This window comes from Phyllobacterium endophyticum (assembly GCF_003010935.1).
GTDB lineage: Bacteria > Pseudomonadota > Alphaproteobacteria > Rhizobiales > Rhizobiaceae > Phyllobacterium > Phyllobacterium endophyticum.
This window is the reverse complement of sequence record NZ_PGGN01000003.1, coordinates 1-56862: the sequence shown is the minus strand read 5'-3', so window position 1 is coordinate 56862 and position 56862 is coordinate 1. Positions and strand designations below refer to the sequence as shown.

The 56862-nt window shown below is 57.0% G+C and carries 54 protein-coding genes and 1 pseudogene (1 of these 55 only partly in view); 30 read left to right on the top strand and 25 right to left on the bottom strand.

What is annotated here, in order from left to right; all coding sequences use genetic code 11:
* The 4 genes from CU100_RS14460 to CU100_RS14440 all read left to right on the top strand — a co-directional run.
* Positions 1-566, top strand: the final stretch of a protein-coding gene (locus tag CU100_RS14460; RefSeq protein ID WP_245419036.1) for an efflux RND transporter permease subunit. Its footprint begins 2554 nt before the window's first position; only the last 566 of its 3120 coding nucleotides appear in the window; its start codon lies off the left edge, out of view; its stop codon occupies positions 564-566.
* A gap of 516 nt (positions 567-1082) precedes the next feature.
* Positions 1083-1580, top strand: coding sequence for a DUF3455 domain-containing protein (locus CU100_RS14455; RefSeq protein ID WP_106717333.1), 498 nt, complete (start codon positions 1083-1085; stop codon positions 1578-1580).
* A 616-nt stretch (positions 1581-2196) separates the two neighbouring features.
* Positions 2197-2424 carry a hypothetical protein gene (locus CU100_RS14445; protein WP_106717331.1) on the top strand — a complete coding sequence of 76 codons (228 nt, stop codon included), beginning with the start codon at positions 2197-2199 and terminating at the stop codon, positions 2422-2424.
* Positions 2425-2600: 176 nt separating this feature from the next.
* Positions 2601-2870, top strand: coding sequence for a hypothetical protein (locus CU100_RS14440; RefSeq protein ID WP_106717330.1), 270 nt, complete (start codon positions 2601-2603; stop codon positions 2868-2870).
* A 79-nt stretch (positions 2871-2949) separates the two neighbouring features.
* Here the strand turns inward: CU100_RS14440 and CU100_RS14435 are convergent, their stop codons facing one another.
* The 3 genes from CU100_RS14435 to CU100_RS14425 all read right to left on the bottom strand — a co-directional run bounded on the left by CU100_RS14435 (position 2950) and on the right by CU100_RS14425 (position 6443).
* Positions 2950-4560 (bottom strand): S10 family peptidase, encoded by a 1611-nt coding sequence (locus CU100_RS14435; protein ID WP_245419035.1) that lies wholly within the window; start codon positions 4558-4560, stop codon positions 2950-2952.
* A 426-nt stretch (positions 4561-4986) separates the two neighbouring features.
* A complete protein-coding gene (locus CU100_RS14430) occupies positions 4987-5880 on the bottom strand; it encodes an AraC family transcriptional regulator (protein ID WP_106717329.1) in 894 nt (297 codons plus the stop codon).
* Positions 5877-6443 carry a helix-turn-helix domain-containing protein gene (locus tag CU100_RS14425; protein WP_106717328.1) on the bottom strand — a complete coding sequence of 189 codons (567 nt, stop codon included), beginning with the start codon at positions 6441-6443 and terminating at the stop codon, positions 5877-5879. Before CU100_RS14425 ends, CU100_RS14430 begins: the two co-directional genes overlap by 4 nt.
* Before the next feature lie 366 nt (positions 6444-6809).
* Here CU100_RS14425 and CU100_RS14420 point away from each other — a divergent pair, with 366 nt between their 5' ends.
* A complete protein-coding gene (locus CU100_RS14420) occupies positions 6810-7034 on the top strand; it encodes a helix-turn-helix domain-containing protein (protein WP_106717327.1) in 225 nt (74 codons plus the stop codon).
* Between the two features lie 391 nt (positions 7035-7425).
* Here CU100_RS14420 and CU100_RS14415 read toward each other — a convergent pair whose 3' ends face one another.
* Complete coding sequence (locus CU100_RS14415; RefSeq protein WP_170113841.1) at positions 7426-8613, bottom strand: MFS transporter; 1188 nt, start codon at positions 8611-8613, stop codon at positions 7426-7428.
* Between the two features lie 110 nt (positions 8614-8723).
* Positions 8724-9599 (bottom strand): AraC family transcriptional regulator, encoded by an 876-nt coding sequence (locus CU100_RS14410; protein WP_245419034.1) that lies wholly within the window; start codon positions 9597-9599, stop codon positions 8724-8726.
* A gap of 257 nt (positions 9600-9856) precedes the next feature.
* Here CU100_RS14410 and CU100_RS14405 point away from each other — a divergent pair, with 257 nt between their 5' ends.
* A complete protein-coding gene (locus CU100_RS14405) occupies positions 9857-10843 on the top strand; it encodes a class I SAM-dependent methyltransferase (protein WP_106717324.1) in 987 nt (328 codons plus the stop codon).
* A gap of 430 nt (positions 10844-11273) precedes the next feature.
* Here CU100_RS14405 and CU100_RS14395 read toward each other — a convergent pair whose 3' ends face one another.
* Both CU100_RS14395 and CU100_RS14375 read right to left on the bottom strand, forming a co-directional pair.
* Complete coding sequence (locus tag CU100_RS14395; protein ID WP_106717322.1) at positions 11274-11747, bottom strand: helix-turn-helix domain-containing protein; 474 nt, start codon at positions 11745-11747, stop codon at positions 11274-11276.
* A gap of 1616 nt (positions 11748-13363) precedes the next feature.
* Complete coding sequence (locus CU100_RS14375; protein ID WP_407070332.1) at positions 13364-13993, bottom strand: hypothetical protein; 630 nt, start codon at positions 13991-13993, stop codon at positions 13364-13366.
* 381 nt (positions 13994-14374) lie between these two features.
* On the opposite strand from CU100_RS14375, the gene CU100_RS27545 reads away from it, so the two are divergent.
* The 13 genes from CU100_RS27545 (at position 14375) to CU100_RS14305 (ending at position 27330) form a co-directional block, all read left to right on the top strand.
* A complete protein-coding gene (locus tag CU100_RS27545) occupies positions 14375-15040 on the top strand; it encodes a lytic transglycosylase domain-containing protein (RefSeq protein ID WP_342588310.1) in 666 nt (221 codons plus the stop codon).
* 16 nt (positions 15041-15056) lie between these two features.
* Positions 15057-15395: a TrbC/VirB2 family protein gene (locus CU100_RS14365; protein ID WP_106717317.1), complete on the top strand. Its 339-nt coding sequence runs from the start codon at positions 15057-15059 to the stop codon at positions 15393-15395.
* 3 nt (positions 15396-15398) lie between these two features.
* Positions 15399-15698 carry a type IV secretion system protein VirB3 gene (locus CU100_RS14360; RefSeq protein WP_106717316.1) on the top strand — a complete coding sequence of 100 codons (300 nt, stop codon included), beginning with the start codon at positions 15399-15401 and terminating at the stop codon, positions 15696-15698.
* A gap of 5 nt (positions 15699-15703) precedes the next feature.
* Entirely contained in the window at positions 15704-18118 is a 2415-nt protein-coding gene (locus CU100_RS14355) for a VirB4 family type IV secretion/conjugal transfer ATPase (protein WP_106717965.1), read from the top strand.
* Positions 18109-19197 (top strand): lytic transglycosylase domain-containing protein, encoded by a 1089-nt coding sequence (locus CU100_RS14350; protein WP_106717315.1) that lies wholly within the window; start codon positions 18109-18111, stop codon positions 19195-19197. Before CU100_RS14355 ends, CU100_RS14350 begins: the two co-directional genes overlap by 10 nt.
* 9 nt (positions 19198-19206) lie before the next feature.
* Positions 19207-19908 (top strand): type IV secretion system protein, encoded by a 702-nt coding sequence (locus CU100_RS14345; RefSeq protein WP_106717314.1) that lies wholly within the window; start codon positions 19207-19209, stop codon positions 19906-19908.
* Between the two features lie 211 nt (positions 19909-20119).
* Positions 20120-21133: a type IV secretion system protein gene (locus CU100_RS14335; RefSeq protein ID WP_106717312.1), complete on the top strand. Its 1014-nt coding sequence runs from the start codon at positions 20120-20122 to the stop codon at positions 21131-21133.
* Between the two features lie 34 nt (positions 21134-21167).
* The gene (locus tag CU100_RS14330) at positions 21168-21860 is read left to right on the top strand and encodes a virB8 family protein (protein WP_106717311.1); all 693 of its coding nucleotides are present in this window, start codon (positions 21168-21170) and stop codon (positions 21858-21860) included.
* Positions 21860-22672, top strand: coding sequence for a P-type conjugative transfer protein VirB9 (gene virB9, locus CU100_RS14325; RefSeq protein WP_106717310.1), 813 nt, complete (start codon positions 21860-21862; stop codon positions 22670-22672). The genes CU100_RS14330 and virB9 overlap by 1 nt, the downstream gene beginning before the upstream one ends.
* Positions 22672-23922, top strand: coding sequence for a type IV secretion system protein VirB10 (virB10, locus tag CU100_RS14320; protein WP_106717309.1), 1251 nt, complete (start codon positions 22672-22674; stop codon positions 23920-23922). The genes virB9 and virB10 overlap by 1 nt, the downstream gene beginning before the upstream one ends.
* Entirely contained in the window at positions 23888-24916 is a 1029-nt protein-coding gene (gene virB11, locus CU100_RS14315) for a P-type DNA transfer ATPase VirB11 (protein ID WP_106717308.1), read from the top strand. The genes virB10 and virB11 overlap by 35 nt, the downstream gene beginning before the upstream one ends.
* Positions 24913-26934 (top strand): type IV secretory system conjugative DNA transfer family protein, encoded by a 2022-nt coding sequence (locus CU100_RS14310; RefSeq protein WP_106717307.1) that lies wholly within the window; start codon positions 24913-24915, stop codon positions 26932-26934. The genes virB11 and CU100_RS14310 overlap by 4 nt, the downstream gene beginning before the upstream one ends.
* A gap of 177 nt (positions 26935-27111) precedes the next feature.
* Positions 27112-27330, top strand: a complete 219-nt coding sequence (locus tag CU100_RS14305) for a hypothetical protein (protein WP_106717306.1) — start codon at positions 27112-27114, stop codon at positions 27328-27330.
* A 293-nt stretch (positions 27331-27623) separates the two neighbouring features.
* Here the strand turns inward: CU100_RS14305 and CU100_RS26895 are convergent, their stop codons facing one another.
* Genes CU100_RS26895 through CU100_RS14295 form a run of 3 tightly spaced genes read right to left on the bottom strand, consistent with a single transcriptional unit; the run spans position 27624 to position 30516 of the window.
* On the bottom strand, positions 27624-27785 hold the full coding sequence (locus CU100_RS26895; protein ID WP_170113840.1) for a hypothetical protein: 162 nt from the start codon (positions 27783-27785) through the stop codon (positions 27624-27626).
* 11 nt (positions 27786-27796) lie between these two features.
* Entirely contained in the window at positions 27797-30121 is a 2325-nt protein-coding gene (locus CU100_RS14300; RefSeq protein WP_106717305.1) for a conjugal transfer protein TraA, read from the bottom strand.
* Positions 30121-30516 carry a plasmid mobilization protein gene (locus CU100_RS14295; RefSeq protein ID WP_106717304.1) on the bottom strand — a complete coding sequence of 132 codons (396 nt, stop codon included), beginning with the start codon at positions 30514-30516 and terminating at the stop codon, positions 30121-30123. The genes CU100_RS14300 and CU100_RS14295 overlap by 1 nt, the downstream gene beginning before the upstream one ends.
* Before the next feature lie 464 nt (positions 30517-30980).
* Between CU100_RS14295 and CU100_RS14290 the strand changes: the two genes are divergently transcribed.
* The 3 genes from CU100_RS14290 to CU100_RS14280 all read left to right on the top strand — a co-directional run bounded on the left by CU100_RS14290 (position 30981) and on the right by CU100_RS14280 (position 33568).
* Entirely contained in the window at positions 30981-31691 is a 711-nt protein-coding gene (locus CU100_RS14290) for a ParA family protein (RefSeq protein WP_106717964.1), read from the top strand.
* A complete protein-coding gene (locus tag CU100_RS14285; protein ID WP_245419032.1) occupies positions 31688-32062 on the top strand; it encodes a hypothetical protein in 375 nt (124 codons plus the stop codon). The genes CU100_RS14290 and CU100_RS14285 overlap by 4 nt, the downstream gene beginning before the upstream one ends.
* 300 nt (positions 32063-32362) lie before the next feature.
* Positions 32363-33568 (top strand): DUF1173 domain-containing protein, encoded by a 1206-nt coding sequence (locus CU100_RS14280; RefSeq protein WP_106717962.1) that lies wholly within the window; start codon positions 32363-32365, stop codon positions 33566-33568.
* 93 nt (positions 33569-33661) lie between these two features.
* On the opposite strand, the gene CU100_RS14275 is transcribed toward CU100_RS14280, so the two are convergent.
* Both CU100_RS14275 and CU100_RS14270 read right to left on the bottom strand, forming a co-directional pair.
* Entirely contained in the window at positions 33662-33973 is a 312-nt protein-coding gene (locus tag CU100_RS14275; RefSeq protein WP_106717303.1) for a DUF736 domain-containing protein, read from the bottom strand.
* A 724-nt stretch (positions 33974-34697) separates the two neighbouring features.
* Complete coding sequence (locus tag CU100_RS14270) at positions 34698-35720, bottom strand: ArdC family protein (RefSeq protein WP_106717302.1); 1023 nt, start codon at positions 35718-35720, stop codon at positions 34698-34700.
* 55 nt (positions 35721-35775) lie between these two features.
* Here CU100_RS14270 and CU100_RS14265 point away from each other — a divergent pair, with 55 nt between their 5' ends.
* Complete coding sequence (locus CU100_RS14265; RefSeq protein ID WP_146141850.1) at positions 35776-36045, top strand: hypothetical protein; 270 nt, start codon at positions 35776-35778, stop codon at positions 36043-36045.
* 547 nt (positions 36046-36592) lie between these two features.
* Here the strand turns inward: CU100_RS14265 and CU100_RS14260 are convergent.
* Positions 36593-37177 (bottom strand): hypothetical protein, encoded by a 585-nt coding sequence (locus CU100_RS14260; protein ID WP_106717961.1) that lies wholly within the window; start codon positions 37175-37177, stop codon positions 36593-36595.
* A 917-nt stretch (positions 37178-38094) separates the two neighbouring features.
* The gene (locus CU100_RS14255; protein WP_106717300.1) at positions 38095-38991 is read right to left on the bottom strand and encodes a DUF3991 and TOPRIM domain-containing protein; all 897 of its coding nucleotides are present in this window, start codon (positions 38989-38991) and stop codon (positions 38095-38097) included.
* Between the two features lie 68 nt (positions 38992-39059).
* Between CU100_RS14255 and CU100_RS14250 the strand changes: the two genes are divergently transcribed.
* A complete protein-coding gene (locus CU100_RS14250) occupies positions 39060-39347 on the top strand; it encodes a hypothetical protein (RefSeq protein ID WP_106717299.1) in 288 nt (95 codons plus the stop codon).
* 203 nt (positions 39348-39550) lie between these two features.
* The gene (locus CU100_RS27665; protein WP_245419031.1) at positions 39551-39847 is read left to right on the top strand and encodes a HipA N-terminal domain-containing protein; all 297 of its coding nucleotides are present in this window, start codon (positions 39551-39553) and stop codon (positions 39845-39847) included.
* A gap of 153 nt (positions 39848-40000) precedes the next feature.
* On the opposite strand, the gene CU100_RS14240 is transcribed toward CU100_RS27665, so the two are convergent.
* From CU100_RS14240 to CU100_RS14200, 9 genes are all read right to left on the bottom strand, one after another.
* A complete protein-coding gene (locus CU100_RS14240) occupies positions 40001-41293 on the bottom strand; it encodes a hypothetical protein (RefSeq protein WP_106717298.1) in 1293 nt (430 codons plus the stop codon).
* An 82-nt stretch (positions 41294-41375) separates the two neighbouring features.
* Entirely contained in the window at positions 41376-42107 is a 732-nt protein-coding gene (gene hutC, locus CU100_RS14235; RefSeq protein WP_106717297.1) for a histidine utilization repressor, read from the bottom strand.
* Between the two features lie 31 nt (positions 42108-42138).
* On the bottom strand, positions 42139-43161 hold the full coding sequence (locus tag CU100_RS14230; RefSeq protein WP_106717296.1) for a zinc-dependent alcohol dehydrogenase: 1023 nt from the start codon (positions 43159-43161) through the stop codon (positions 42139-42141).
* 13 nt (positions 43162-43174) lie between these two features.
* Positions 43175-44497, bottom strand: coding sequence for a histidinol dehydrogenase (gene hisD / locus CU100_RS14225; RefSeq protein WP_106717295.1), 1323 nt, complete (start codon positions 44495-44497; stop codon positions 43175-43177).
* Positions 44498-44542: 45 nt separating this feature from the next.
* Positions 44543-45343, bottom strand: a complete 801-nt coding sequence (locus CU100_RS14220) for an ABC transporter permease (RefSeq protein ID WP_106717294.1) — start codon at positions 45341-45343, stop codon at positions 44543-44545.
* The gene (locus CU100_RS14215) at positions 45340-46272 is read right to left on the bottom strand and encodes an ABC transporter permease (protein WP_106717293.1); all 933 of its coding nucleotides are present in this window, start codon (positions 46270-46272) and stop codon (positions 45340-45342) included. The genes CU100_RS14220 and CU100_RS14215 overlap by 4 nt, the downstream gene beginning before the upstream one ends.
* Before the next feature lie 73 nt (positions 46273-46345).
* Complete coding sequence (locus CU100_RS14210; RefSeq protein ID WP_106717292.1) at positions 46346-47476, bottom strand: ABC transporter substrate-binding protein; 1131 nt, start codon at positions 47474-47476, stop codon at positions 46346-46348.
* A gap of 33 nt (positions 47477-47509) precedes the next feature.
* On the bottom strand, positions 47510-48658 hold the full coding sequence (locus tag CU100_RS14205) for an ABC transporter ATP-binding protein (RefSeq protein WP_245419030.1): 1149 nt from the start codon (positions 48656-48658) through the stop codon (positions 47510-47512).
* A gap of 124 nt (positions 48659-48782) precedes the next feature.
* Positions 48783-49556 (bottom strand): SDR family NAD(P)-dependent oxidoreductase, encoded by a 774-nt coding sequence (locus CU100_RS14200; RefSeq protein ID WP_106717291.1) that lies wholly within the window; start codon positions 49554-49556, stop codon positions 48783-48785.
* A gap of 142 nt (positions 49557-49698) precedes the next feature.
* Here CU100_RS14200 and hisC point away from each other — a divergent pair, with 142 nt between their 5' ends.
* Complete coding sequence (hisC, locus tag CU100_RS14195) at positions 49699-50841, top strand: histidinol-phosphate transaminase (protein ID WP_106717290.1); 1143 nt, start codon at positions 49699-49701, stop codon at positions 50839-50841.
* A gap of 285 nt (positions 50842-51126) precedes the next feature.
* On the opposite strand, the gene CU100_RS14190 is transcribed toward hisC, so the two are convergent.
* Together CU100_RS14190 and CU100_RS14185 are read right to left on the bottom strand one after the other, a co-directional pair.
* Complete coding sequence (locus CU100_RS14190) at positions 51127-51723, bottom strand: dimethylsulfoniopropionate lyase (RefSeq protein ID WP_106717289.1); 597 nt, start codon at positions 51721-51723, stop codon at positions 51127-51129.
* A gap of 48 nt (positions 51724-51771) precedes the next feature.
* Positions 51772-53808 carry an oxidoreductase gene (locus CU100_RS14185; protein ID WP_106717288.1) on the bottom strand — a complete coding sequence of 679 codons (2037 nt, stop codon included), beginning with the start codon at positions 53806-53808 and terminating at the stop codon, positions 51772-51774.
* A 148-nt stretch (positions 53809-53956) separates the two neighbouring features.
* On the opposite strand from CU100_RS14185, the gene CU100_RS14180 reads away from it, so the two are divergent.
* The 4 genes and pseudogenes from CU100_RS14180 to CU100_RS14165 all read left to right on the top strand — a co-directional run.
* Complete coding sequence (locus tag CU100_RS14180; RefSeq protein ID WP_106717287.1) at positions 53957-54601, top strand: TetR/AcrR family transcriptional regulator; 645 nt, start codon at positions 53957-53959, stop codon at positions 54599-54601.
* A complete protein-coding gene (locus CU100_RS14175; protein ID WP_106717286.1) occupies positions 54598-55401 on the top strand; it encodes a pyrroline-5-carboxylate reductase family protein in 804 nt (267 codons plus the stop codon). Before CU100_RS14180 ends, CU100_RS14175 begins: the two co-directional genes overlap by 4 nt.
* A 62-nt stretch (positions 55402-55463) precedes the next feature.
* Positions 55464-56465: an ABC transporter substrate-binding protein gene (locus CU100_RS14170; RefSeq protein WP_106717285.1), complete on the top strand. Its 1002-nt coding sequence runs from the start codon at positions 55464-55466 to the stop codon at positions 56463-56465.
* A gap of 96 nt (positions 56466-56561) precedes the next feature.
* Positions 56562-56862: pseudogene (locus tag CU100_RS14165) on the top strand (proline/glycine betaine ABC transporter permease); the annotation flags it as partial.

Sequence of the window (56862 nt, the reverse complement as noted above, 5' to 3'; positions counted from 1 at the left end):
AAGGCACCGCCCGGGCGTTCGAAGACTCTCTTGCGACACAACCTTACCTCATACTGGCCGCCATTTTCGCCGTCTATGTCATCCTTGGGGTTCTCTATGAGAGCTTCTCCACTCCCCTCACCATTCTCTCCACTTTGCCGTCAGCCGGACTCGGGGCGATCGGCCTCCTTTGGCTTTGGGGCCTCGATTTTTCGATCATGGCGCTGATAGGCGTGGTCCTGTTGATCGGCATCGTCAAGAAAAACGGTATCCTGATGGTGGACTTTGCCCTCAATGCACAGCGCACCCGACACCTCGACAGCGAGGAAGCTATCTATGCGGCGGCGGTGACGCGTTTCAGACCAATCATCATGACCACGATTGCCGCCCTGCTTGCGGCGGTGCCTTTGATGCTGGCTTTCGGCACCGGCGCAGAATTAAGGCAGCCGCTTGGAGTAGCGGTGGTGGGCGGTCTGGTTGTGAGCCAGGCTCTCACCCTGTTCTCGACGCCGGTGATTTATATCATCCTCGACCGCCTGTTCAGCCGGCCTGGCAAAACAACGGCAATCTCGACTCAGACCGCCTGACGTCAATGAAGCATGGCAGCGAACATGCGCTGCTTCCGAAGCCCGAAACCGCGAATGGCTGTGGCGAGACCCCGGGCTGCCAGATCTGGAGAATAGCACGTGTTTGGGCAAACCATACCTACGTATACTTTCGCATCAGCCTGATTGTTTGTACCTCTACTACCGCGCCTGTCGAACACCGCCGGGCGAGGTAGTTCGCCCGGTTACCACGCTTCAGTTTCCCCCGACTGAAGCCCGGACATCCTCCCGTGTCCGCAAAAGACCGCCCGAAGCCCACCGGGCGGTCTTTCGTTCTTACACAGCGGAAGACGTCAGGAATAGAAATGAAGCTGCCACTTGCAATTACCTTTCATTCGATCCTGTTGTTCGGTGCCTTGATCTGCCGATCATGGGTTTCTTCCCAGGGACCTAAAATTCGCCGTGGCCAAGTGAGAGGTCTCACATCAAAGGCGCCGGCATGACACGCCAGCTTTGACGCAGGTATCGTATCAACGTTCACCGGATTGGAATTCCTTGATGATGTTCACTCGCTCGCTATTCACTTTTGCTGCTCTTGCGGTTTTTTCGGTTTCCGCTGCCGCTCAGGACTTTCCTGCAGACCTTGCGCCTCCGCAAGGTGCTACGCTGTTAGGCAAGTACGCCGCAAGCGGCGTCCAGATCTATGTATGCCGTGTCAAAGGGACCGCACGCGAATGGGATTTCAAGGCACCTGAGGCCGAGCTTACCGATGCACAGGGCAGGCCATTCGCCAAGCACTATGGCGGACCGACATGGGAAGCGGGCGACGGCTCCAAGGCCGTCGGCAAGGCCTTGGTAACCGAACCCGCACCGAAGCCAGGCGCAATTCCCTGGCTGCTATTGTCGGCGAATTCTTCGGCGTCGGGGGTACTGGGCGGCGTACGTTTTGTCCAACGCATCAACACTTCCGGCGGAGCCGGGCCGATCGGCACGTGTACGACGGTCGGGTCAGAGCAGCGTGCCGGTTACACGGCTGACTACATCTTCTATAAGTGAACATCCTCCCTGACACCGGCTAGCGGATGACGTCCAGTGCGGCGATGCGGCTGCGTATCGGTGTTTCGAAGCCGGAAGATCGCCAAGGGTGCCAATGGGCTTTCCACAAAGTTAACAAGGCCGGGAATATTCGGTGCGATCGGTCACATCTTGACAATCACAATGTTCTTAAAATAGCCCCAGCTGCCATGACAGGCGTGGTGCCACCGATCCTGCGCGGCGTATCGAACAGGTATACGCCGCCCATCTCCTTACAAGCCCTTACCTGACGTCGAGGATGCGCTGGAGCCAGCGGACATCAGAGACTTGACAAATGTGCGTCTCCGCACCTGGCAGGGCCGGGCGTCGCGGCGCAAACGACCTCGTTCGAGCAAGTTGGCTGAGCGGTTAGCGGGGCAGATCGAGTATACAGTCAAAGCCATTACCGAGGGAAGCGAGCACCATCAGGCGGCCGGAATTGAGGGCAGGGATATAACTGCCGTTGGACCAATGTTTGACGTGACGATACGTGAGTATAATACCAAAACAAACGAGTTCCCTCCATCTTTGTCCAAGATAAACGGCGATCCGTCGACATTTGCTGAAGTAAGCAGTCTGAATGATGAAGGGAACTGACATGTCAAACAAAACACTAGCAGGAGAGCTGTTGCCTGCGGCCGGGCAGACACAAAATCGCCTGGTGACTGTTGAAGACCTCAGGGTCAAGCTGAATAGTGCTGTAGAGATCGCATTTCTATATGGAGCGACGGATTGGGTTCGTCTCAACCATCCTTTCCAATACAAGCGGCTTCTGATGAGATTTGACGACAGCACATCTTTGGAAAACCGCCGTTATTACCACTGATCCACCTCGCGAGGCTTGGGGCGCTATCCCCAATCACTTTGACCTTTGTCACGACACAGAATCCAGGTTCCGACGCTCTAGTGAGCCTTCACGTTGGGTCCAGGTCTGGATGAAATGGGCTGCCACGACCGAAATACCCATCAAGCGCTGACAAGACTACTTCCAGGAGAGATGAAATGTCTATCAAACCATTGGTTTTCATCGCTGTGATAGGGCTGACAAGTCTGCCATTGACAGCAAACGCGGAGGGATACTTTTACCAGTATGATCCCTCTGGCGGCATTCCGTTTACGGACCGCACGCCAGACCCCCTCGATATTCACGATAACGGCGGTTATGGTGATCACAATTTCCTTGACTTCGGTCAACACAGGGAAAAAACCAGCGCAACCATAGTTGGGAAAACGTCAGCGCGACATCGCGCCAGCACATCCCGGAAAAACTAGAAACGGCGCCCACTATATTGTTCCCACGCTTCGCCGGCCAGGACCGGCGTCCCTACGCCCGCTAAGCCGCTGGCGCGGACTACTCACCTCGAAGCATGCCGGATTGACCGGTGACAAAGACCTCAGCATCAATCGTGAGCTCTTGTCGGGAGGTTGGCCTCGTATAAAACATATGGCCGCCGCGATAAAGCTTCAGATCGACACGTCCCGCTGAGAGAGACGAGGGAAGATGGTTGATGACATATTGGCTGATGCCATAGGGGGTCAGGGCATCGCTGTAGCCCTGCGCCACCAGCAAGCGGAATGATGGAATCACCGAGAGCAGATCGCGGATGTCGCCAGTGGCGCTGGCCTGTGATCGCGTACCGTTGCTCTGTCCTCGACGGTTCCAGTTCCAGCGACGGTTAACGTCGTCCGCCAGCAGTGTGTAAGTCAACTCGGTCCTGAAACCCAATTCATTGCGGGCATAGCTGGCAAACGCTGCGCCATATGCCCGCGTGAACCCTTCAAGGATGGGGTCATTGCTTTGATCGCTATCGATCTCGGGATAGGGGTCGGCAACTGCAAACGAGGCATCATAGGGACTGACAACCTTCAACTCAGCGGCCTGCGACTGTTTGATGTAGCTGTCGTCAAGAAAACCACGCGTGCGACTGACCACGTCCATTGGGATGCCAGTCATTCGTGCAACGCGCGCATAGAAACTGGTCGCGTCTGCGCCTGTCGGTTCTGCCCCGGCAAGCGTCACGAGATAGTCGGTCATCGCAAACTTTTCCGCTTCTTGCATCTCTTTCAAACTGAAGTTGTCTTTGCGCTCCAGTTCCGCCGCAGCAAGGGAAGGCAGCTGCAAGGCGGCACCGAGCGGATAACGCCGTTCCCCAAACAGAAGCTGCCCCTCGATCAATGGAGACAGCATGATAATTCCTGACACGAGAATTCCCTGGTCGGCCTTGAGCGCTGAGGCGACCTTCGCCGCCCGAAAACCGCCATAGCTCTCGCCCAGCAAAAACTTGGGCGAGGCCATTCGGTCCGTGTGATTGATGTAGAGCGCAATCGTCTTGGCGATGCTTTCTGCGTCGGGGCCGACTGCGTAGAAGTTCGTTGCCACGTTGTCGTTTACCGCGCGGCTCCAGCCGGTACCGACTGGATCAATCAACACGAGGTCCGTGAACCGTAGCCAGCTCTTCGGATTATCCACGAGGGCCGGAACGGTGCCGCCTTGTCCGTTTGGGCCAAAATCGAGAATGCGAGGTCCAACCAGTCCCAAATGCAGATAGGCCGAGGCTGCGCCGGGACCGCCGTTGAACACAAAGGTGAGCGGACGGTTGGCCGGCGCTCCGTTGACGACATAGGCGGTATAGAAAATCCTGGCGCTGACCTCGCCATTTTGCCCAAAGATACTGAGCGTGCCCGCAGTCGCCGTATAGGCAAGATCCTGGGGTTTGGTCTTCAAGATGTGGTCTGTAACAGAGTCCGCGGGTAACAGGCGAAGGATACCCGACGGTGGCGGATCTTGAGGCTGGAACGAACTCGCCTTGTCGCGATTGATGAAAGGCGAGCCTAAAGGTGGCTTTGCCGCTGGGACGCCACTGTCACTGCCAAGCTGGTGGGGGATCTCCTGTGCGGGGGCCGGCAGAGCCAGGAGTGTCATGCCGGCGGCAAGGCACAAAGCCATACGATGGAAAACCAAAGGCTTCTTTCCTTTGAGCGGACGGATATCAAAGCAAGTGTATTGAGTTTCAATCGCGGTAGAAACTCAATACATATTGATCGAGTTGGGGGCGGCATGCTGCTTCCCCGGATCGTGCAAAACATTTGCCGTGCAAGCGTCCGCTGGGTTGGACTTGCCGCAAACAGAGTCAGCACGACTCCGTCAGCGATGTTGCGAATGGGAGAGGCAATCTTACGTTCTTCAACACCCTGAGGGGTGCTCTACCGAGTCAGACTACCGCCTGCTCCAACCGGCAATCGAACCCCATATTACCGCCCGTACATTAAACGATGACAAAGGCAAGCCACCACCGAATGGTCAATAATTTACCCCCAAGATCTTGGTCAAAGCATAGCGCGCAAACCTGAGTTGCATGCCGGCGCCTACCAGTACCAGCATAGGAAATCATTGTGCTTTACAGGGCCAGGTGGCGCGATAGGCCAAGGGGGTCGTTCCCACTTCCCGCCGAAAGGCATTGGAAAAATGGCTTGAACTGGAAAAACCGCAGGACAAGGCGATATCGGTAACAGGCATGGAGGAATGGCGCAGATAGTCCTTGGCCCGCTCGATCCTGCGCCGGATGATGTAAGCATAGGGCGGACAGCCAAGCGTTTGCCTGAATGCCCGGCAAAAGTGGGGAACGCTCAGATCGGCAAGGATGGCCAGCTGTAGAAGCGACAAGTCCCCGGCAAGGTCATCGTCAATTTTCTCAATCACACGGTTAAGGTTCGCCGGGGCGAGCCCGCCCTTGCGGACGGAGGCTGGAGATTTTTGCCGGCGCATCAGCTGGGCGAAAATTGTGGCCGTATAGCTCTCGACAAGCAGGGCGCTGAGAGGATTGCGCTCACGCATCTCTGCTCCTATGCCGCGAGCCGCGTTGAGAATGATGGGATCCTCAAAGCCGAGATCCGGCGCCAGTGACGCCAGCGCGCCGGACTGCACTCCGGCAAGAAGCTCCACCACGTGCGCCGGTTGCACAAGAATTGACAGATAGGCAGCTGTCGAGGCGCCAGCTTCCCACCCCTGCCAGTTGCATCCGGCAGGAACAAACAGGATTGCGCCGGGCTTGCGGCGTACAAACGCGGCATTCCTGCCATCTATGAAATATTGGCCGCGCTCCGAATTGCCCTGCACATTGAGAAGGACAAGGTGCCGGCTGGATGTGATCGCCGTCTCTTCTTTGGCAAGCCCGGTACGCCGGACGAGATCGGCCTCCACGCGGTGCCATGATCTCTGCTGATGGGAAGTTGTGCGGCAGTCGCCGACCTTGAAGGAATGTTGCGGCGCGCAGATCGTCATGCCCGCTCCCGATCCTCATCATCGGATGTAGAACCTGTCCGCCCTGGTGCTCCGCCGCAGCCGTTTTCTGTCTCCCGTAGCTGACATGCCATGGTGCCGTTCAGAGCCGCCAACTCCTCGCCCAAAGCGGCGATGAATGAGGATATGCGGCGGCGTGTGCGGGGAGGCAGCCGCATCACCCCTTCGATCAGCCGGCGCCCCTCGCTGCTTGCTATGAACGTGATCCGCTCGTCGAGGGGGAGCGGGGCCACCTCGCCCTGCGCCCTTGCATTGCCCGGCAGCCCTTCGAAGAAACGCCCGACGGGCACGCTGAGGAATGTCGCGATTTCAAACAGCATGGACGCACTGATGCGGTTCTTGCCGTTCTCGTATTTTTGCAGTTGCTGCGGGCTGACCCCGACAGCGCGGGCAAGCTCGGCCTGCGTGACGTCGCAATGGATGCGCACGCCGGCAACCTGACGCCCGACATAAAGATCAGCAGCATGCGGTACCTCGCTCGCGGCCGCTTGCGGGTAACCCGGGTGCGGCCGCCTTTGCGCCAACTGGATCTTCCGGTTCTGCATCTGTCACTCCCCGTAAAGTAAGTTTCTCGCGGTACGCTCCTGCGAGAGGACTCACTCGACTTTCGAAGGATCAGCGGGTCCCAAGAACAACGGCGATTGGCGCCGGGGACGCTGGATCCGGCCGATCGGTTCCTATCAACTGCAGTCACGCCCCTTCTTCGCAACGTTGGGCGTAAGATTGGCGCCGCTTCATGTTCTCTAGTGGCCAAGTAGTGTTGGAGCCGAAGCATCATGAAGAAGGCCGCCATAGACAATTTCTGAAGGGGGAAAATTTGGATGTCGTGCGTCATACGAATCTGTCGCGAAGGATCATAATACATATTATAGTTGATAACACTATAGTGTGTAATTTGCCACCCTTTTTGCATGGATATGCGCAAATTGGTTGGCCAAAACTTTTCACGTCTGCGGAGAGAAAAGGGGCTCACCCAAGAAGAAATCGAAGAGCGTTCAGGCTTCAGCCAACAATATCTCAGCGGCCTTGAAAGAGGGCGGCGGAATCCTACGGTCATTACAATATATGAACTTGCGCAGGCGCTTGGAGTTGATTATTTGGAATTGTTGTTGCCGACCACCACGCGAAACAAATAACTGAAGCTCAATACTACAATTCACATGAGTAGGGGTGGCTGGCCAAGGTTATTAGGTTCTTGGCCATTGAAGGTAATTATTTCTTGGAATCGAGTTAATATGGGACTTGGTGTTGACTATATGGCTCATGCGATCGCCGCATGCCACTCTTGACAGGTGACGTAGATCGTTGCCGCTCTCTGCTGCACGCTAGGAACTAGAGAAACTGACCATCCCTTCGAATCGACTAGCATTGTAGCTACGACGGTCGAACCTCGTGGTCCCCTCGCAACCCGAGATTCTAACAAGCATCGGCGCTCTTGGCGGCGTGCGAACCACTGAGGAGGCGCCGGTTGGCAAACCGAACTACCTGCTTAATTGTTCCAACGCCTCGTAAGCCATCAGTAGCCGTTCAACCCTTCTGGTAGCAATTGATGCGAAGAACGGTCAGGGCGATTGCACTTACAGCGAGAATTCCGGCGAACACCAGAAATATTGTAGAGGGGCTCATCTCATCCGAAAATACTGCTCCAATGCCCAAAAGGATCAAACCTAGAAACATTCCGGTGCAGTGCAACGCACCCTTTGCCCTGCCCAATGTCAGTCTCGGAACGCTCGATTGAAGCGTGACCTCAGCGCTAACCCTGCCTAAATTGTAAAGTATGCCCAGTGCAGCGAACGCGAGGAGCGCCCAGGGCAGATCCAATATTTTCAGAGCTGCAAACGACAAGGCGGAAAGAGCGAGGACAATTAATTGCAAATTCGGAATGTCAATGGCCCGCACCAGCGAGATAAGAAGTATGGCACCTAGGATGGAACCAGCGGACCAAGCGCTCTCAAGCTGCCCAAAATCTAGTGCGCTGCCTCCAAGTTCTTCAAATACGAAGCTCGGACCAATGGCACTTATCAACAATCCGCCGAGGTACAGAAGTGCATAGATGGCACCGAGTCGGAGCAAATGCTTGTCGATAAGCAATTGCGATCGGGTTGTTTCTGGTTCATCTTGAGAGGAGATCGGTTCTCGCCGTACGAGACACATGCAGCATACAGAAATCGCAAAAGCTGTTGCTATTGCGGAGAACGTAAACGTCGGGGTGCAAACGTGGAGTAGGACACCAGTGAGAGTTGCTGCCACCAAACTTCCTGATTGCGTCAAAAAGCACGCAATGCAATTTGCTGTCGCGAGCGGAAAACCAGCGCCAACGGATGGTATCATTGACTGAGACGCTGTGAGCGCGATCCGATCGCAAGCTGCGAACGGAATTGTCGACAACCAGATGGCCCAATGCAAATCCACGGTAATTATGACTGCCCCCATAACCAGCGCGGTTAAAATGCGGACGAAGTCGGCTATCAAATAGAGAGAGCGTCGATCGTAGCGATCAGACATCCATCCTGCGAGTGGACTCGCGAGCAGTTCTGCCATGCTTAAGGATCCGAAAAACACGGCCACGGCTGATACGCCGTGTCCCGAAACAACGAGAATCCAGGCACAGGCAAAGTTGTAGGAGTTCCGCCCGATGGCCGACGCAAACGTGCTCGCGAGGAACCAGTTGAACGACCGCGCTTCATAATCTGCGACGGAACAGAAACGTGGCATTGGTAGCTTTCGAGTTGGTTGTGCAATCATCGTTGGGAATTTATGATGGGCGCGCTTTCAGATTCATGCCGTGCTTTAGAAACTGTGCCAAAATATCCCTGGCACATGTATCAGCAGCGCCACCCTTTTCGGAACTGCGACGGAGCGGCGCCAAAGGCTTGTTTAAAGGCAATGGTAAAATGACTTGAACTAGAAAACCCGCATTCCAGTGCAATCTCGGTCGCCGAAAGATCGGTGGCACGAAGAAGATTGACCGCAAATTTCAACTGATGCCTTAACACATATGAATGAGGTGTTTTGCCTGTAGATTGTTTGAACGCGCGAAAGAAATGACGTCGACTTACGCCACTTTCGCGAATGAGTTCATCAACGCTAGGAGGGTTCGCCGGTCGGCTCTCGATCATGGCGTTGATACGCTTAAGATTATGCGGTGACAGTCCGCCTTTAACTGGCTCCAGGCCGACGCCATTAAGTCTGAGCAACTGCACGAACAGCTGAACGGCCTGGCTCTTAGCCATACTAACACTGATTGGATCGGGGTTGTTGAGCTCGGTCGCGATCCGTTGAAGCGAGTATTCGATCATAACGTCTCTAAATCCGATGGCGGGCTTTAAACCCACCAGGTGTCGAGAATCGATGCATTGGTTAATGAATGTGGTGTCGATTGATACGAAGAGATACGATCCGATGGCGTCTCCCTCATCCCATCCTGTCCATTCACGGTGAGCAGGTACGAAAACAATGGAGCCCGGTCGGCGCGGCGTAAACCCAATCGAACGCCCTTCGACGAAATCCTCCCCAAAGCGTGCGCCACCCTTCAGGTTAATCAGAAACGAATGCTGGTCACGGGCAATATGCGTCTCCTGGCGTGCTAACCCGGTTCTCTTAACGATCTGGGCGCGCACCATGCCCCAATCGATAAAGTGGTGGACCAGAGTTTGATGAACCGAGCGGCGGACCTCGTCCGGTCGAGATTGAGATGTCAAAGAGGCGATCCCTCCAAAGAACTAATCACAACGAATTATAGATTCATCTCAGGTTGTCAAACAATCTGGCAGTAACCCCAAGTTGGCGAAGTTGGCACTTTCATGAAAAAACGGCATGGCGGTGAAAGCGCGTTATCGAGCAGACGCCTACAAATTATTGGCGAAGCGCTAGCGGCAGATCGGCACCAGATTGCGGAATACCATCTTGCAGTCCGGCGGCGTCTCACCTTGGCGTGCAATGATGGAGGTGTACCCCGATGCAAGCTTGTACGGACTTTATCGCAGAATGCGACGGCGGCCCGCGTTTGAACCAACTCGCCGGCTTCTTTGCGGAGACCGCGGCCGGCAAGGGTGGGATGCCACTTCGCAAACCCGCCGTCGATACGCGGCTTTTGCCATATGACGCCCTCCTTCATAGGTTTGTCGAATTGCATTCACGCCGCCAAGGTTTCTTCGACCAACACTATCACAGTAGCATTCCGTACCGCCTGGAGGAGGAATGCCGCATGGCGCATGCACTCCTGCGATACAGCCAATTGAACACGAATGACGTGTTGCTTTACAGTCTTGGCACCGCCGAAGGCACAATGGCTCGCACTCTATCCGAAATGAGCCGGGGGGGCATCCGATCCTTGTCTTGCAGCCCCAACGAAGAGAACTACAAGTGTTTCATGGCTTTTGGAGAGCCCACTCACGCCAGCTTTTTCCTGGGTCCCTTTCATCGGTTAACCAAGGAACACCTCCGTTCCGACAAAAAGCTTGAACCGTTTTCTGAAGGATTCGACTTCATCTTGGAAGACACGACATTTCAGATGTACTCACCCAACCGGAAGAAGCAGATCGAGTTTATCGCTCAACATCTCAAAGTTGACGGCATTCTTTTATTGCTGGAGAAGTTCCGGGCCGTTGATCCCGGAGACTACCAAAGCCGTGAATCTCAAAAGAACTTTGGCTTCAAGACGCATTACTTCGACTCCAAAGAGATAGCTAGGAAGACGAAACTCGTGCTCACAACAATGCACGACTGCCAAGTTACCTTGGCAGAAATGGCGAGCGCCATATACGCGCAATTTGACCACTGCATCGTCACATGGAACAGCGGAAACTTCTATGGACTGGCGGCCAGTAACAGCAGGGAGAATCTTCGGCGTTATCTGTCATCAATGGTCTATCCTGCGATACCTGTTGAATACGTCTATGAGCCGGAGCCTTACACCGACCTTGCGCGGTGGGTGAGTACCTGATGATCAATCCCTTAATTTGCCCTATCCACGATTCTGATCATTAGCGGTCACACGCTTGAGGGAAACAAGCATGCACACGATATCCCGAAACGCACCAGCAGGAATATCAGCAAACTGCATGGATCAGGAGCTTTGGGCGATTTTGGATCGGCATGCTCGTCTATCAACATCTATCCAGGCGCTTCAAACGAAAGTGCCCTCAACACACGAGAGCAGGCATATCCTCGCCATAAAAATCCTTGAAGAACAAATCCTCCGCAAGCAACTGATTGACATCCGCCCGTCTACAAACCACGGAGCCCAATCCAAATTGATATATCTCAGTCTAATGCTGGCGAAAACCCGGACCTCCTTGAGTGAAAGTTCCTTTGCGCGAGTCATGAGATCGGTAGAACGTTTTCTTTAACTGCAACGCTGCGAACCGCCTAGCTTAAGTCTCACCCGCCTTTGCCTGGAGAATTGCAACAGTCTCAAGCAGCGTTGTGACGGACGCCATTGTTTCTGCAGGAAGATCCTCCAGCAATTTCATTATCCGGAATCTGCTTTCAGCTTCCATTTCCGACTTCCCCCACAAGTGAGGTGCCGTGGTGAACAGCATGGAAAGTGGTGATGCGCCGAGGACTTCGCTGAGATGGATCAGTCGGCTGACGGTCATTTTAGATGAGTTTCGTTCATAGCGTCCGTATACCTGCTCGCTAAGTCCGACGAGTATCGCTATATCCGCCCTGCTAAGACCTTGTTTTTGACGACAGCTCCGCAGTGCTTCGCCGAGCCTATCATCCAATTCTCCGAATGTCGCTATACCGTCGAAACCTGGTCTTCTGTAGACCGGTTTTTCATTGTCGGGATCAGTGGTTTGCACCAGTCCCAATTCCGCGATGTGCTCTTTCAAAACCTTACTCATTTCCCCCAATCACCAAAACGTTGCGCTGATGTCATACATCACGAAGGTGCCCAAACGCTATGCGTTTCATTCAAATAGGCGCTTATCGATCGTGGTAGCGGATACGTTTGGCGTTGGGCTCATCCTTCATTTTCGTAAGTTGAACCAGAACCGGGTGAGTTGACCTGAGACGTCCTCCTTTAGATCGAAATAATAGGGATCACGTCGCAATGGCCTCTGCATGAATTCAGTGATTGCACAGGAACGACCCGCTGAGAAGACCCGCATCACACCGTCGTCGGAGGCCACCGTTCGATTGCCTGAGTTCCGCAACGAATGATCGCGGGGGCGGCACGTCGTCTGGCGGCGCATGCACTGGGGCAGTTTCGCGGAGGCTTCGTGGCGGACACTGTCACCGGCAACCGGCGTCCAGCCTTCCGGGCACTCTGCGTATCGTTCATATCCTGGCTTTCCGGTGCCGGCTCCCTGGCAGATCGGCCACGAAAACCCCGGCCTCTTCATAGCCGTGATCAGTTTCTCCATCGGTGGGCGGCAGCTCGCGACATCCTGCCAAGACGGGTTAGAAGACGCAGCGCACAAAAGAATCTCACAACCCCAATCGCTGGCTTGCAAGACCGAGGTCAAGCACAGGGCAAATGGAACTGTGAGTATTGATGCACGGATGATTTTCACGGAAAGGTTCCCCCAGTCTGTTGTTCAAAAGCCTACCGGTCTCGGCGGCTCGGCTGACGGCGTGCATCGGCGAACGGAGGCGTGATCTCGCTTTGGCGCTCGGAAGCAGATTGATGTCGGCGAATGGTTTGCGTCCGAGCGTCCTGTCCACTGCCTTTTGACGCCACTCCGTCATATCGAGGGCATACGTTGCCCACATCCCATAACGCGCGCGGACTGCACGCTGCTGCGTTGCGAAATAGCGAGGGTTGCTTGGAAAAGCTGAGGTCAATCGCCCCAAACCAACCCGCAGCATTTCATGGGCGAGATCGATGTCACCGGCATGACAAATTCCGCTAAGGTCATTGGGGCCGGAAACGCTCACGATTCTACAGGTAACCGCACGGCTACCAATGCTCCGCTTTAACCAAGCTTTGGCAAAAGCTCCGCAAGGCACCGGGGATAGAAACCTTTCATCGTCGTTTGGCTCCGGATCAAAGGCCCATTGCGGCAGTTCGCAACTGTCGATTTGGTTCAGTCTTACGAGAATCCGCCGGTTGGCGAACCACAATGTTCGTCCGTCTACGACTGCGACGCGGCCAGTAACTTTGTTAAGGCCGACGGTTTGAATCTGGGCTAAGCCAATCGGCAAGTCAGCTGCTCTGCCGTAGCCCGATCCAAAGATCAAAGCCAGTACAAGTGCGAGGGGCAAGATCATTGGACGCTCCATGAATCGGTTGTCACCCTGCTGAGGTGCATCGCTCTGTGCTGGACGCCTTTGAATTTGCCGGACTCCTGCTCCGTAATAGCATCAGGCGTATGCACCGCGAGAAAATTGGGGCGCAAGCTGGAGAAACCGGGCTGTGCGCCTGCCAAACGCAGCCAAGGCCGCGGCGGTCCACAGGAGGATTCCGGCAACGATCCCGAAGGAATTGGCAGGTGCTGAACAATGATGAATGGACTCATCATTGGCCTCGCATCCTTGGGTCCCCCCACATGCCAAAGCCACCGCGCCCAATTTTTTCCGCTTCCGCAAGATCGGGCCGCATCAGAGCGCCATCCGGTTTTTTTGCGAGGCGGAGCGCACCCACCGAAACGAGTTGTTCTTCGAGATTGTCGACGGTGTCGAGTGACCCTGGATAGTAGTAGTACCCGAAACAGGTCACATCTTGCCGTGAGGCGTCCCGCTCCGTCAGGAAGGCACGACAAAACAGGACTTTTGCTTCCCTAACCAGGACTTCAAGCTGTTGCCGGGCAAAATCGGCGCATGTGCCGGTAAAACCCTCTTTGAGGTTGGCCATCTCGCCGCTACAGATTTCGAGCCCGTAAAGATGAAGCCTCGTATTCTGGTTTATTTCGATGTCAACAGGCGACACGGCCACGAAACCCACAGGTGAGGCAAACCCCATGCGGTCGACCACCTTCCCGGCTGGATCGTAATACTCCACCACGGCAACTTTCTTTCCTGGGGCCGCCAGTGATTTTACGTAGGCGCGGTCGATCTCACCACCTGCCCATGTCTGACCTGCAAGCACGCAAACCGCCAAAGCCGCCGTCAGCTTCAAATAGATGATCTTTACCGTTCTTGTTCCCATGTTTTTATCTCTTGGCACAATTTTCTGCTTTTCAATCTGATTTTTCACGTGTAGGAATGAACATGTTCGGTAATCACATTAGAGCATGAAAATAGGTTCTTGTCGATAGCTCGACTGCAAAATTTGGCGTGGCCCAGGACCGGAAGCAAAGGCGAGGTGTATATGAGTTCGAAGGAGATCACCACTTTCGCAGGCATCAGCTTTTTCATAGCATGCTGCGCAACCAAAGCTTACCCTATTGATATTTCAGCTTCTTTGTCTGATAAACCTGTCTCTTCGAAGCCTACCGAAGCCGCGATTTCAGCAACGAGCGCGCCTTCTCACCAAGAGTTTGTATTGCGATCTTCAGGCGAGTTCGCAAATTCGGGTAGCGGCAACATCATGAATATATATGGTAACGCTTCAGTCGGCATGCCGTCCTTTTCGGCGGTGACCGGAGTGGAATCCATCGCGCAGCAGCCGGCTGAACTTAATAACATATTATATTCACGTCGAACGTCAGGTTCGGTGGTGCCGGAATGCGGCCCCTCTCCGCTAGGCCCAGCAGAAATCGAAGCTTTGGTCGGCGCGGCCGCAGCCTCCTACGCGATCGACCCTCATTTTGCCAAAGCCATTGCCTGGGCGGAAAGCCGGTACGATCAGGTTCGCAACAGTCCGAAAGGTGCGCGCGGCCCGATGCAGCTTATGCCTTCCACCGCATCTGCTCTCGGTGTGCAGGACCCGTGTGAGCCGAAATCCAATGTCGACGGCGGCGTTCGTTATCTCAAAGCGCTGATCGACGAGTTTCAAAACCCGTTGCTTGCGGCTGCAGCGTACAACGCCGGAAGCCGGGCTGTGCACGACAGTGGCGGGATTCCGCCTTATGGCGAAACCATTCGCTACGTCGCGACGGTCATCAATTACCAGCTGGGGCTTAAACTTGATCAGGGTAGTACTTCGCCCCGTAGTCCGATTGCGATGCGGGATGGAGACGGTTCCAGCTCACAGGCAAACGATGACACGAGCGGCCGAGCCAGCCGGTTCGTCAAGGGCGTCTTGCATTTCTAAAGTCAAGGAGGCGTGAATGAGAAGCATCCTTTCCGGTCGGCAAAAAAAGACGAGGCAGATAACGGTGACGTTGTTGATGCTCGCCGTGTCACAACTTCTTGCCAGCGACATGGCCATGGCACAGGCAACCAACCAGGCCTTTGCGCCGCTCCAGACGGTGGTTCAGGCGGTCGTGGATTTCATCACCGGCCCGTTCGGGCGTCTAGTCGCCATCATCGCGGTTATCGGCTTGGGCTTTCTGGCTTTTGCAGGCCGGTTGAGCTGGTTCACCGCCGGCGCAGTCGTGCTCGGCATTGGTCTGGTATTTGGAGCACCAGCGATCGTTGACCAGTTGATGTCGACGGTCGGGAACTGACCGATGGCTGAATTCGAGGACGACAAGCCGGTCTTGACCCCCCTCATCATCGGCCTGACCCGGTCGCCGACGCTGTGGGGGGTTCCCTACATAGCTGTCGTCATGGTCATAGGCCTGACGATCATCGCCTGGCTCGCCACAAATACCGTCTGGGCGCTGCTGGCGGCACCTGTCGCCTACTTGGTTCTTTTCACGCTGTGCACCTGGGACAGCCGCATCCTCGACGTGCTGCAGGTGGCAACACGTCAGACACCCAAGACCCCGAACAAATCATTTTGGGGTGCCAACTCTTACGGACCGTGACCGTCATGCTGAAACTCATTCGAGACGAACTAGGGTTTGGCAACAGGCTCAGCTGCGAAAAACCCATGGCGAAGCATATACCATACCTGCGACATGTCGCCGACACCGTCGTAAAGCTGGAGAGTGGCGCGCTGCTCTCCGTCATTCGCCTTGATGGGCTGTTTTCTCAAACCGAGGACCAGGCCGAACTCAACATGCGATCCGTAGTACAAAACACGATGATCCGAGCGCTCGGATCCAGCCGCTTTTCCCTATGGTCGACCGTCATCAGACGTCAGGTCGAGAGCGATCTGGAGGGCGATTTCGCTGACCCATTCTGCGATCTGCTCAATCGTCGTTACATGGCGCAGTTGAGCGAAAAGCGCATGTTCACCAACGAACTCTATCTGAGTGTCATACGGTCTGGAATGCGCGGTGCGCTCGCACTTGGGGATAAAACGCGGCGCCTCATCGACAAAACAGGGTTGCGAGATGCCATCGTCGACCAGACGCGTGAATCGGTCAGTGAGCTCGAAGAACTTGTCGGCAATATCTGCAAGGATCTGCAGAAATATGCCGCACGTCCCCTCGGAATTGTCCATCGCAGGCAAGAACCATATTCAGAGCCGTGCGAGTTCTTCCAGACGATCCTCAGCTGCGGCGTGCCCCGCCGCATGCGCCTGCCCCGCATGAGCATTTCCAACTACATCGGAAGCTCGCGCCTGCATTTTTCCAGACGCATGATGCAAGCTCAAGCGCCGACCAAGGAAGAGGATCGCTTTGGCGCGATGCTGTCGATCAAGGAGTATCCTCCCTTCACCGGTCCGGGCATGCTGGATGGATTGTTGCAGGTCAATCACGAATTCATTCTGACCCAGTCATTCACCATCACCGACAAGCCGATCGCCCAGGAGCGCATTTCCCGGCTGAAACGCCAGATCGCCGCGTCGGATGAGGCCGGCAGCGATGTCGAAAACGATATCGACTTTGCCCTGAACAGCCTCATGAACCAGGAGGCAGTGTTCGGCCTCCATCACCTGACCCTGCTATGCCTGTCGCGCGATCTGGATGGGCTCAACAAGTCCGTTTCTGACCTAGGCGCGTGCCTCACCGACATGAACGTCAACTGGCTGCGGGAGGATCTCAATCTGGAGGCCGGCTTCTGGGCCCAACTTCCTGGCAATCATAGTTACATCGCCCGAAAGGCACTTCTCTCCAGCGCCAATTACGCGGGTCTGTCGTCCATGCACAACTTTGCAAGCGGCCAGCCGGAAGGCACGCATTGGCACACCCCCATCACCATCCTTGAGACGACTAGCCAGACCCCCTACCGGTTCAATTTTCACCGCAGGGACATCGGCCATTTCCTGGTCACAGGACCGACGGGTTCCGGCAAGACCGTCGTCTTGACCTTCCTACTCGCCCAGGCATTTCGCGTTCGACCAGCCCCTAAAGCCGTTTTCTTCGATAAGGATCGGGGCGGCGAGATCTTCGTGCGGGCTATGAGCGGTGCCTACGAGGTGCTGACGCCCGGCACATCATCTGGGTTCAATCCCCTGCAGCTTGAAAACAGCGGACCAAACCGCGAATTCCTCCTTCGCCTGCTCAAGGCCATGCTTAGACACAGTGATGGCAGGCATTTCGACCAGGAAGAGGAAGACATTCTCGAAAAGGCGCTGCTCCGGCTGATGCAGGAACCGGCAGCCCAGAGGAACCTTGCAAACCTCTCCGGTCTTCTGATTGGTCGCGCCCGCGCCGGCCCCAACGACCTGAATGCCCGGCTAAGGCCGTGGATCGATGGCGAGAAGGCCTGGCTTTTTAACGCCCAGCACGACGTTCTCACCTTCTCCGAGCGACAGATATTCGGGTTCGACATGACCAGCATCCTCGACAACGAGGAGCTCAGGACGCCCGCGCTTATGTATATTTTCCATCGTCTTGACGAGCTTCTCGACGGCAGACCGGTGATGATCTTCATGGACGAAGGCTGGCGCCTTTTGCGTGATACGACGTTCAGCGACTTTATCGTCGACAAGATGAAAACGATTCGCAAGTTGAACGGCATCGTCGGCTTTGGCACGCAGTCGGCCGCCGATATTGCCCGAGCGCCAGCATCGCACACATTGATCGAGCAATCCTCTACGAACATTCACTTTCCCAATCCGCGCGCGGACGAGGAAAGTTACATCAGGCGCTTCGGTCTGACGGTGAAGGAATTCAACTTCATCCGATCCACCCCCCCGGAAAAGCGGACATTCCTGATCAAACACGGCAATGACAGCGTCATCGCGAGGCTTGATCTCAGCGCCATGCCCGACATGGTCAAGGTCTTATCCGGCCGCAAGGAAACCATTGAGGAATGCGCGCGCCTGAGAGATGCGTTGAGCGATGACCCTCTCCTTTGGCTTCCTCGATTTTGCAGTTGGGAGGAATGGCCATGAAGCGTTTCGCCCTCCCCTTATTGACTGTCGCTGTGATCGAAATTCCTGTTCATGTCTGCGCCGACGTCCCCGTGATCGACAAGTCCGTCTTGAAAGAAGACACTGCGCGCGACGCGATGGCGCGCAAAATCGAAACGACCGACAAGGATCGCCACGCGATCAACACCTTGGTCACCTGCTCCATGTACCGCTCAGCCCGCCGCAACGATCCGGTTGGCGCCGCGGAGCAAAACGCCGAAATCTCCGGGCTCGTACGCCGTGTGGCCCGAGAAATAGGCGTCAATGAAAACGAGTTCCTGGCGCTGGTTTATCAAGAAAGCAGGTTCAATCCTTGCGCCAAATCCCGCGTGGGCGCCACAGGCCTGGCGCAATTGATGCCGGGAACTGCGGCTGAACTTGGCGTGGACGAGCACAACATCGAGGAGAACCTGCGCGGCGGTGCACGTTATTACAAGCAGCAGCTGTGGCGTTACAACGGCAATGTGGCTCTAGCCCTTGCCGCCTACAATTCTGGCGCTGGCAATGTCGATAGATCTGGCGGCATCCCGCCCTTCAAGGAAACGCAGGGCTACGTGCGCAGTATCACACAGGATTGGCTGCCGGCCTTCGGCGGATCCGACAAATCCGGCATTCCACTGAACTTTGGTGGTGGCGAGACTGCCTATACAGGTATGCGACAGTCCACGCTGAACGCCATGGGCACGACCAGAGCCGCCACGGAAAGTCTCTCGACCGTTGGAAGCTGGTATCAGCAGTTGGCGCGGCTCCAGACCGGAACCATCCAGGACAGTTGGGACAACAATTCCACAGCGCGCAACGCCAATCTGGAAATGATGAATAACGTCTTCAAGCTCGGCACAGTCATGGCCGACCTCATCAACTCGCGCAACGCCGTCACGATGTCAAACCTGTCGGGTTTGTCGCAAACGACATCGAAAGACAAGGGTGAGGACAGGCCTGGGGACGCCACAGGTTTGTGCGATCGGAAACTGAACCTCATTTGGGATCCCGACAAACGAGCCTGCATCGAGAAACGGGAAACTGCTTCGAACATACAGTTGATGCTGCAACCACAATAGGAGCCAATCATGAAATTGTTGAAAGTGACTGCTGCGCTCGCCTTTTTGTCGCTTGGCGTTGCCCATGCCGATGTCCCGGTGATCGACAAGAAGAACTACGAGATCGCGCAAGAGACGGCGGCCACAACCGCGAAGATCCTCGACACCAACGCTAACATTCTGGAGACTGTTGAGGATACCCTAAAGGCCGTGACCGGTGACAGAGGCAGCATGTCTCAACCCCTGCAGAACCTCGCCATCGGACAGGGTTTCAGCGTCGCTTCGATGCCTTCCCTCGACGGCCTCATCAAAGGCGGCGTTCCCGACTTCGGTAATATGAGTGGGGACATCTCCAAGCTCGCAACGACTTTCATCAACGGCCTGCAGCTGGTGAAGTCGCTGTCCGGCAAAGAAAACAGCGGTTTCTCCGGCGATAGATCCTACGAGCAACTGGTCAATAGTGTGTTTGGTGTTTCCGCCCTCATCAACGGATCGCACAAGGCCACGCAAACGCGGCGCAGTGCGTTCGAGGCGGCCGGGCAGAAGATCGGCACGGCCGAAGACATCAAAGGTTCTATCGACCAGAATACGCAGTTGCAGGTGCAATCCGGCCTCACCCTCAACGAAATGATCGGAGTGATGAACGGGGCGGTGTCATCGCTGCAGGCGGATAATCAACGTCGACTGACCGACATTTCCAATAGCAAAAAAGCGCTCAAGTATGGTGACTAAGGGCCGCTCGCGATTTCTTCCAATGGGCTTGCTGGTTACAGCGGCACTTTTAACAGGCTGCGGGACCGTCCAGGAAAAGACTGCCCCGTGCAAGCGGCCGGCGGAGGTTACGTCCTATGCAGACGATCGCCGATTAAGCTGTGGGCCGATGCGGAGCGTGAACGACCCAGCCATCGCCTTTGCTGCGATTGGGTTGGAATAGAGGGCGGTGATGGAAGACTTTCTTGGAGATCTGCTTCAGCGCATCGAGGACTCGGGAACATCGTTTTCCGAACAAGCCTACACCGTCGTTGGCCAAGAGATCATGCCCCTCCTACAACTGATGCTCGTTGCCTATGTCGGCTATTACGGCCTCCAGCTCTTCCTTGGGACAGCGCGTATCGGCGTGTCGGAGATTGTAGGTCGTATCGTCCGCATGATGATCATTCTTGCTCTCGTCAGTTCATGGACGAATTTCAACAACCTGCTCTATCATTGGATCAATGACACGCCCGAAGACGTGGGCCGTGCGATTCTCGCGGCTTCCGGAACAGGAATAACCGAGCCCACCAACGGCCTTTCGCAGATCTGGCGATCCGCCAATCAGGCGGCATCTGTCTTCGCCGAGCAATCGGGATACTTCTCGATCCTTCCCAGCATGATCGGCGTATTGGTCATGGTAGGGGCGGGAATCTTCATCGCCGTTGCTCTGGCGATCCTAATCCTGGCCAAGGTCATGTTGTGGGTCCTGATCGGCACAGCGCCGATTTTCATCGCCTGTATGCTGTTCGAGAGAACCCGTGGCTATGGCGTCGGCTGGTTCAACCAGGTTCTCACCTATGCCCTGATCCCCCTGTTCATCTATGTCGTCGCCTCGTTCCTGATTGCCGCAATGAATCCGGAGCTTTCGAAGATCGACGCCGCGAGCGGCTCGAGAACCCTCACGCTTGCGGATATTGCCGGCTTTCTTCTCCTGTGCGCCGCCGGTGCCTTCGTCATGCTGTACGTCCAATCGATCGGACAGGGCATCGCGGGCGGCATCAGCGCAGGAATCGGGACAACCGCGAGGCAAGCAACAAAAACCTTGGGACTCAGGGCTTTGCAGGGAGGAGCAACCGCGGGACGCTCGGCCTACCGCGGCGGCCGCGCACTTCGCGACAGGTACAGATGGAGTGGGGACAAAAACAGCTCCGGCATCAAGGTCGCGATGCAAACGAAGATCACTCAGAACGGCACGCCCGCTTAAGAGGGTGCCAACGTTCGAAGGGCATGAGGAACCAATGGCAGAGACAAATGACGAACGCTTGCGAACCTACTACCAGAGCGGAGACGTCTGGGAACAGGAAGTCGTCAAGAAGGCCAAACGGTCGCGAGCGCTGGCATGGTTTGTCACGACCATCTTTGGGGCAATTACGCTCGTGAGCCTTGCGACGCTCGCGATGCTCGTTCCTTTGAAGAGTTTCGAGCCGTATATCGTCGAGGTTGACAAGAACACAGGCTATGTCGAGGTCAAGACCGGCCTCACTAGGCCGACCAACCTGACCGAGCAGCGGGCCATCACCCAGGCCAATATCGTTCGCTACATCCGGTCGCGCGAAGGCTACGATCCCTTTGCCATCGAGCAGAATTTTGGCATTGCCGCACTTCTGTCGACTGGCAACGCGGCACGCCAGTTGCAGGATCTCTACAGCGCTGCCAGTCCACAGAACCCCTCAAGAGTCTACGGGCGTAACAAGCGCGTAACGACGGAGATCGCCTCGGTCACCTTTCCCAACACAAGCACCGGGATCGTCCGTTTCACGACTGTCGAGCAATCGGAAACGGAATCCATTCCCCGCCACTGGATCGCTGTCGTGCGTTATCGTTATACTGACACCCCTGCGACCAACGAATGGCGTTTTGAGAACCCGCTCGGTTTCCAGGTCTACGACTACCGTCGCGATCAGGAGACGGTGACCGAGGGAAGCCGATGATGGTCCCTCGCACGCCTATTGTAGTCATACTGGTGGCAATCGGATCTTTCGTACCGGCCTTTGCTGCGCAGACGCCAACGGCTGGTCGGCTTGATCCACGGGTCACAACCATCGTCTACCAGCCTAACAACGTCGTGCGTGTTTTTGCCACCTATGGCATTTCAACGATGATTATTTTCGACGAGGACGAGAAGTTCGAGACCATCGCGCTGGGCGACACCGAAAGCTGGGATGTTGTGCCGACCGACAATGGCAATATTCTCTTCGTCAAACCCAAAGCCCGACAGGTCACCACCAACATGAATGTGGTGACGACCAAGCGGATCTACTATCTTGAGCTCAATGACTACGCGCCCGAGGACGCCAAGAAGGTCTTTGGCATCCGCTTCGTCTACCCCGAGAAAGATCTCAACGCTTCTCTTCGCAAAGAGGCTGAGGCGCGGACCGCCAATCCAAACATGGCTGGCATCGATAAGGCCAACATTAATATCGATTACTCCTTTTCAGGCGACGGAAAGCTGAAACCATCAATGCTGTTCGATGACGGCAAGAAAACATTCTTCAAATTCGGCGCAACTGTTCCGGCAATCTTCGCCGTCAATGCCGACTTCTCGGAGACCTTGCGGAACTCCCGGCGCGAAGGTGAATACATCGTCGTCGATGGGACCGCGACCCAGTACACGCTGCGTGACGGCAACCAGTGGACCTGCATTTTTAACTTGAGAAAGCCTGACTTCGGGGCGCCCGATCCCGATATCATGGCGCCGAGCCTGGACGATAAGGCGAAAACACGCCGAAGGGGTGGAAACTGATGCAGCGGTCTCCAGAACTCGAAGCGATGCTTGCCGACGATAAGATTGACGTCAGAGACAAGCGCGCCCGACGAAAGCAACTGCTCGGAGGGACTGCCCTCCTTCTAGGCGGCGCGGCGCTGGCCTATGTCGTCGTGTTTGCTCCTGAGCAGCACAGGCCGGAGAGCGTCAGAGGTGACGAAGAATTCAGCACAACAACCTTCCGTCCACCATCGTTTCTTCGCGAGGGTGAGAAGCAGCCTGAAAAGAAACCTGAGCCTATCATCAAGCTGCCTGATCCCCCGGTCGCGGAGAAAAAGGAGGAACCATCAGATACAACTGAGTTCGAGGTCCCTGCTCCGCCCGGAATTGCGGAGACGATTGACGAAACAGCCAGCCAGCCCGAAAAAATCGAGGAGTTTCCCAAACGGTTTTTATCCAAGCAGGTCCTGATCGATTCGAGCAAGGGCGAGAATGGTCCCGACACCCTGGGTGCAAGCAGTACGGAGGGCGGACCGGTCGTGGCGGGCGAAGATCGAAATAGCAAGTTTCTGGCTTCCGCCTCAGCGATAGGCGACCGGTCAGCCAAAGCCCGGCAGATCGAACGCATCGATGCAATTATCTCTGAGGGCACCTTGATTCCCGGTATCCTTGAGACGGCCATCAACAGTGACCTGCCTGGGCAGATCCGCGCCATCACCTCACAGGATGTCTATTCTTTCGACGGCCGCCGCCTCCTGATACCGGCTGGGACACGGCTAATCGGGGAATACCAGTCCGAACTCACCCGCGGGCAGAAGCGCATATTTGTCATCTGGACGCGGTTGCAGCGAGATGATGGCGTAACGGTTAGGCTCAACAGCATCGGCACCGACAGCCTTGGACGATCCGGCCTCACAGGCATTGTCGATAACAAATGGCGAGAGCGTTTCGGCTCCGCAATCTTGCTCTCGATTGTCGGCGCCGGTTCTTCCTATCTGACAGGTTATGGTGGTGGGTCTTACTCGAGCAGCGGGAACAATGATTCCGATTCTGACCGTGCCGCTGAACTTGCTCGCGAAACCATCGCCCAGACATTCTCAGACATGGCCAACCAGGCGCTCGCAGAAACCCTCGAGATACCGCCGACGATCAGCGTGCACCAGGGCGAGCGCATCTTCGTCTATGTCCGCCAGGACCTCGACTTCTCCGCAATTTATCCGGATCCGGTCGTGGAAGCGCTGAAGGAAATCAAGCATGAGCGAGGCATCCGCCAAAATCAAAGCCGCTGATCATAGCCCGTACTATTTCCTGTGGCGGTCACTTGACCCTCTTGCCGACTTTCTGTCTGATCCGACAGTCGTGGAAATTTCGGTCAATCGGCCAGGGCACATCTATATTGAACGGCTCGGTGCCGGCGTGATGGAACATCATAAAATTCCGGCGCTGACCATGGGCGAGATCGAAAACATCGGCGAACGCGTCGCTGGCGCAACGCACCAGTACATAAGCCGGGCAAACCCGATCATCTCCGCAGCTTTGCCAACGGGTGAACGAATCCAGATCGTTCTGCCGCCGGCTGCGGCGGATGGAGGCGCCATCTCAATCCGCAAGCAGGTGACGAGTGACTTCACCCTCGAAGAGTATCGAGACACTGGCTCGCTGGAGAAGGTCTCTGTCGCAGTAGGCGGCCTCACCGAGGTCGAGCAGGCCCTCATCGAACATCTTAGAGCCGAGCGCATCTATGAGTTCATCAGGTCCGCCATTCGACAGCGCATCTCGATCCTGATCAGTGGTGGGACATCGACAGGAAAAACGACCTTTCTCAATGCCTGCCTCAAGACGATTGACCCTTTCGAGCGCATCCTGACCCTCGAGGATACGCGCGAACTCTTTCCGCCACAAAGGAACGCCGTTCATCTCCTGGCATCTCGTGGCGATCAGGGCACAGCGCAGGTCACCATCCAGTCGCTCCTCGAAGCGTCGCTCCGAATGCGCCCGGATCGCTTGTTCGTCGGTGAGATCAGGGGATCGGAGGCTTTCGCCTTCTTGCGCGCCATTAATACGGGTCACCCCGGAAGCATGTCGACAGTTCACGCGGATACACCTCTTGGCGCATACGAACAACTTGCAATGATGGTGCAGCAAGGCGGAATGTCGGCGGGGTACTCCAAGCAGGATCTGATGTCCTACATCCAGATGGTGATCCCGGTTGTTATCCAATTGCGACGCGAGGGCGGCCGCAGGGGCGTTTCCGAGATCTATTACGCAAGGCATACGGCATGAGCAGGACGTATCTTGCCGCCTATCTGTTGTTTTGCGGGATCATCGCTGTTGGCGTCTGGATCATCGGCTATGGCTTGATCCTGCAGTTCGTCTACAAGGACAGCCGCGTCCTCCAATTGACCGTCACAGCCAACCTGTTTGCGCCGGTACAGCAATTCTGGCTCTATTCAGACAATCAAGCACTCCAGATCGCAGCGGCAGGAGCGCTCGTTCTTGCAATCGCGGTTGCCACGGGAGCCGGAGTTTTTGGCTTGCGCCGTCCTTCCAACCCGCTGGGTGACGCGGCGTTCCAGGATATCGCTTCGATCCGGAAGGGAAAGTGGTTTCGCAAGGAAGGCCACATCTTCGGCAGAATGGGGCGCAATATCCTGCGGCGGCTCGATGATCGGCATCATCTCGTCATTGGCCCGACCCGATCGGGAAAAGGCGTGGGATATGTCATTCCGAATGCTTTGATGTTTCCGGGATCAATGATCGTCACCGATCTGAAAGGGGAGATCTTCCTGCAAACGGCTGGCTATCGAAAAGCGAACGGGCACCAAGTATTCTTGTTTTCGCCTGGGAGTTCAAAGACCCATCGCTGGAACCCGATGGATTTCATTCGGCAGGATCGTGGCAGCCGCACCATCGACATCCAGAACATGGCAAGCATTCTCATTCCAGAAACGCTGGGCTCTGATAATGCCGTCTGGCAGGGAACAGCCCAGCAGGTCATTGCCGGGGTAATCAGCTATGTGTTGGAAAGCAGCCACTACAGGAACCGTCGCAACCTTGGTGAAGTCAACAGCATCTTCAACGCGGGTGTCGATCTGCAGGTCTTGATGAAGCTAATCAAACAGAAGGAACCAGGTCTTTCACGGTTCACTACGGACAGCTTTAACGCCTACATTTCTCTCAATGAACGGGCGGCCCGTTCGGCTCTCCTTGATATTCAAAAGGCGATGCAGCCGTTTCGCAATGAACGCGTGATTGCAGCGACCAATGTCACCGACATTGACCTCGCTTCGATGCGCCGGCGCCGCGTTTCGATTTATCTCGCACCTAACATCAGTGACGTTACCATCCTACGTCCCCTCCTCACGCTGTTCGTTCAGCAGAGCATGGACCTTCTGACGCGCGACTTCGATCCCGGTGCCCTTCCCACTTACTACCTTCTCGACGAGTTCAGGCAGTTAAAGAGGATGGACGAGATCATGAACAAGCTCCCCTATGTAGCTGGCTACAAGATCAAGATGGCCTTCATCATCCAGGATCTCAAAAGCCTGGATGAGATCTACGGAGAGACGTCCCGACATTCGCTGCTCGGCAATTGCGGGCTGCAGCTCATTCTTGGGGCGAACGACCAGGCGACGGCCGAGTATGCCTCGCGCGCACTAGGGAAGAAAACTATCCGGTACGAGTCGGAGTCTCGGACTTTGAATTTGATGGGACTGTCGCGTCGGACGAAAGTTGAGCAGATTCGCGAACGCGACCTGATGATGCCGCAGGAAGTTCGCCAGATGCCGGAGGATCGGATGCTCCTGCTCGTCGAAGGGCAGAGAGCTATATTTGGACAAAAGCTCCGGTTTCATGAGCTGGCTGCGTTCAAAGCCGCAGCACAATTTGCTTCTGAGAACCAGCCGACCGTCCCGGACGCCGATTTTGTCGCCCTATCAAAGGTTCCGGTGGTTGGTGAAGGCTATGAGGGCAACTTGACGCCAGTGGGAGAAGAAAAAGGTCGAGCTGCAGATCAGGCCGCTGGCGAAGAAACGCCCGTTATCGTCGCCAAGGCGTTGCAGTGGGCGCCTAGCACGAAAAGTGTCAAGTTAAACTTTGAGCTCACTGAAGGACCATCTGATGCAACTGATAAGGAGACCGCAAAGATAGAGGCTCGACTTAAGACTACCGCCGAACGACTACTCGCGACGATCGATGCAAAGCTAAAGCACACTGCAGGCCTCTCATCGCGAAGCAGACTAAGCATCGCCGAAATTTTGAAGCAGACCGTTCCAGATCCGGCCGATGTCGGGCTTGCGTAGGGGGTGCAAAAGCCTATCCTGTCACCCACGGCCGCGATAGCCCGCAGGCGCAAAAGTCCCATTTCGCATTCTCGTACTGTCAGTCTTACACAGCCGCTTCAATTGGGATTATTGCGAATCCTTTAGCTAGCGGCTTTCAGCAGCCATGCATCATGCTGCTTTCAGCAGCCATGCATCATGCTTCTTAAGAAAGACCTTGAGCCTGTCGGCATAGTCGTCGGCGACGGCCTCTCGAACGCTCGGTCGCATGCGCCTTTGGCCATGACGTCAGCTTGGGAATCCGTCGAACACGCCGCCGGCGCGAAGGTGTCAAACACATCGATAGCGGAAGATGGGTGCGAAAACCGTATCAATCAGGCTGAACGCCGTGCCGGCGAAGAATGGCCCCTCGGTTAACTCGGCCTCAACACGGCCGAACTTGTCGAGCAGGGCTTAGCGCTTTGCACCATAGCTTCAGCATCCTTGGCGGTCTCGAATCCCAGAGGTTCGAGAGGATGGAGGAACCGAACTCGATCCATCCACGTGCCGCCCCGCGTCAGAGGGTCGGCAGGGCACTTTGCCGAGCGGGGAAATTTCCCCGATCTTCAGCGCCAGCGGTTTTGTCGCGAGACTAGGACTTCCGCGAAATTTGCCTATAATTTTGTGCAAAATGTCCGTCAAGTGTCAGTCCCGACACAAACAAATGAATATCAATTGAACCATGCCGACACAGTTCTCCACGCAAGTGTGAGACCGCGATCCACCAGTGCGAATACCATCATGGCGAAAAATAAAACGCCGCACACTCCTGCCACGCCCTCGCTGCTCTTGCGGTCTTCCTCAACCACGATGATCCGCCTCTCGTCACGCATCACATTGTCTCCTACCGTTCGCGCTCATCGTGGTTGCCTTCGTTCCGCTCTCTCGTCACGCGTTGAATTTCTTCCAAGCGAGGATCATGCTGTTTCGCGGGATCGCTCTTGGTTGTATTGCCGGGTTCATCCCGTGACGCGGTGTCCCCTGGATTTTTTCGACCCTGGGCATCACGATCATCAGGCCGTGTCTGCTTCTGCTCTCCTTGGGGCAAACCGCGATTGGAATTGGCGGCTTCGTTGGATTGCACCCTTGCGGAGGAATTTTCATACTCTCGCTTCTGGCGATCGCGTTCGAGCGATTGCAACGCGGCTTTGAGGTCGCCATCGATTTCCGCCACCTCGCGAATGATGCCGTTCCCGGACGCACCGAGCTCTGCCGCCTTGGTGATGTGTGTGTCCAGCTCCTTCTTCAAAGCAGGGACTTCTTCAGGCTTTTCCGTCGCAATCCGCTCGATCGCTTCTCGTGTTCTCTCGATATCGAGAAGCGTTTTGTTTGCGGCATCGGCCGCCTCGAATCCGTGTCTCTCGACCGCGTCGATCCAATGCCTTTTGTCATCCTGCGGACCGTCGGCGCCCGAGGATCGGTGATCTGTCCCACCAACCTCAAGCAGTTCGACGATCTCGCGGCGGACATTCACGAGTTCGCGCGCCGCATGCGCAATGTCGTCAAAATCGCGGCGCTCCTCAGGCGACATGGTTTTCTCCGCCTGGAACAGAGCGGTCTCGACCCGCTTTTCATAAGCATCGAATTCCGGCCGCGTCATATGGCGCATATCGTCACCCTCAGAAACAATCTCTGTCAACTTTACCGAATGTGTTCGAAATTGCGAGTCGGAATTTCCGGCTTCGTTGCGAACGGTCTCTCGTATCCATCCCTTGGTTCTGGGATCCGCCAGCCGGACCGTCTGCGATTGGATAAAGTTATGTTGCGCTACAAGCGCTTGAGAATGCTGGAGTTCACACCACTGTTCGCGTGCCTTCTGCATATAGGCCTGGCTGCGGGTCGTTGCTGAATAATTGGGTTGATCATCCCGTTTGGCATGGTAACGGCGCTCCGCTGCAGAACTGGTGCCTTTGTGCTGCGTACGACCGATCGTGTTCACAGGACGAACCTGGTTCCTCGAATAAGCGGGCGCACTGGCGCGATCACGGCGGTCAGTCATCTCCATGTTGATTCCGTATGCACGCGCCTTCTCGGCCATCGTCAGCCGCCACTGGCGAAAAGCAGCAATGGTTGTCTCGACCCTGTCGCCGGCATCGGATTGCATCGCGATGATGGCGTGGACATGAACGTGCGGGCGTTTGCCCCCTGCCGCCTCCGCCTTTGGATCGCTTTGTGCATCGTGAAGCGAGAACACGTAACGGTGGCCCGCGAACTGCTGGCCGAGAAAATCACGCGCAGCATTGTGAAACGCGTCCGTGTCCGTGCCCGCCCGAGCCGAGAGAACCAGATGCATAACATCGCGCGGCTTTCGACTGTGAAGCTGATCTCGCCATTCGAGTTGAACGAGATCGCCAGCCTGCTTCGCATCTGCAATCACACGTTCCTGTTCATCCTGAACTTGGCCCTTATGCGCGGTCACCAGCGATCGCACCTGGCTCGTACCGTAGTCCGTGCCGTTGCCGTAGCCCATAAACTGAAACTTCGTCCCCGTCTCCGCGCGCTCCATCCGCGTCTGCACTATCGCAGCTGCCGCATTGTCGGCCGTCAGTCGCTCACCGCCGGAATTTCTGAGCACTGTCACGCCATCGATTTCGAATCCGCTTCCATCGGCGCGATCAGTCACACTGAACACGAAGGCGCGGTCCCCCAGACCGTGCGTCACAATCTTCCGAGCCCGGTTGAATCGTTCGTCGTCAGCGGGTCCGCCGCCGGCAACCGAAATCCTGAACAGGCCAATATCCCGGCTTTCGGCCCTGTTCTTCATCAGATGATCCCACTCGTCCCCGACGGTGGAGAGCTGGTCACGGCCACGAAGCTGATCGCCACGTTCGTTCTCGACGACAACAGCGCCATTGCGGGCGACATAATTAATCATCGCTCCCAGCCTAGATCCGCCGCCAAATGATGCCATTTTGACAATGGCTGGCTGGCTTCCTGCGGCGAGCCCAACAAATCGCGCGCGCATGGGCCGATCGGCACGCCGCTGCCTTCCCGTCCGAACTCGAAACCCTGACTTTGGCGTTTCGGTTGACACTGCCGACGGGACACTCCCTCCACGACGGCGCTCATCCTCTTCCGGCAAGGTGCGGCGCCCGAGCGTCAGATCATGGAGAAAAGCTGCCTTGCGTTGCTCCCATTCGGTCGTGAAGGCACCGAGAAAAATTTCCATCACACGCTCCCAGCATGCCTGCGCGAGCCGCGTTCCGCAAAGGCCTGCAGTTCAAACAGCACGATGGCAACGACGCGTTGAACACCATCAATCGTCCTTTTCTCCTCTAGCAACTGGCCCGTTTCACCCCTGTTGCGCGCTCGTGCCAACTGGTTGAGATTGACGCCGACAGCTTTGATGTCAGACAGGAGCAGAAAAAGCACCGCCCGGTCCGCATCGGAAAAGAACGGACGCACCCCTGCACCTTCCAGGCTGAGGGAGCGCAAAAACCCCGAGACCGTCATCCCGGCGGCCTCAGCAGCATGCTCGATCTGCTCGATTTCGCTCCTGCTAAAACGCGCATGAACAACTTTGTCTCTCCGCTTTCGTCTTCGGTCATTGGCTGGCAAATGCATCCATCTTCCCTCAGTCGGAGTCAGGCCCCATCGACGGCTTGTCCGTCGATCGTCAGAAAATTTGTATCACAAATTTCCGTATCCTGCCAAAATCATTATTACCGATACGGTAACGTGTTTCAAGCCATCACCTTGCATTCGTCTCGTTGGCATTGCCCGTCGAGACCGGCCAGACCAAAGCAGACTGTATAAGCAGCACTTTGCGCCAGATGCCTCTCAACCGCGGGCCAGACAATTGCTTTGTCGCTATATATCGAGTGAACACACATCCACTCTACATGTGCACCTCATGCATTTGACGCGCGTGTTCATGCGGTGTGGAATATATTCCACACTGTATTGCGCGAATGCATGCCGAGAGTGCTCGTCTTCAAAAAGAACATGATGTATTCAGTTTTGACTTGCGCAGGCCCGTCATTTCGATGCATGATGGGCTTCTCGTCAGCACGAATATGGACGCGACCATGGCAAGAACCTACGCGGCGGTGAGCAACAAAGGCGGAGCGGGGAAGACAACCCTTGTAACGCTTTTGGCGGGAGAATACGCGCTGCGCGGTGAGCGCGTTCTCCTCATCGATGCGGACAATCGGCAAAATCTCGCAGGGTGGTGGAGGTTGTGTTCGGAGAAAAGCAACGTGCCGGAGCTTATCGATGTTACCGTTGCCTCCACACAACGTTCGATCGAGGCGACGATCAAAGATCGCGGCGCTGGGTTCGACCTCGTAATCGTTGACGCGCCAGGCGTGGACAGTTCGTTGCAGACGACGATCATCCGATCCTCCGCACTGGTGGTCTCGCCCATCCAGCCGGCGATCAAGGAACTTGAGGCAGCAGGTCAGACGGTCGCCGCTGTCAACGAGATTAACGACCAATTCGGTTTGAACATTGCCCATTTTAATGTGCGGACCCGCATCTCCGTACCCGGGCGAAACCTCGAAGCGTATCGCTACATCAGACCGTTCGTCGCGGGTCTGATCGCAGCACAATATCGTACACTCCTTCTCGATACCGAGCTCTTTGAGCGCAACATCTATCGAGAGATCCAGAACGGGCTTGGAACACTGCAAATGCAGGACTTGACGGATCCGGTCCGCAAAGCCCGGCTGGAGGTTCAAGGGCTTGTCGACGAGATAGAACTGCGACGAACATCCGGGACTTTCGAGGATGCCGCATGAGCAAGGCGGGGCTAGAGCTGAAGGATTTTTCCATTGCGGCACGCAGGACGGAACCGGCAACGGAAGTGATGCCTGACGTATCGGCGCTTCGTCCTGCAACCGCCGATAACTTTCCGCCCATGCTGTCGAAGCCGAGTGAGCAACAAAGGCGTGACGCTGCCGAAACGCGCGCGCGAGCACAGGAAGACACGCGGTACAGTCTGAAAAATATGAAGCGCGCGAAACAGCGCCACGTTAAGTTCTTTGTCAACATCGCGTTGGACTATGAGATGAAAGCCCGCTTGCAGCGGGCGGCACTGGAAAATGATTTAAAGATGACAGCGATCGTGAAGGCCGCTCTCGATTACTATTTGTCTGAAAATAGTTATTGATGCGACTGGAAAACGCCGCGATGCGAGCACGGGCTTTTCGCTACTGAGGAAGGTTCTGGTTTGAAGCGGACTTTAAATGAGGTTGTGAGTTTGACCTAAAGAAGTCCGCCGGATTGTTGAGGGTCAAGCTTCGCATCAGCAACGGTGCATGAGGAACTGATTTTGCGGGACGCGACCAAGGCAGATAGAAGGCCGTATGTCTCGGGGGTTATTGCCTTTACATAATGATGAGCGTCACGAAGCACCGGAACTTTGTTCTCGGACGTCGGCAATGACGTTCACCCATCGGAGAAAGCAGGCTTGCCGAGAAGGTTTCATATTGGCGACGGAACTTTTGAAGATCAGGCAGCCGATCTTCCCGAACGGCTAAACGCGGCCTATGTCGAAAAGCTGCGCCCTCTATGCCTTTGCCGCAATCCCGGAATTCCGATGTATGTCGCGCGCATAGGCGATCAATTCGTGATCAAGCGTATGCCTCTCAGCGGCGGCGCACATGATCCTCGATGCGAGTCTTACGAATCTCCATATGAACTGACAGGACTGGGACCTCTGGTGGGAAGTGCTATCCAGATCGATCATGCGACCGGGTGTGCCGCCTTGAAGCTTGATTTCTCATTGACGAAGCGTGGACCCCGCACGTTAGCCGGAAACTCTGGCGCGGAAAGTCCGTCAGCAGTCAACAATGAGACCCGCAAACTCTCGCTTCGTGCCCTCCTGCATTACCTTTGGCATGAGGGCGGATTGACCGAATGGACGTCGCTTTGGATCGGCAGGCGGCATTGGTGGCACGTCCGCAGCCACATTGTCGAAGCAGCAAGCACCATGATGATACGTGGAAAACCACTGGTGGACCGGTTATTCGTCCCCGAACCTTTCCGGGCAGAAGACAAGACCGCAATTGAGCAACGCCGCGCCATGGCGCTGGCGGGAATTCACCGGCGCGCGTCCGGTCCGCCAAGGCTCATGCTGCTCATTGGCGAGATCAAGGAGTTCTGCCAGGCGCGAAGCGGCCGCAAGGTTGTCATCAAGCACATGCCAGGTTTTGCACTTTTCATTGATGATACGTCGTTGAAATTGATGCAAAGGCGCTTCAGCCCTCAGCTGGAGCTGTGGCAAGCCAATGAAGCCTCGCGTCTGATGGCCATCATGACAATTGGCGCGAACGGATCCGGCCTGACGATGATCAACGAAATCGCCTTGATGACCGTGACCGGAGAGTGGCTTCCGGTGGAAAGCGTTTACGAAGAACGTGTGCTGGAGAAGCTGACCAGAATGCGGCAGAAGAGCGTCAAAGCGCTCCGTTTCAATTTGCCGGCTGCGCAGCCTGTCGCTGTTGCGACGCTGCCCGAGGCCAAACCGAAGCCCGTTGCACTTTATGTCGTCCCGCCTGATGCCGGTGACGACTTTGAATCTGTACTGGCCCATATGATCGATGCTCGGCCGGACGTGCGCTCCTGGATCTGGCGGATTCATGACGGAGACATGCCGGCGCTGCCGCAGGGATGAAGAAGACTGACCTGCTCGCCAATGCGCTCAGGGACTTTGAAAAGGTGACATGCGGTGAGCCCCGCTGCGACAGCGGGGCTCTTTTGCCTGAGGCTATCGGCGAGCGTTGCGCGACCAGATCAGCTGCAGTCCCTCGTGGCCCTGGACTTCGACGAGCGTCGCGTAGATCGGGGCTGGAAAGCTCGGATCGTCGAGTTTGACCGAAATGTAGTCGCGTTCACTTTCCCGGGCCTGTTTTTGCCAACCAGCGCCGAACTCGACATTGCCTGCCAGAACCCGGAAGTCAGGAGCGTCCTCGGAGGTGCGCTCAACTCGGAGGATCTTCGCCTTGACGTTGAGATTGAGGGTCTTGATTGTGCCGGAAAAGCCGTTTTCGGAAGCGGTGAAAGAGCCGATGGTTGCCATTGTCGTATTCCTTTACTGTTGCTCAAGCCGCGCCCATCGCGGTCTCGATGGCTGTCGACAAGACCGGAGGGGATCGGCCCGCACCTGACAGGGCCGCAACGAAGTGGAGGACGGCCATGGGCCGAGGCTTTCTTGTTGCGCGAGGAATGACGGCGAAGCCGGCAGGGGAAGAAAACGAGCCGGCCGTTGCGAGAGCGATCGAGCCGAGCGACGCGAGGCGCTCTCCGGTCAGACATGCCACATCGAGCCGCAGAGGGTGGGTCTTACGCAAGGGCTAAAGGAACAGAGGATGGCGCCGCGCGGCATGCACCGGTTTCGGGCAGACAGTTGATGCACCGTTGCCCGCCGACTTGCGAGCATTGGCCTCGGTCCGACTACGAGCGACTCCGGCGGGGCGAGTGGCAGGCGTTCGCCTGGCTGTGAGCACCTGCGCTGGCTGGATTCGGTCAAGGATGCGGGGGCGCAGGGTACCAAAAGAGGTACGCCCGAGCAGTTCGCACCGGTGTATCGACGGGACGACGGCCATTGAGCAACAGCGGGAGACCATATCCTGCGGCTGCGGATCGTGAAGAAATGTTTCCGCCCGCTGGGCATAGGCCGCCGGCCTGAAAAATGAAGCCTCATCATTCTTCAAGACCGCGAGCCAGAATGCAGCTTGCGTTATCCGCTCGCGCCCTGCCTCGGGGAAACCAATTAAATAGCGGCACAGTGAAGGCGGTGCCGATCATTCTGCCATCTCCTGTGACTGGATCTGCCGTGTGTGCATCCAGTCGGCCGCTTGTTGCGCTTGCCTGGCGGCGGTAAAGATGGCCTTGGGATCCTCCTTCAGGACCTTGAGCCACGAGGCAATATAGGCGGCATGATCGGGCCGCGGATGATGGGCTATTCCCAGATCAGCCAGGATGAGCCCGCTGAGAATTTCCACGCAGCATTCTTCGGCGGCATAGGCCGCTGACCCAAAGCGGCCGGAAAGATCGCGGCCCAGCCTGTGCTTGGCGCCACTGGCGTGACCGTTCTCATGCAGCCAGACACCATAGAATGACGCAGCGTCGCGAAACGAAGGGAACGAGGGCATAAACACGGTATCTGCCGACGGGCGATAATGGGCTTGCGGCCCACCGAACACGGTCTCGACGCCCAGGTTGGCGATGAGTGCCTCCGCCCGGGCGAGACGTTCGGTTTCGGGCAGCGCTGGAGTTACCGGGCGCTCGTAGCCGTCAACCTGCGCGATATTGAGAACGCAGAATGCGCGGGCGAACATCCGCTGATGCCCGTCATCGGTGTCCTCGTTGTCGCTCTGCCCAGAAACCTGAATCTCCCTCCACAACACGACTGTGGTGGAGCGTTCTCCTTTACGCACCTGCGCGCCGGCATCCTGCCATTGCTTGTAGGTACCCCAGAGGCCGTCGCTATATCCGGCCGCTGTACCCGCGGCCCAGAGCGCCAACGTATTGATGCCGCGATAGCGTTTGCCCGATACGATGTTGGTCGGACGCGCGTTACCGGTTCCATCGTGGAACCAGGGAGCGCGCCATTCACCTGTTCCTTGCTCGATAGCGGCGATGATCTCGGCGGTGACGCGGGAATAGACGGCGGCGCGCTCGAGCGAAGTGGAAGTGCTGGACGTTGGGGTTTTTCCGCGGTCGGCGGCGTCGGCCATTCTCGCCCCTTCAACCAACCGCCCTACTCCCGTCTTTCTCTCCAGCCGTCCATACCGGCGGCTGTTCCTGTCTTTCTGTCTTGTCATGATCGTTGCTCCTTCTCCGCCGGGGCCTGTCCCGGCGTCGGAGCAGCCGATTGCGATGCCTCAGGCGCGGCCACGCACTCGCAGAGCCGAAGCGTCAGCGGAGGACGGCTTCCAGCCGTTGCGTGGAACGCGCCGGGCATTGCGCGCTCCGATCACGCCGGGCGGGCTAACGGTGTTGGATGAGCGTCGCCAGCCTACGGCAAAGGTATGGCGCAGCTGGTGTGATACCGAGACCGAAGGATCTGCATCGGCCGGGAGCACGGGCGAGGCCGACGATTTCGCCGGAGTTCGGCTGCGCCGGCAAGCCGATCTGCGAAAGCCATAGTGCGAGCGGTCAGCTCTATGTGCCGGTATCGTACAATAATCCGGCTGCGCTTTCCGGGGTCAAGCAGGTCAGGCGGATATCGCCTCCGCCAACCCGCCGCAGTCGAGGCCACATCGCTCCCGCTGATCCGAGACGGCAGTCGGCATGAGGAAGCGGGAGAGCCGCCCGTAATTGCATCGCGACAATTGTCGCCACGTTGATCGCGCAGGCCAGTTGTACGCCCGGTCCATTCGCCTTCGACCCTGGTTCGCCTTTCGAGGTTGAGGCCGAGCTTGGATGGAAATCTTATCGTCCTCGCGGACGTTGACATTCTCCATTCGTTTGAGCGCCATGTTTCGAGTTGCGCAATCGACTGGTGGCGTCCAGTTGTTCGCCTTTTGCTCAGGCGCAGCCGCTGTTGACAGGGAGATGAGATCGAGCCGAAACGCGGTGGAAGACAGGCTGGGCCCTCCTCCGCGATGGCAGGCGGCAAGGACACAAAAGTCGCGCGGCCCATCGTGGCGGCCGCTTTAAAAAGAGAAGGCGGGGCCGAAGCCCCGCAGAAGACCTAGTCGAACGCCGTCATCTGGGCCCGAGCCGTCTTTTGATCAATCGATGTGCCGGGCTGTTCAACGACGCGCTCGTAGGGTTTCCAGGTCTCGCCTGTGATGTCTTCATAGGCAGCGACGGCACCTTCGGCTGCCATCCTCAGCATATGAGCCTGCAGGCCCATACCGGCGGCGAATTCGCGCTTGCGTTGGGCCCGGCTGTCAAAACCGATGGGATCAGTCAGATCTTCGTCGCGATATTCGTTTGCAAGTTTGCTGGTGAGGTCGCGGGCTTCTGTCACCGAGCGGCTGTAGAATTGACCAGCGCCGTAGGCGGAGCCGACGAAGGAACCGGCGATGCGATGCATGTGGATCTGCATGGCTTTTTCGCCAAGCCCGTCTTTCAGCGCTTCGGCGCTCTCGATCAGCTGCGAATGATGGAGACGGCAGATGCCGTCGCTATCGGGAACGGCAAGGCCAAAGCTTTCGCATAGGCGTAGTGCCTGGGCCGCGTCCGGGCAGACGTGTCTCACCATTTCGAAGGTTGTCACGCGCTGGAATCTGGAGGGGTTAGGCTTTTGTCTGGAGTGGGAATTGCTGGTCATGATGGCGTCCTTTATGTGCGATGTTTCAGAAATGCCCGCGAGCCGGTTCGTTCGTTGGCTCTGTTCCTCGGGTGCGGTCGAAAGGACATGGGCGCTGAGGAGCCGGCCCAGGGCCAGGGCGCTGCCGGACCAAGCGAGGCAGGGTTGCGGATGGGGCGGGCCGCTCTCGGGGCGGCCTGTGACAGACGCGGCGCTGCCTTGTGCGGTCGCAGCGATCCTGTCGCAAGGCGGCGCGACAGCGGCCTTGGACCGGGGACGCGGCCATGTCAGACCGCAGCAACATCGAGGAACAGAGCCGGATGAATGAACGCCCAGCAGGATCTCCGATCGCGCAAGGACACCATGGCGGCTTGGCCCACCTCGGCAACTCGAGCGGTCCCGCCGCACTTTCCACATGCGCGCTTGCCGGGAACCACGGGAGCTGAACCCATCCCGACGCGCGGCTCGCCGGCATACGCTGGCGCTGCGGGAGTTTGACGGCTTGCAGAAAGTCGTCTCGAGTTCGTCAACCGCGCCATTGCCGGCCAGCAATAGCCAACAGCTGCTGCAGCAGCATCAGCATCCGGCCAACCTGAGGCGGGAGATGTCGGGACACCGGGCCGGCAGGTCCTCTCGACCAGGGTTGGAGGAAATTGGAAATCGACCGGTCGCTTCGCCGCCGTCCCAGCTGGGCGCCGGTGCATGCAGGCGGGATCACCCCTTGCAATCAAGCGGGGCCCCTACCGGGAGATGCGAACGGCGGGCCGGTCGTCACCGAGAAGGTCAACGCTCCGGTGGTGGAGAAATATATGTGGTTGCTGTCTCGAAAGCTTCCGAACAACCTGGAGCACATGGGCTTTGACGCAAAGCGACCTGCAGATCGCAATGATAAGCCCAATGGATTTCTCCCGCAGCGCTTGCCCCCCTTTGCGGCGCCGTCACGCATGCCTTCGTCGCAGGACATCATTCCAGTCGTCAACCCGGGGCCTCAGCCGCGCGTATCCGCAATCCAACGACGTCGCGATCTGACGAATGCGATCAGCGAACGCCTCTCCTTGCGGATTGGCATCCGTCGCAGCGACAAAAATCATACCACCGACCTTGGCTGCATGTTCGATATCGGCAACTGTGCCCTGCGACCAGCCACCCGCCGTGCTGACATACAAGGTGTCGGATCGCATGTTCTCAAGGGCCGCCAGGCTCAGCGCGTCAATTGCGGCCTCGGTTATGCACATGCGCAAGCCGCGCTGATTGCCCAGCCGGAACAGGGCCTTTGATCCGCCGGCTGAAAAGCTGCGCCAATCCGGGCCGCGCTCCTCCCAGCCGGTTATCCGGCATTGCCGATCCATATGTTTTGCGCACATGCTGCCACGGGGTCCCTCGCGTACGACGTCGTGGTTAATCGCTGCCTGCAGAATGCTGGCGGGGATCCGCCGAACCTGGCTGAGATAGAACCAGCTCGGCGAGGAAGGGCAGAGCCTGCGCCGCCTTTCCCAACGCTCACCGATGGGGGCAAACCGGCGGGGAACAGAACTTTGCGACGACCATGTCATATGTGCAGGCTGAAAGCTCACCAGCTTGCCAACCCTTTGCAGGGCTTGGCAGAAATCGCACTGATGCAGGTAAGAGGCCAGGGCAAATACGTCACCCTTCTTGTCTGACAGCGGGTCAAACCATCCTCGGCCTTGATGAATGACGATGATGATCCCGTCGCCGCGCCGATATTTTGTCGCGCCTCTGGTGCTCTCTTTCGGATCGATCACAAAGGCTGCCTCCTCCAAAATAGCGGCGCAGGGGACTTTCTGGCGCAAGTGCTCAATATCTTCTCTTTGCATTTTTCGTCTCCTGTTCTTCTGATCTCCCTTTCTTCGGGAGCCAACCACTTCGGCTCCGCGAAGGCCGAATGGTGCAAGGGCGCGATTGCAACAAGGAGCCGTGCCGGTCTGACCGCGGCAACGCTTCCCTTGCGCCATTCAGGCCGCAAGCGGCACTTCTTGGCGGCCGCGCATGCCATCCTGGCTTGTCAGGCAAGACGTGGACACTTTATCGGTTCGCAGGCCTCGCCAAGGATCTTGAGGGCATGAGGGAGCTGTTCGCCGAAGAAATCGACTGGTTGTGCCCGGAGGGAGCGAGCTGCCTTGGACCGGACAACGCACCAAAGGAAGCCAAGCACCGGAATTCTTCGCGGTGATGTGCGATCTCCGCCCATGTCTCCATGCTGTAGTCGTCGTCACCTCCGGAAACTTGACGATGGAGAGATGTCCGTGCTGGTCGCCACACTCCGCAGACAGGAGGCGAAGGGTAGGACGGCACCGGATGATCCGGATTGGTCGATGCGGACGGCGCGTCATTCTGATGCCCGTCTAAAGGGCCCATGACGTTCTCGGTGAAAGCTTGACACCCGTTGGCCAACTGCGGTTCACGCAGACGGGGCCGCGGCAGTTCTCGACCTTTGCCCAGAATCCAGCCTGGATCGAAAATCCGCGCGCCTTCGCGGTGCAGCCAACCTTTCCCGTTGACGCTGGGCCATTTCACACATCTGGTCAGCCCAGAAACATGCGCGACGCATTGGCGGGCGTCTTCGCCGACGCCGCGCCGGATAGCTGGGGCACGTGCCAGCCTTCATCAAGGATCAGATCGAGATGGCATTCCTCATTTAACGCACCAAATATGGAGAATGGGTTCTATTAAGTGTTCATATATGACTTATTATAACTGAACTTTTCCATTGCTGCGTTTCTCACGATCCTTGAGAAAGTGCTGACCGAGCGCTGAATCCCTGCCTGGTGGCGAACGAATCCCCTCTGAGAGCTCAGCCCGCTGGACGCATCAATGCCCGGACGGTCAGCTTTCAGGATCGATCATATCAAGAAATCTGCCAATATCATCGCTGCCATGTTCCGGTGGGCTGCCGGCCATCACCGCGACGCAGAAGGCAATCAGCGAGGAGGCGGGCGTGTGGCTTCTTGCCCCGGCGCGCAGGTCCATCACGAGCGTCGGGCACAGGAAAAGTGCCAGACGGACAACCATGCGCCAATCATCGGGCAACAATGCGCGCTGTTTCAACTCGCCCAGAAGCGGGCGCCACAGATGTTTCGCCTTCACTTCAAGCAATGATCTGCGCACAGGCGCCAGCTTCCAGTCGGTTTCGACATGCAGTTCATCGGCATCCCGCCGCACCGACGCCTTGAAAGTCCGGTCGGCGATCGCCGGGTCATAAAGCCAGAAGGGATGCGCGAAAATATTGTGAAACGTCGCCTTGACTTCCGCCAGAAGCGCCGGAACGTTGGAACCGGCAAAGGCCGGATCGAAAAAGGAAAGCTGCGCTTTCCCGCCGGACACGGCTGTATACCAGACATTGGCATTGTGAGCGTCGCCATGAGCAACGACCCCGCCATTATCGGCAAGTCGGCTCGGGTTTAGCCGGACATATGCCGCATGGAAGAGCTCGCCGATGCTTGATCCATAGCGGCGGCCGTTGATCACAAATTTCAGGTGCGAGAATTCGTCCCATCCGAGCTCGACGCCGGGAAAGCGAAACGTCTTGCCCATGTAGAAATCGGCAAAGCGTCCGCCGGGAAAGGACCGCGTGGCAGGATCAATGAGGCGTTCATGAAAAAGCCGGTGAATTGGTTCGGCGGCGGCCTCGTCCACACTGATCGGGTGCAGCGTCTCCCGATAGACGGCAAGCAGCTTTGTACTCAGGTTCCTCTCGGCTTCAATAGCCCTTGTGCGTTCCTCTGGATCGTCCGTCAGATCAAGTTCGCGCAGGACGTCGGAGAAGCGAGGATCGTTGCGCCTGCGATAGATCAAAATCTGTTCTCCAGGCAGAACCGACATGTGCACGGGCTGGTCGACGGGCAGACCGGCATTGGCAAGGATGTCCGCGCGATAATACTCGCCGGTCATGTCTTCCTCACCCTCCTCCTGATGAAACTTGAAAAAGAAATCCTCGCCATCGCAGCTGAAAAAGCCATTCAAGGAATTGAGACTGTACTGATCGTAATTTATGCGCAGATCCGATGCGGGCATGGCAAACAGGTCGAGCAGCAAATCCGCCAGCATTCGCTCGGCCCGCGATTGTTCAACCCGGGCTATTCTCCTTATTTCTGCCGTCCGGCTGGTCTTTTCGTTCATCGCAATCCGATCCCTTCCGAGCCGATGCAAGGCGGCACATTTTCAGTCTTGATCTGGCATTCAGGTTCCGAAGTGGCGCCGGCTACTTCCTGCGACTTGGCCAGTACCGGCTTCCCAGGGAGTAGCGGGATCCGGCATAGGTAAACCGGTTTACCGTGACCACGGCATCGCCTGTCCAGGTCCGGCGCTGTAGCAGAAGACAAGGCTCGCTGGGGGTTAGTCGCAGGTAGTCGGCAATGGTCTTATCTGCGGCAATCGCGGATATGACATGCTCGATTTCGGTGACCGGCGTTTGCCGCTGGAGATATTCGAAAGTGGTTTGGTTGTTGAAATCCTGTTGGTCATAGTCCGGTGCAAGATCAGGATTGACAAACCGCTCCTCAACTTGAACCGGTTCGTCATTCTCGAAATGGACGACAATGGAATGATAGACCAGCCGGCGCTTCTTGAATTCAAAGGCAGTCGTGAGGGCTGGCGGCGTCATGAGCGTTTCCAAAAGAAAGACCTTCGCATGATGCCGGTGACCGCGGGCTTCTATTTCCGCGGCAATATTATTGATCTCGAGCAGGTCGGATTTCGCCTGCGAGGCGGCAACGAATGTGCCGACGCCCTGTATGCGAACAAGGACGCCGACCGAGGTCAGTTCCCGCAGGGCGCGATGGATGGTCATGCGCGAAACACCAAGTGCAGCGACCAGCTCGTTCTCGGATGGAAGCCGCTGGTCCTGACCCCATTGACCACTTCCAATGTTCTGCAGAACATAGGTCTTCACCTTCTCATAAAGCGGGCTGGCATTGTCGGGTAGGTTGATCATTTTTGGCAGCGCATTTTCAAAAAGTTCTGTGTCATTGCGGCAATCCGCCCATTCGAATGATCGTTTTCAGTCCTTTGCTCTGGCCGGTGATCAGCCGATCATATGCCGCCGGAACGTCACGCAGAGCGATTTCGCTGTCGATCAGTTGCCGCAAATCGTCAGCGTATTCATGCAGTAGCTTGATGGCGGCAGGCAATTCATCGCAAAAGGCATGGCAGCCGACGAGGCTGATTTCACGCTCCACCAGAAGGTTGGGATCGATGTCCATGGTTTTGTGGAATATGCCGACCAGAGCGATAGTTCCTCCACTGGCCACAAGATCAAGCAACTGCGCAAGAACGGCAGCATTGCCGGTTGCCTCCACAGCACCCAAGAGCGGTGCACCGCCGGTTGCAGCCTCAATGCAAGCCGTATCCAGTTTGACGATCCGCGCGCCGGTGACGCGCGCGACAAGCTCCGCACGCTCGGCGTTTCGGTCAGTGACCAGTACAAGGCCGTCGTGACCGCGTGCCAGGAGCATGGCGATCAGCCCTCCAATGGGGCCGCAGCCGGTGACAAGGACAGGAGAGCCCGGCTGCAGCGACAATCGTTTAACCGCGTGCAGCGCCACGGCAAGGGGCTCGGCCATCGCTGCGATCGACGGATCGATCGTCTCGTCGACTTTGTGCACAAGCCGCGCCGGCAAAACGATCTCTTCGGCAAAGCCTCCATCACAGATTTCACCGACAAAACCCAGCTTGGAGCAAAGATGCCGGCGTCCGGCATGGCACGAGCGGCACTCGCCACACCAGAAGCGGGAATCGGCGACAACAAGATCGCCTTTGGCAAAACCTTCAACGCCGTCGCCAAGCTCCAGCACCTCGCCTGTCAGTTCATGACCGGCTGTTGAGGGTGTGCGGGAAATCCATTGCCCGGTCCGGTAGTTATGAAGATCGGATCCGCAAATTCCAGCAGCAATTGTCCTGATGCGCACCCAGCCCTGTCGCGGGTTTGCGGGTGGGGCAATTTCCTCGAACCTGATATCGCCGGCCGCATAAAGCCTTACCGCTTGCATGGTCGTCTCCCCTTCATCGGATAAGCGGATCTCGAACTTCCGAAATAGCGTTTTCGTGCGCGCTGAAGCCTTCATACTTGGCGAGCCGCCGCGCATATTTGGCCAGTTCCGGATAAGCGGAGGACGTGACGTAGCCTATGGAGGAGCGTTTGACGAAATCCGTCACGGAAAGTGGTCCATAGGTCCGGGCCCAGCGACTCGTTGGAAGAACGGCGTTGGGGCCCAGGACGAAATTTCCAAGCGTGACAGGCGTATGCTGGCCCATCAGAATTTCGGCGGCTTGTGTGATTGATCCAAGATGGCGGAACGGCTCGGTCGAAAGAATTTCCAGATGTTCCGGCGCATAGTCATTGACGAAGCGGTAGCTTTCTTCAAGCGTTGGCGTCAGCACAATGCCGCCGGACGCTCCGGTCAGCACTGTGCGTGAGAAATTGACGCGCTGTTCGCTCATCCTTGACCAATGATCCGGCAGTGCTGCGCGAGCGGCCTGTGCAACCTCAGGGCTATGGGTGACGAGATAGGCGGATGAATCAGGACCGTGTTCTGCTTCGATGAGCAGATCCAGAGCGGCGAGACGACCATCAATCGTCTCATCGGCAAGGATGATTGCCTCGGAAGGACCCGCCGGCAGTCCGGTATCAATCACATCGGCGAGAAGCTTTTTCGCCGCAACGACCCATGGACTGCCGGGCCCGACAATCTTGATGGCGGGACGCACGGTTTCGGTGCCGTAGGCGACCGCCGCCACAGCCTGGGCTCCGCCACATTTGTAAACCGTCTCCACGCCGGCAAGACGCGCGGCCACCAGTGTCGCAGCATCGACCGAACCATCAGGGGTCGGCGGCGTGACAATGGATATGTGCGGCACACCTGCAACCACAGCCGGAACGCAGGTCATCATCGTCACGGAGGGAAATGCACCCTTGCCGCGCGGAACATAAAGCGCGACGGATGAAATCGGCGTCCACCGGTCGCCGGCATAGGCTCCGGGGCGAATTTCCTTGAGCCACATCGGCTCGGGCTTTTGTTCCTCGTGGAAGCTGCGGATATTACCAATACCGAACTTGATCGCTTCGATGACTTCCGCATCCACGTTGGCAAAAGCTGCGTCGAATTCTTGCTCACTCACCTTGAGACTGGCGGCCGTGACATTGGCCTTGTCGAGTTCGCGGGCAAGGCGAACAAGTGCTGCGTCACCCTCCTGCCGCACGGCCTCAATGATCGGGCGAACCTTTTCAGTGAAGCTCGAAAGGTCAGCTTCGGACCGCTTCAGGAGATTGGCGCGGACTGTCGCGCCCACTGAAGCGAGTTCATAATAATTGCAGATTTCAGACATGGCATCCCTGTTCGTTTGAATTGGAGACCGAACGCGTGGTTCTGCTCACTTGGACTTGAGAAAGACATCCAGACCGACGAGCCGATCGAGGATGGTGATGGCGAGAGCGGCGCAACCGATGAACACCACTGAGATGGCAGCAAGATCCGGGGTGATGATGGAGCGTATCGAATTGTAGATCTGCACCGGAAGCGTCACGATGCGGGCATCGACGAGAAGCAGGCTCACCAGAAACTCGTTCAGCGCCAAAATGAACATCAAGAGCGACCCGGTGATCACTCCGGGTGTAACAGCTGGAAGGGTCACCAACAGGAAGGTCTGCAGCGGCGGCGCGCCGCAATTGGCGGCGGCGAGCTCCAGGTCGGGGTCAAGGCTGCCGGCGCTCGCGGTGACGGCCCATATCATGAAGGGAAGATTGATGACACAGCATGCAATGCCGACCGGCCACAATTGCCCGAGGATACCGGCGTTGCCGAAAATGAGCATCAGGCCAATTCCCGATCCAATCAGCGGAATCGTAAAGGGCAAGAGCAGATAGATCTGCAGCGCTTTTTCGAAACGTACGGCATATTTGGCCAAGGCAATTCCCGCCAGTGTGCCGACCGGTATCGCGACGAGAGTGCAGATAAGGGCGACATAGAGCGAGCGCAGGAATGCTTCTCTAAGGTCCGTTGCCTGCGCAATCGAAGCATACCACTTGAGCGACAATCCTTGCGGCGGGAACGTGATCATGTTGCCTGCGGTGAAGGATGCCCCAAGCACGACAAGCGTTGGTGCAGACAGGACCACGACTGAAATCATGACGAGTGTCCAGAGGAAAATGGTCTTGCCGCGCGCCGTGGTCATTGCTTTGCCCTTCCCATTTGCAGCGTGCCGGTGCCGACCAGCGCGAAGACGATGGCGACGAGGGTCGAGCCCGCGGCAACCAGAAGCAGCGCAAGCGTCGCACCGAGACCCTGGTCGGAGGTGCGGAAGAACTGGTCATAGATCGCATTGGCAATGAAATCCTGCGAACCGCCGCCAAGGATGGCGGGGATGGCGAAATCGGTCAGTGACAGCGTCATCACCACCAGTCCCGCACCGACAAAGCCGGGACGCGCCATGGGAAGGACCACATGGATGAAAGTCTGTATCCAATTGGCACCGAGCGATTCGGCCGCCGCCTCGGTCTCCTCCGGTATCGCAGTTACTGCCGGAGCGAGCATCAGAACCGCGAAGGGCAGCATGTATTGGATGAGACCGAAAAGCACAGCGGGATAATTATAGATGAGCCTGAATGGTCCGATACCCAAAAAACTCAGTGCTTCGTTGACCAGGCCCTGATTGCCAAGGATGATCAGCCAGCCATAGGCGCGTACAACCTGGCCGATGAAGAAGGGCAGGAAGAGCGCTATCAGCAGTATTTTTCGCAATGCTGCGGACTTGGTTCGCACCATCACGTAAGCATAGGGCAGAGCAAGGACAAGCGTCATGGCGGTCACGATCAGCGATCCCGCAAAGCTCTTTACGGCTACATTTCTGAACAAGGGTTCGGAAAGCGCCCGGCGGAAATTGTCGAGCGAATAGCTTTCGGACATCAGGAAGGTCGTTGTGTCGAGCGTTCTGAGGCTTCCATCCGCAACCTGAAAAAGTCCAAGCACCAGAAGCCCGACCAGAAGGACGGCCGGAGCCAGCATGAGATAAGGCGTTATGCCCGCCAGCCGGCGCGGGAAAACCTTCTCTAGTCCCGTCTCCAGGACATCGAGCAGTCGCCAGGTCAAAGGATATGCGCGCATAGGACCCCGTTTCCATCGTCAAGGCGGTCATCCCTCCGGTGTCTTGACCGGCACCGGAGGGAAGCTCGATAGCTCAGCTTTGCATGATTGCCTTGAACTTGCCGAACCAGGCACTTTCGTTTTCGACCTGTATCTTGTTGGAGACACGAATGAGATGCTTGAAATCTTCCGGCGTCGTCGGGTAGGAGGGATCGCCGACCAGGTCGGCGGGCGGCGTCAAACCGGGTACGACCCCCGGCAGGCCGAGCCCGTCCAGCCATACCTGCTGGGCATCCTTGGTAAGCGCGTGATTGATGTACTGCTTGGCCCAATAGAGTTCATTTTCCGGCAGGCCCTTGGGAATCCACAGGCCATCGGTCTCAAACTTTGCTCCCTCCTGCGGCACGACCCACTTGATATCCACTCCGTTCTTCTTGGCCTCACGTGCGTTGGTCGAAATCGTGCAGGCAAGATCAATCTCGCCATTCTGGAACCAGTTGGTGAAATCCGGATCTTCACCCAGCAGCGGGCGCTGCTCTTTGACCTTGGTGATGAAGTCCCAGGCCGGTTGCATATTGCCGGGGATATCCTCGACCTTGCCGCCGCCGGCGACCTGGGCCGGGAAATGGAAGCCTATCCCGTCATTGTAGAGAGCAATACGGCCCTTGAACTTCGGATCGAGCAATGCCTTCCACGAGGTGGGTGGGCCATCTGGAAAAGCGCTTGGACGATAGGCCAGCACATAGACATAGCCGTAGGTATTGACGATCGGATAGCCATCAAGGCCGACCGGCTTTGCAAGCTCTGTCACCGTGGCAAGGTTGGACAGATCGGAAAGGTCCTCGGTCACGCCGCGAAGCGCCGATTTGGTGGCATTGGTGGTCGTATCCCAGTTAACGTGGATGGGCGGCACCCGCTTTTGCGTGACCGCGGCCCAGACCTTGGGCTGAATTTCGTTGTCTTCGGTCAAATCATGACGCACGGCAATGCCGGTCAGTTTCGTGAAGCTGTCGGAAACGCCCGCCTTGAGACTGTCGACCCAGCTCCCGCCCCAGGCCCGTACGATAATTTCCTTGGGTTTTTCCGGTTCAGCGGCAAATGCACGGGGCAAAGAGACCGTAGACAGGCCCGCGCCCGCAAGGGCAGCCACCGAGCCGAGCGAGGCGGTCGCGCCCAGAAACCGGCGACGCGTCAATTCTAACACTGGATTTTTCAGATCTTTCATTTTCATTCTCCTCTGGATTGCCGGTTTTCCGGATTATTCTGCGAAAACAAGTACGTCCCGCGCGTTCCAGCCAACGAACACTCGGGCTCCGGCCTCGAACTCGGCATGTTGCGACGGATCGTGGTCGAAGACGCGGATGGTGGCGTCCTGAAGGGAGGCAAGCCTGACCTCATAGACGACGCGCTCGCCCTCGAAGATGACATCCATGACGGAACCTGCGACAGTCGTTTGCAGATCATCGAGACGATCCGGCGTTGCGGCCACCCGAATTTGCTCGGCGCGAACTGCACCCTTCACGCTCTGGCCGGCGCTGGGTCGCACATCGGTGGCGACCCAGCGGCCACACAGCGGCTGAGTGCCTGCGATAAAGGCGACTTCAGAATCGGTAACGTCAGTCACCGAGCCGGACAGGAAATTCGTCACGCCGATGAAACCGGCCACGAAAGAATTGCTCGGCTGCCTGTAGGTGGCCGATGGTTTGGCATTTTGCTGGATGCGCCCCTTGTCCATGACGATGATCTCATCCGATACGACGAGAGCCTCGCGCTGATCATGCGTGACATTGATCGTCGTCACGCCAAGCTCGCGCTGGATGCGGCGGAATTCAAGCTGCATCTCTTCACGCAATTTGCGATCAAGCGCCGCCAATGGTTCATCGAGAAGCAGCAGATCCGGCTCGAAAACAAGGGCGCGGGCAATCGCTATGCGCTGCTGCTGGCCCCCGGAAAGCTCGTGTATGCGGCGGTTGGCGAACCCGCCGAGCTTCACAAGGTCGAGGTATTTAGCCACTCTGGCAGGAATGGTGCGGGCATCAAAGCGGCGCATTTTCAGCGGGAACGCAACATTCTGCGCGGCAGTCATGTGGGGGAACAAGGCGAGTTTCTGGAACACCATCCCGATCGAACGCTTATTCGGCGGCACGTGGCCGACAGGGATACCGTTGATGGCGATTTCACCGCTCGTCGGCGCCTGAAAGCCTGCAATCATCCGCAGCAATGTTGTCTTGCCCGAGCCGGAGGGTCCAAGGATCGTCAGGAATTTGCCTTCTTGCAAATCGAAAGAAGCGTCATCCACCGCGCGGTAGTCGCCGAAAACCATGTTGACGTTGCGCACAGATACGGCTGTTGAGCCAACAGGCCCTTCAACAGCAAGACGATCCAAGCCAGTTTCGGCAACCGCCATATCGTTCCCTTTATTATCGTCTTTGGCCTCAATTGACCGGATCACAAAGTCCTTGTCAACAAAAAGTATATACAACTACGTACAAGATCATCTGCAGCTTCCAGGCCCCTTTGGGCGCGGCAGGTCAGACTGACGCGAGGTAGCCCCCGTCCACTGCGATGCACTGCCCGGTGATATATCTTGATGCATCGGATGCAAGGAAAACGGCTGTTCCCTCAAGGTCGCTTAGATCGCCGAACCGGTTCAGGGGTATCTTACCAAGCATTGCTTCTTGCCACAGAGCATTTTCATAAAATACGTCCGTCATTGCGGTGCGGAAATAGCCAGGCGCAATGGCATTGACCCTGATGCCGAGCGGTGCCCATTCGGCTGCAAGTGCCCGCGTCATTCCCAAGAGCCCAGATTTCGAGGATCCGTAGGGAACGGCGGTCGGTATGCCGACATGCGACGTCAGCGAACAAAGATTGATGATGACACCGCTGCCCTTGACGTCGGCGATGGACTGCGCGGCGGCTCTTGCACAGAAGAAGGCTCCTTTCAGATTGGTATCAACGATCCGGTCCCACAGAGCCTCATCCACACGCAAGGATGGCCTCACTTCCTCGACACCGGCATTGTTCACAAGCACGTCGAGGCCGCCCAGGCATTTGACAGCCTCCGCCAGCGTCCGGTCAATCGCCTTGACGTCAGTCACGTCCAGCGCGAAGGGAAATGCGGATCGGCCAAGGGCCTGAATGCAGTCACTTGTTTCTTGTAAAGCCTGCTCACTGCGCGCTGTGATCGCCACATCCGCACCAGCGGTTGCGAGAGCCTTGGCAATCGTCTGACCGATCCCCCTGCTTGCGCCCGTGACGAGGGCCCGGCGTCCTGTCAGATCAAATTGTGATAAGTCATTCATATGCCCGGCCTCCCTGTCCGATTGAGTAAGTTGTGCCTCTTAAAAACCGACATGGCAAGCCGTCTTGTATATACAACCATATACAAAGGCGGATTTTCGGGTTAGTCAAGACGACAGGACCACAACACGGAGGATCAACCCCATGATCAATGCTTCCGATCTGGTGCGTGACGAAGTTCACGAACTTGCGCCTTATAATTCCGGCCTGACAGTGCGGGAAGTCAACGAGCGCTATGGCCCTGCGAAGATTGCAAAGCTCGCATCCAACGAAAACCCGTTGGGACCGAGCCCTGACCTTGACAGCATCACCATGGCAGATTCCGATTTGCTCCGCCTCTATCCAGATCCCGCCGGTGTCGAGCTACGTGAAGCGATCGCGGTCGCACTTGACGTTGCCTCGACCCAAATCATTCTCGGCAATGGATCGGAAGAGCTCATCTCCATTATCTGCCGTGCGGTCCTTCGCCCGAGGGATCGGGTCGTAACGCTTTATCCGTCCTTTCCTTTGCATGAGGACTATGCGGCCTTGATGGGCGCCAGTGTCGAACGCGTAAACGTCAAGGGAAACATGTCGGTCGATGTCGACACGTTCGAAAAGAAAATCGCTACGCCTGCCAGGATGGTGATCTTTTCCAATCCGATGAACCCCGTTGGAAGCTGGCTTGCGCCTGCCGAACTCAGCCGCGTGATTGCAGCGGCCGATAAAAACACCCTCATCGTTGTTGACGAGGCTTATGCCGAATATGCAGCCGGCGAGGACTATGTCTCCGCGATTGACCTTCTTAAGGGTTCACGTCGCCCATGGGTCGTGCTGCGGACAATGTCAAAGGCCTACGGTCTGGCCGGCCTGCGCATCGGCTATGGCGTCGTGGCTGATCCGGAATTTCGTTCTTTGCTCGATCGTGTCCGCACGCCTTTCAACGTCAACGCCATTGCGCAGGTATCTGCCGTCAAAGCGCTTGCGGACAGGCAGCACCTGCAACGCGTGGTTACACTTGCAGCAAGCGAGCGCCAACGCGTTCAAGCCTTTCTTTTGGCCAATGACTGGCCTGTCGCAGCCTCGAAAGGCAACTTTCTGTTTTTTGATTGCGCCGGGAATGCCGCCGACTTCGCGGAAGGCCTGTTACGATACGGTGTCATCGTTAAACCGTGGAAGCAGGCAGGATACGAAACATTCGTACGGGTCAGTGTTGGCTCGCCTGACGAGAACAACCAGTTTATGAGCGCTGTGTTGTCGTTGACGTCGCAAGACGTCAGCCATTCCAGCGCTATTGCTGACGGTTGACGCGACCAGCCCTCTTGGACCGGGCAGGAGGATCTGCCCAGCTCGGATTGCATGGTCGCCCGAGACCCAAGAGGATGGCCGGTGATCTCCCGTTCCGCAGGTGGGCGTCCGGGTAATGACCACTTAAACTTGCGCGATCCTGCCTTGGAATGGATGAGGGGGAAGTCGAAAGTCTGCGCATCGCTTGGCACCGCATCATGCCTTCCAGGTCATCATGAAGGCGGTTTCGTGCCCAAGGACGTTGCCGCCCAATGGGCGATACGAACGTCCCCGTTGACTCTGCCGTCACTGGTCATCTTGTTTCAGCGCCCAAAAAGCTAACAGCGGCGCATCGGTTGACCTCATGGCGTGTTTGATTTCGGGGACGTTATAGAAGGAGCCGCCGACGCCCGGTGAAAACCACCCGCCATCGCCTTGACGGAACTCACCGGGTGACAGGACGAGATATACCTCTTCGGGTGCGTGATTGTGATCCGGATAGCGGACATGTGGTGCCATCAGAGTAACGCCGAGCCAAATATCGCTGCGCTCTTCTAACCCTCCCGGTCCGATGATCATGGCATTGGCGTGCCCGTCAGCGAAATTCTTGCTTGCCGTTGCCTCGTTGGTCCGGCGCCGCCATTCCAGCCGCGGCTCAATTGCCTTGAACCGCGCGATCAGACGCTGAAGTGATTTGTGCGGCGTCTCGATGGAAAGCGCAGCCGCGAGATGGCTGCAAGCGGGTAGCCGCATGCCCATTCCCCGGCGCTGCGGGCAGGCGAGCTCAAGTGCCGCAAAAATCTGAAGAACAGCCACGCGCGCTTTTGTCGTCTGGGCGAACTGATCGAATGCGACGAACGCTGCATCAGCAAACAGTTGCAGGTTGTCATTGCGTTCAATCATTGAAGCACCTTTGGCAAGTTGAAGCGCCGGCGGAGCTGATCCGCAAAGTCAGATATCCTTGGCAATCCGCAGTCCGTCATAGACGGCGGCGTGGGTGTTGCGTGCAGCGACCGCATCGCCGATGCGGAACAATTGGAACGTGCCATGCGGGTTGGACGCGATTGACTGGGGCTTTCCGGCAAGAAGCTGATCATGCGATATTTCACCGAGGTTGCTGGAGAGCGGCTTGAGCTCAAAATAGAGCTCGTCGAGCGGGATTGTTCCATGATTGATGACGATCTGGTCCACTAGCCGCTGCTTGCTGACACCACCGTAGTCACTGCCCACATGAGCAATGATCTGGTTGCCGCTCCTTTCTGCAGCCTCGAGCCGGTACGTCACGGTGAAGGTCACGTCGAGCTTCTGCAGGGCGCGCATATAGGGCACGAGGTTCATTGCCATAACCTCCGGCGCAAACGAGCGATCCGGCGTCATGATTTCGACCTTCGCCCCGGCCGCGGCCAGCAATTCGGCAGCCTGGAGGCCGGCATGATCGCCAGCATCGTCAAAAATCAGAACGTTGGCGCCAGGTTTTACATCCCCTGAAAGGACATCCCAGGCCGAAACGACCAGTTCGTTGCCTTTTGACAAAATCTCGGTATGCGGAATGCCGCCTGTCGCGATGATCACGACGTCCGGATTTTCTGCCAAGACCACGTCCGCTTCCGCCCAGGTGTTGAAATGGAAAGTCGTTGCGAGCTTCTCACACTGGCCCATGCGCCAGTCGATGATGCTGATCATCTCGCGGCGCCGTTCACTTTGCGCGGTCAGGCGTATCTGCCCGCCCGGATCGTCCGCGGCCTCGAAGACCACGACCGCGTGGCCGCGCTCGCCTGCCACGCGTGCAGCCTCAAGACCAGCGGGACCGGCCCCCACGACAACAACTTTCTTGCGCAGGTCCGCCTTCTCGATGCTATGCGGCATGGTCAGTTCGCGGCCGGTTGCGGCATTGTGAATGCAATAGGCCGCTCCGCCCTGATAGATGCGATCGAGACAGTAATTGGCGCCGACGCATGGCCGGATATCGTCCTCACGCTTTTCAATTATCTTTCGAACGATATGCGGATCCGTCATATGGGCGCGCGTCATACCGACCATGTCGACCTTGCCAGCTGCGATGGCGTGCCGTGCGGTTGCGACATCGGGAATCTTCGCGGCGTGGAAAACCGGAAAGTTTGTTGCGGCGCGTATTTCGCCGGCGAAATCCAGATGCGGCGCGTTCGCCATTCCCTGGATCGGGATCACGTCGGTCAGGCCGGCGTCCGTGTCTATATGGCCGCGGATGATGTTCAGGTAGTCAATAAGGCCGCTTTGCTTGAGGCGCTTTGAGATCTCGAGACCTTCTGCCTTGCTGGTCCCGCCCGGGAGACATTCGTCCGCGGTGTAGCGAACGCCAAGGATGAAATCGTCGCCTGCCCGCTTTCGCATTGCCCTGAACACGTCGAAACAAAAGCGCAGGCGATTGTCGAGCGAGCCACCATAGGGACCATCGAGTTCGTTGGTGAGGGGAGAGGTAAATTGATCGATGAGATGGCCGTAGGCCTCCAGCTCGACACCATCCATGCCGCCAGCCTTCATGCGTTCGGCTGCGTCGGCAAAGTCCTTGATGATGCGCTCGATATCCCAGTCTTCAATTTTCTTGGGAAAGGCGCGGTGTGAGGCTTCGCGATGATGCGACGGTGCGACCACAGGCAGCCAATCGCCCTTATCCCAGCGCGTGCGTCGGCCCAGATGGGTGAGCTGGATCATGATGGCCGCGCCTTGATCGTGCACCGCGTCGGTCATGTCCCTGATCCAGGGAACAATCTCGTCCTTGTAGGCAAGAAGATTGTTGAAGACGGGCGGACTGTCCCGCGACACTGCCGCGGAACCCGCGGTCATGGTGAGGGCAACGCCGCCTTTTGCCCGTTCGACCGTATAGGCGCGGTACCGCTCCTTGGGCATCCCGTCTTCCGGATATGCTGGCTCATGGGACGTGACGATGATGCGGTTTCGAAGCGTCAAGTGCTTGAGCTGATAGGGCTGAAGAAGGGGATCGTTCGACATGCGCCTGCCTCCGGATTACAAAACATCTGCACAACCGCTAGGGTTAATGTACATTCATGTCAAGAGCGAGAACACATCAGTCTTCTTTTTTGACATAGATGTACATTTTGGTTGTGCCATGCTTCATATTTTGCTAGGAGGTCATCCCATGGAACAGAGTGTACACGACGGCGGTTGGCGCGGATCGCAGGAAGGGTGGCTGGAAGCGGCCTATGATGCCTTGCTGGAATCAGGCGTTGCTTCGGTGAAAATTCTGCCCTTGGCCAAAAAGCTGGGTCTGTCGCGTACGAGCTTTTACTGGTTCTTCAAGGATCGAGAGGAACTGCTTGCGGCCCTGGTGGCAAAATGGCGCGAGAAAAACACTGGCAACATTGTCAAGCAGTCGCAAGCCTATGCCGAGACCTTGGCAGAGGCGATGCTGAACGTCTTCGACTGCTGGCTCAATGCCGACCTGTTCGACGCGAAATTCGAGTTTGCCATACGCAGTTGGGCATTGAGTTCGCCCGAAATCCTCGGCGAAATCCAAAGGGCCGATCAGGTGCGCCTGGAGGCCCTCAAGCGCATGTTTGTTCATTTTGGCTATTCGGAGCCGACCGCCGATGCGCGCGCCCGAACGACATATCTGGTGCAGATCGGATATATTTCCATGCAATCAAAGGAAGATATCGCGATCCGTATGAAGCGAATTCCTGAATATATCGCCATCTATACCGGCCAAATCCCCCAGCAGAGAGAGCTTGATCGGTTCTTCTCAAGGCACGGCTACAAACCAGATGAGGGGCGAGACAAATGAGCGGATCGGTGCGTATTGGTATTGTCGGCGGAGGTGGGTGGCTCGGGCGAGCAATCGCAGGGTCGATCCTCGAAGCCGGCCTGGCCACTCCCCAGTCCCTTGCCCTTTCCTACCGCAGTCAGCAAGCTGACCGACTTGCCAGCGCTTTCTGGACCACCGACAACCAGGCTCTCGCGGACCGATCGGATGTGATCTTGCTGTCTGTTCGCCCTTTGGACTGGGCGAACCTGCCACTCCACGCCAATGGCAAGCTCGTGATATCGGTGATGGCCGGAATTCGCTTGTCGGCGCTTTCGCAACATCACCATAGCGCACGCGTCGTGCGGGCATTGCCGAATGCGGCGGCCGAAGTCAAAAATTCCTATACGCCCTGGATCGGCTCCAAGGGCGTCACCGACGAGGATCGCGCAATCGTTCGGGCGATCTTTGAGGCCTGCGGAATCCAGGATGAGGTTTCGCAGGAAAGCCATATTGACTATTTGACCGGCTTGACCGGCTCGGGCCCGGCTTTTCCGGCCCTTTTGGCCGCCGCAATGATGAAGGATGCCCTCGCCCATGGACTGCCGGCCGACATTGCCAGTCGTGCAGTCAATACCGTTGTGAAGGGTGCCGGCCGACTTCTGGAGCACCAGGACCAATCCGCCGATGACATCGTGGAAGCCTTTTTAAACTACCGCGGCACGACCGCGGCGGCCATCGAGCAGATGCGCGAGGCAGGGTTCGACCGTGCGGTCGCCACGGGCCTCAAGGCAGCGTTCAGGAAATCGGTGAGCATGGGAGATGCTGCCGAGCACACTTAAGCGGGAAATGCGCGGCGCCCCGCCCTGTCTTTGAACCAGGCCGCAAAACCGAGGGAACAATAATGAAAAAACTACTTGCGTCTACCAGTCTGGCCGTTGGCCTCTTAGGAGGAGCTTCCTTTGCCAGCGCTGCGGAATGCGGCACGATTACAATCGCCAGCATGAACTGGCAAAGCGCCGAGGTTCTCTCCAATCTTGACAAGATCATCCTGAACGAGGGTTACGGCTGCCAGGCAGATATCACGGTCGGTGACACGGTTCCAACGATCACCTCGATGGCCGAAAAGGGCCAGCCGGACATTGCGCCCGAAGCATGGGTTGATCTCCTGCCGGAAATTGTAAAGAAAGGAACGGACGAGGGCAAGATTGTCCAGGTCGGTTCGCCGCTGCCCGACGGTGGCAATCAGGGTTGGTGGATTCCAAAATATTTTGCCGATGCCCACCCTGACATCAGGACCATACCGGACTTGCTGAAACATCGCGAACTTTTTCCTGATCCGGAGGACCCATCGAAGGGCGCGATCTTCAATGGCCCCTCGGGATGGGGTGGCACGCTGGTGACCACGCAACTCTATAAGGCTTTTGACGCGGAAAAGGCTGGCTTCAAACTCGTCGATACCGGTTCGGCTGCCGGCCTCGATGGTTCCATTGCCAAGGCTTATGAGCGCAAGCATGCCTGGGTTGGTTATTACTGGGCGCCGACCGCGCTGCTTGGCAAATACCCTATGGTGAAGCTTGAGGCAGGTGTTCCTCATGACCCTGCAGAGTGGAAACGCTGCAACACCGTAGCCGACTGCCCCGATCCGAAACCCAATGCATGGCCGATCGACACCATCGTGACACTGCTGGCCAAGCCTTTCTCGGAAAAAGCTCCTCCGGAAGTGGTCGACTATCTGAAGAAACGCTCCTGGAGCAACGATACGGTCAACAAGCTGATGGCCTGGATGAGCGACAATCAGGCGACCGGCGAAGACGGCGCCAAGCATTTCCTGAAGGAAAATAAGGACGAATGGACCAAGTGGGTCTCGCCGGAAGCAGCCGGGAAAATCGAAGCTTTTCTCTGATCGTCGCTGTTGCGGTGCGCCAAGGCGCACCGCATCCACTTGCCGATAACGATAAAAAGACGTGCCACGGCTTCTTTATAAACGAGGGGAACCCGCATGGAATGGTTTTACAGATTTCCAAATATGAACGACGACACGTTGCGCAACCTGAAAAAGGCGATGGACGAGGGTTTCAAGGCTTTCACCCGTCAATACGGCGATGTCATCGAGTCGTTTTTTCAGCCCCTGCAATATTTCCTCATTCAAGCAGAACGCTTTATGACGACAACGCCATGGCCAGTGATGATCGTACTCATTGGCGGGATTGCATGGATTGCCAGTCGCAATTGGAAGATCGTGGGCGGGACTATCCTGACCCTCCTCCTGATCGGTTATTTCGATATGTGGAGCGATGCCA

Coding starts and splice junctions, on each gene's coding strand:
- CU100_RS14455 (WP_106717333.1), top strand. CDS start 1,083: ATGATGTTCACTCGCTCGCTATTCACTTTTGCTGCTCTTGCGGTTTTT.
- CU100_RS14445 (WP_106717331.1), top strand. CDS start 2,197: ATGTCAAACAAAACACTAGCAGGAGAGCTGTTGCCTGCGGCCGGGCAG.
- CU100_RS14440 (WP_106717330.1), top strand. CDS start 2,601: ATGTCTATCAAACCATTGGTTTTCATCGCTGTGATAGGGCTGACAAGT.
- CU100_RS14430 (WP_106717329.1), bottom strand. CDS start 5,880: ATGACGATCTGCGCGCCGCAACATTCCTTCAAGGTCGGCGACTGCCGC.
- CU100_RS14425 (WP_106717328.1), bottom strand. CDS start 6,443: ATGCAGAACCGGAAGATCCAGTTGGCGCAAAGGCGGCCGCACCCGGGT.
- CU100_RS14420 (WP_106717327.1), top strand. CDS start 6,810: ATGGATATGCGCAAATTGGTTGGCCAAAACTTTTCACGTCTGCGGAGA.
- CU100_RS14415 (WP_170113841.1), bottom strand. CDS start 8,613: ATGCCACGTTTCTGTTCCGTCGCAGATTATGAAGCGCGGTCGTTCAAC.
- CU100_RS14405 (WP_106717324.1), top strand. CDS start 9,857: ATGCAAGCTTGTACGGACTTTATCGCAGAATGCGACGGCGGCCCGCGT.
- CU100_RS14395 (WP_106717322.1), bottom strand. CDS start 11,747: ATGAGTAAGGTTTTGAAAGAGCACATCGCGGAATTGGGACTGGTGCAA.
- CU100_RS14375 (WP_407070332.1), bottom strand. CDS start 13,993: ATGGGAACAAGAACGGTAAAGATCATCTATTTGAAGCTGACGGCGGCT.
- CU100_RS27545 (WP_342588310.1), top strand. CDS start 14,375: ATGAATATATATGGTAACGCTTCAGTCGGCATGCCGTCCTTTTCGGCG.
- CU100_RS14365 (WP_106717317.1), top strand. CDS start 15,057: ATGAGAAGCATCCTTTCCGGTCGGCAAAAAAAGACGAGGCAGATAACG.
- CU100_RS14360 (WP_106717316.1), top strand. CDS start 15,399: ATGGCTGAATTCGAGGACGACAAGCCGGTCTTGACCCCCCTCATCATC.
- CU100_RS14355 (WP_106717965.1), top strand. CDS start 15,704: ATGCTGAAACTCATTCGAGACGAACTAGGGTTTGGCAACAGGCTCAGC.
- CU100_RS14350 (WP_106717315.1), top strand. CDS start 18,109: ATGGCCATGAAGCGTTTCGCCCTCCCCTTATTGACTGTCGCTGTGATC.
- CU100_RS14345 (WP_106717314.1), top strand. CDS start 19,207: ATGAAATTGTTGAAAGTGACTGCTGCGCTCGCCTTTTTGTCGCTTGGC.
- CU100_RS14335 (WP_106717312.1), top strand. CDS start 20,120: ATGGAAGACTTTCTTGGAGATCTGCTTCAGCGCATCGAGGACTCGGGA.
- CU100_RS14330 (WP_106717311.1), top strand. CDS start 21,168: ATGGCAGAGACAAATGACGAACGCTTGCGAACCTACTACCAGAGCGGA.
- virB9 (WP_106717310.1), top strand. CDS start 21,860: ATGGTCCCTCGCACGCCTATTGTAGTCATACTGGTGGCAATCGGATCT.
- virB10 (WP_106717309.1), top strand. CDS start 22,672: ATGCAGCGGTCTCCAGAACTCGAAGCGATGCTTGCCGACGATAAGATT.
- virB11 (WP_106717308.1), top strand. CDS start 23,888: ATGAGCGAGGCATCCGCCAAAATCAAAGCCGCTGATCATAGCCCGTAC.
- CU100_RS14310 (WP_106717307.1), top strand. CDS start 24,913: ATGAGCAGGACGTATCTTGCCGCCTATCTGTTGTTTTGCGGGATCATC.
- CU100_RS14305 (WP_106717306.1), top strand. CDS start 27,112: ATGCTTCTTAAGAAAGACCTTGAGCCTGTCGGCATAGTCGTCGGCGAC.
- CU100_RS26895 (WP_170113840.1), bottom strand. CDS start 27,785: ATGCGTGACGAGAGGCGGATCATCGTGGTTGAGGAAGACCGCAAGAGC.
- CU100_RS14300 (WP_106717305.1), bottom strand. CDS start 30,121: ATGGAAATTTTTCTCGGTGCCTTCACGACCGAATGGGAGCAACGCAAG.
- CU100_RS14295 (WP_106717304.1), bottom strand. CDS start 30,516: ATGCATTTGCCAGCCAATGACCGAAGACGAAAGCGGAGAGACAAAGTT.
- CU100_RS14290 (WP_106717964.1), top strand. CDS start 30,981: ATGGCAAGAACCTACGCGGCGGTGAGCAACAAAGGCGGAGCGGGGAAG.
- CU100_RS14285 (WP_245419032.1), top strand. CDS start 31,688: ATGAGCAAGGCGGGGCTAGAGCTGAAGGATTTTTCCATTGCGGCACGC.
- CU100_RS14275 (WP_106717303.1), bottom strand. CDS start 33,973: ATGGCAACCATCGGCTCTTTCACCGCTTCCGAAAACGGCTTTTCCGGC.
- CU100_RS14270 (WP_106717302.1), bottom strand. CDS start 35,720: ATGACAAGACAGAAAGACAGGAACAGCCGCCGGTATGGACGGCTGGAG.
- CU100_RS14265 (WP_146141850.1), top strand. CDS start 35,776: ATGCCTCAGGCGCGGCCACGCACTCGCAGAGCCGAAGCGTCAGCGGAG.
- CU100_RS14260 (WP_106717961.1), bottom strand. CDS start 37,177: ATGACCAGCAATTCCCACTCCAGACAAAAGCCTAACCCCTCCAGATTC.
- CU100_RS14255 (WP_106717300.1), bottom strand. CDS start 38,991: ATGCAAAGAGAAGATATTGAGCACTTGCGCCAGAAAGTCCCCTGCGCC.
- CU100_RS14250 (WP_106717299.1), top strand. CDS start 39,060: ATGGTGCAAGGGCGCGATTGCAACAAGGAGCCGTGCCGGTCTGACCGC.
- CU100_RS14240 (WP_106717298.1), bottom strand. CDS start 41,293: ATGAACGAAAAGACCAGCCGGACGGCAGAAATAAGGAGAATAGCCCGG.
- hutC (WP_106717297.1), bottom strand. CDS start 42,107: ATGATCAACCTACCCGACAATGCCAGCCCGCTTTATGAGAAGGTGAAG.
- CU100_RS14230 (WP_106717296.1), bottom strand. CDS start 43,161: ATGCAAGCGGTAAGGCTTTATGCGGCCGGCGATATCAGGTTCGAGGAA.
- hisD (WP_106717295.1), bottom strand. CDS start 44,497: ATGTCTGAAATCTGCAATTATTATGAACTCGCTTCAGTGGGCGCGACA.
- CU100_RS14220 (WP_106717294.1), bottom strand. CDS start 45,343: ATGACCACGGCGCGCGGCAAGACCATTTTCCTCTGGACACTCGTCATG.
- CU100_RS14215 (WP_106717293.1), bottom strand. CDS start 46,272: ATGCGCGCATATCCTTTGACCTGGCGACTGCTCGATGTCCTGGAGACG.
- CU100_RS14210 (WP_106717292.1), bottom strand. CDS start 47,476: ATGAAAGATCTGAAAAATCCAGTGTTAGAATTGACGCGTCGCCGGTTT.
- CU100_RS14205 (WP_245419030.1), bottom strand. CDS start 48,658: ATGGCGGTTGCCGAAACTGGCTTGGATCGTCTTGCTGTTGAAGGGCCT.
- CU100_RS14200 (WP_106717291.1), bottom strand. CDS start 49,556: ATGAATGACTTATCACAATTTGATCTGACAGGACGCCGGGCCCTCGTC.
- hisC (WP_106717290.1), top strand. CDS start 49,699: ATGATCAATGCTTCCGATCTGGTGCGTGACGAAGTTCACGAACTTGCG.
- CU100_RS14190 (WP_106717289.1), bottom strand. CDS start 51,723: ATGATTGAACGCAATGACAACCTGCAACTGTTTGCTGATGCAGCGTTC.
- CU100_RS14185 (WP_106717288.1), bottom strand. CDS start 53,808: ATGTCGAACGATCCCCTTCTTCAGCCCTATCAGCTCAAGCACTTGACG.
- CU100_RS14180 (WP_106717287.1), top strand. CDS start 53,957: ATGGAACAGAGTGTACACGACGGCGGTTGGCGCGGATCGCAGGAAGGG.
- CU100_RS14175 (WP_106717286.1), top strand. CDS start 54,598: ATGAGCGGATCGGTGCGTATTGGTATTGTCGGCGGAGGTGGGTGGCTC.
- CU100_RS14170 (WP_106717285.1), top strand. CDS start 55,464: ATGAAAAAACTACTTGCGTCTACCAGTCTGGCCGTTGGCCTCTTAGGA.